The organism is Streptomyces sp. 184 (genome assembly GCF_045781775.1).
Classification (GTDB): domain Bacteria; phylum Actinomycetota; class Actinomycetes; order Streptomycetales; family Streptomycetaceae; genus Streptomyces.
Genome location: NZ_CP123230.1, coordinates 6,588,511 through 6,645,413, shown reverse-complemented (window position 1 = coordinate 6,645,413; position 56,903 = coordinate 6,588,511). Strand labels below are relative to the sequence as shown.

Annotated in this window: 48 protein-coding genes (2 of these 48 only partly in view); 27 read left to right on the top strand and 21 right to left on the bottom strand. The window is 73.9% G+C overall.

Annotation, left to right across the window (positions count from 1 at the left end; genetic code table 11):
- Nucleotides 1–457: the 5' portion of a TetR/AcrR family transcriptional regulator gene (locus QBL21_RS28205; protein WP_407565048.1), read on the bottom strand. Its footprint begins 212 nt before the window's first position; only the first 457 of its 669 coding nucleotides appear in the window; its start codon is at nucleotides 455–457; the stop codon falls past the left edge of the window.
- Nucleotides 458–589: 132 nt separating this feature from the next.
- Between QBL21_RS28205 and QBL21_RS28200 the strand changes: the two genes are divergently transcribed.
- Nucleotides 590–2,905 (top strand): MMPL family transporter, encoded by a 2,316-nt coding sequence (locus QBL21_RS28200; protein WP_407565047.1) that lies wholly within the window; start codon nucleotides 590–592, stop codon nucleotides 2,903–2,905.
- A gap of 75 nt (nucleotides 2,906–2,980) precedes the next feature.
- Here QBL21_RS28200 and QBL21_RS28195 read toward each other — a convergent pair whose 3' ends face one another.
- A complete protein-coding gene (locus tag QBL21_RS28195; RefSeq protein WP_407565046.1) occupies nucleotides 2,981–3,181 on the bottom strand; it encodes a helix-turn-helix transcriptional regulator in 201 nt (66 codons plus the stop codon).
- 232 nt (nucleotides 3,182–3,413) lie between these two features.
- Between QBL21_RS28195 and QBL21_RS28190 the strand changes: the two genes are divergently transcribed.
- From QBL21_RS28190 to QBL21_RS28170, 5 genes are all read left to right on the top strand, one after another.
- Nucleotides 3,414–4,907 (top strand): CoA-acylating methylmalonate-semialdehyde dehydrogenase, encoded by a 1,494-nt coding sequence (locus QBL21_RS28190; protein ID WP_407565045.1) that lies wholly within the window; start codon nucleotides 3,414–3,416, stop codon nucleotides 4,905–4,907.
- A 259-nt stretch (nucleotides 4,908–5,166) separates the two neighbouring features.
- Entirely contained in the window at nucleotides 5,167–6,822 is a 1,656-nt protein-coding gene (locus QBL21_RS28185) for a von Willebrand factor type A domain-containing protein (protein WP_407565044.1), read from the top strand.
- Between the two features lie 225 nt (nucleotides 6,823–7,047).
- Nucleotides 7,048–8,166 carry a PucR family transcriptional regulator gene (locus tag QBL21_RS28180; protein ID WP_407565043.1) on the top strand — a complete coding sequence of 373 codons (1,119 nt, stop codon included), beginning with the start codon at nucleotides 7,048–7,050 and terminating at the stop codon, nucleotides 8,164–8,166.
- Between the two features lie 149 nt (nucleotides 8,167–8,315).
- Complete coding sequence (locus QBL21_RS28175) at nucleotides 8,316–9,113, top strand: DedA family protein (protein WP_407565042.1); 798 nt, start codon at nucleotides 8,316–8,318, stop codon at nucleotides 9,111–9,113.
- A gap of 84 nt (nucleotides 9,114–9,197) precedes the next feature.
- A complete protein-coding gene (locus QBL21_RS28170; RefSeq protein ID WP_407565041.1) occupies nucleotides 9,198–11,255 on the top strand; it encodes an APC family permease in 2,058 nt (685 codons plus the stop codon).
- Between the two features lie 73 nt (nucleotides 11,256–11,328).
- On the opposite strand, the gene QBL21_RS28165 is transcribed toward QBL21_RS28170, so the two are convergent.
- The 4 genes from QBL21_RS28165 to QBL21_RS28150 form a co-directional block, all read right to left on the bottom strand.
- The gene (locus tag QBL21_RS28165) at nucleotides 11,329–12,027 is read right to left on the bottom strand and encodes a restriction endonuclease (RefSeq protein WP_407565040.1); all 699 of its coding nucleotides are present in this window, start codon (nucleotides 12,025–12,027) and stop codon (nucleotides 11,329–11,331) included.
- A gap of 186 nt (nucleotides 12,028–12,213) precedes the next feature.
- A complete protein-coding gene (locus tag QBL21_RS28160) occupies nucleotides 12,214–13,533 on the bottom strand; it encodes a hypothetical protein (RefSeq protein ID WP_407565039.1) in 1,320 nt (439 codons plus the stop codon).
- Between the two features lie 537 nt (nucleotides 13,534–14,070).
- The gene (locus QBL21_RS28155) at nucleotides 14,071–14,799 is read right to left on the bottom strand and encodes a cupin domain-containing protein (protein ID WP_407565038.1); all 729 of its coding nucleotides are present in this window, start codon (nucleotides 14,797–14,799) and stop codon (nucleotides 14,071–14,073) included.
- A gap of 133 nt (nucleotides 14,800–14,932) precedes the next feature.
- Nucleotides 14,933–15,790 (bottom strand): polysaccharide deacetylase family protein, encoded by an 858-nt coding sequence (locus QBL21_RS28150; protein ID WP_407565037.1) that lies wholly within the window; start codon nucleotides 15,788–15,790, stop codon nucleotides 14,933–14,935.
- A 363-nt stretch (nucleotides 15,791–16,153) separates the two neighbouring features.
- On the opposite strand from QBL21_RS28150, the gene panD reads away from it, so the two are divergent.
- On the top strand, nucleotides 16,154–16,573 hold the full coding sequence (gene panD, locus QBL21_RS28145; RefSeq protein WP_407565036.1) for an aspartate 1-decarboxylase: 420 nt from the start codon (nucleotides 16,154–16,156) through the stop codon (nucleotides 16,571–16,573).
- A gap of 84 nt (nucleotides 16,574–16,657) precedes the next feature.
- Here panD and QBL21_RS28140 read toward each other — a convergent pair whose 3' ends face one another.
- Nucleotides 16,658–17,203, bottom strand: a complete 546-nt coding sequence (locus QBL21_RS28140; RefSeq protein WP_407565035.1) for a YceI family protein — start codon at nucleotides 17,201–17,203, stop codon at nucleotides 16,658–16,660.
- Nucleotides 17,204–17,312: 109 nt separating this feature from the next.
- On the opposite strand from QBL21_RS28140, the gene QBL21_RS28135 reads away from it, so the two are divergent.
- Nucleotides 17,313–17,912, top strand: a complete 600-nt coding sequence (locus QBL21_RS28135; protein ID WP_407565034.1) for a MarR family winged helix-turn-helix transcriptional regulator — start codon at nucleotides 17,313–17,315, stop codon at nucleotides 17,910–17,912.
- Nucleotides 17,913–18,017: 105 nt separating this feature from the next.
- Here the strand turns inward: QBL21_RS28135 and QBL21_RS28130 are convergent, their stop codons facing one another.
- Nucleotides 18,018–19,019 carry a M28 family metallopeptidase gene (locus QBL21_RS28130; RefSeq protein WP_407565033.1) on the bottom strand — a complete coding sequence of 334 codons (1,002 nt, stop codon included), beginning with the start codon at nucleotides 19,017–19,019 and terminating at the stop codon, nucleotides 18,018–18,020.
- A gap of 244 nt (nucleotides 19,020–19,263) precedes the next feature.
- On the opposite strand from QBL21_RS28130, the gene ppgK reads away from it, so the two are divergent.
- The 6 genes from ppgK (at nucleotide 19,264) to QBL21_RS28100 (ending at nucleotide 27,145) form a co-directional block, all read left to right on the top strand.
- Entirely contained in the window at nucleotides 19,264–20,010 is a 747-nt protein-coding gene (gene ppgK, locus QBL21_RS28125) for a polyphosphate--glucose phosphotransferase (RefSeq protein ID WP_407565032.1), read from the top strand.
- An 85-nt stretch (nucleotides 20,011–20,095) separates the two neighbouring features.
- The gene (locus tag QBL21_RS28120; protein WP_407565031.1) at nucleotides 20,096–21,886 is read left to right on the top strand and encodes a BCCT family transporter; all 1,791 of its coding nucleotides are present in this window, start codon (nucleotides 20,096–20,098) and stop codon (nucleotides 21,884–21,886) included.
- Nucleotides 21,887–22,135: 249 nt separating this feature from the next.
- The gene (locus QBL21_RS28115) at nucleotides 22,136–24,331 is read left to right on the top strand and encodes an MMPL family transporter (RefSeq protein ID WP_407565030.1); all 2,196 of its coding nucleotides are present in this window, start codon (nucleotides 22,136–22,138) and stop codon (nucleotides 24,329–24,331) included.
- Entirely contained in the window at nucleotides 24,265–25,671 is a 1,407-nt protein-coding gene (locus QBL21_RS28110) for a sensor histidine kinase (protein WP_407565029.1), read from the top strand. The genes QBL21_RS28115 and QBL21_RS28110 overlap by 67 nt, the downstream gene beginning before the upstream one ends.
- A gap of 1 nt (nucleotide 25,672) precedes the next feature.
- Nucleotides 25,673–26,323, top strand: a complete 651-nt coding sequence (locus tag QBL21_RS28105) for a response regulator (protein WP_407565028.1) — start codon at nucleotides 25,673–25,675, stop codon at nucleotides 26,321–26,323.
- A gap of 102 nt (nucleotides 26,324–26,425) precedes the next feature.
- Nucleotides 26,426–27,145: a S1 family peptidase gene (locus QBL21_RS28100; protein ID WP_407565027.1), complete on the top strand. Its 720-nt coding sequence runs from the start codon at nucleotides 26,426–26,428 to the stop codon at nucleotides 27,143–27,145.
- Here the strand turns inward: QBL21_RS28100 and QBL21_RS28095 are convergent.
- Entirely contained in the window at nucleotides 27,132–28,049 is a 918-nt protein-coding gene (locus QBL21_RS28095; protein WP_407565026.1) for an alpha/beta fold hydrolase, read from the bottom strand. The genes QBL21_RS28100 and QBL21_RS28095 overlap by 14 nt on opposite strands.
- A 182-nt stretch (nucleotides 28,050–28,231) precedes the next feature.
- Between QBL21_RS28095 and QBL21_RS28090 the strand changes: the two genes are divergently transcribed.
- On the top strand, nucleotides 28,232–30,535 hold the full coding sequence (locus tag QBL21_RS28090) for a BTAD domain-containing putative transcriptional regulator (RefSeq protein WP_407565025.1): 2,304 nt from the start codon (nucleotides 28,232–28,234) through the stop codon (nucleotides 30,533–30,535).
- A 34-nt stretch (nucleotides 30,536–30,569) separates the two neighbouring features.
- Here QBL21_RS28090 and QBL21_RS28085 read toward each other — a convergent pair whose 3' ends face one another.
- From QBL21_RS28085 to QBL21_RS28060, 6 genes are all read right to left on the bottom strand, one after another.
- Nucleotides 30,570–31,055, bottom strand: coding sequence for a pyridoxamine 5'-phosphate oxidase family protein (locus tag QBL21_RS28085; RefSeq protein ID WP_407565024.1), 486 nt, complete (start codon nucleotides 31,053–31,055; stop codon nucleotides 30,570–30,572).
- A gap of 47 nt (nucleotides 31,056–31,102) precedes the next feature.
- The gene (locus QBL21_RS28080; protein WP_407565023.1) at nucleotides 31,103–32,521 is read right to left on the bottom strand and encodes an MmgE/PrpD family protein; all 1,419 of its coding nucleotides are present in this window, start codon (nucleotides 32,519–32,521) and stop codon (nucleotides 31,103–31,105) included.
- A gap of 95 nt (nucleotides 32,522–32,616) precedes the next feature.
- Entirely contained in the window at nucleotides 32,617–33,615 is a 999-nt protein-coding gene (locus tag QBL21_RS28075; RefSeq protein ID WP_407565022.1) for a pyridoxal phosphate-dependent aminotransferase, read from the bottom strand.
- 325 nt (nucleotides 33,616–33,940) lie between these two features.
- Complete coding sequence (locus QBL21_RS28070; RefSeq protein ID WP_407565021.1) at nucleotides 33,941–34,690, bottom strand: HAD family hydrolase; 750 nt, start codon at nucleotides 34,688–34,690, stop codon at nucleotides 33,941–33,943.
- 75 nt (nucleotides 34,691–34,765) lie between these two features.
- Nucleotides 34,766–35,323: a CGNR zinc finger domain-containing protein gene (locus QBL21_RS28065; protein WP_407565020.1), complete on the bottom strand. Its 558-nt coding sequence runs from the start codon at nucleotides 35,321–35,323 to the stop codon at nucleotides 34,766–34,768.
- Between the two features lie 62 nt (nucleotides 35,324–35,385).
- Nucleotides 35,386–35,982 (bottom strand): flavodoxin family protein, encoded by a 597-nt coding sequence (locus QBL21_RS28060; protein WP_407565019.1) that lies wholly within the window; start codon nucleotides 35,980–35,982, stop codon nucleotides 35,386–35,388.
- Nucleotides 35,983–36,311: 329 nt separating this feature from the next.
- Here QBL21_RS28060 and QBL21_RS28055 point away from each other — a divergent pair, with 329 nt between their 5' ends.
- Nucleotides 36,312–37,334: a glycosyl hydrolase gene (locus QBL21_RS28055; RefSeq protein ID WP_407565018.1), complete on the top strand. Its 1,023-nt coding sequence runs from the start codon at nucleotides 36,312–36,314 to the stop codon at nucleotides 37,332–37,334.
- Nucleotides 37,335–37,397: 63 nt separating this feature from the next.
- On the opposite strand, the gene QBL21_RS28050 is transcribed toward QBL21_RS28055, so the two are convergent.
- The 4 genes from QBL21_RS28050 to QBL21_RS28035 form a co-directional block, all read right to left on the bottom strand.
- Nucleotides 37,398–38,414: a DUF3500 domain-containing protein gene (locus QBL21_RS28050; RefSeq protein WP_407565017.1), complete on the bottom strand. Its 1,017-nt coding sequence runs from the start codon at nucleotides 38,412–38,414 to the stop codon at nucleotides 37,398–37,400.
- A gap of 86 nt (nucleotides 38,415–38,500) precedes the next feature.
- The gene (locus tag QBL21_RS28045; protein WP_407565016.1) at nucleotides 38,501–40,432 is read right to left on the bottom strand and encodes a ricin-type beta-trefoil lectin domain protein; all 1,932 of its coding nucleotides are present in this window, start codon (nucleotides 40,430–40,432) and stop codon (nucleotides 38,501–38,503) included.
- Nucleotides 40,433–40,625: 193 nt separating this feature from the next.
- Nucleotides 40,626–41,165 (bottom strand): AAA family ATPase, encoded by a 540-nt coding sequence (locus QBL21_RS28040; RefSeq protein WP_407565015.1) that lies wholly within the window; start codon nucleotides 41,163–41,165, stop codon nucleotides 40,626–40,628.
- 51 nt (nucleotides 41,166–41,216) lie between these two features.
- Entirely contained in the window at nucleotides 41,217–42,008 is a 792-nt protein-coding gene (locus QBL21_RS28035; protein WP_407565014.1) for a helix-turn-helix transcriptional regulator, read from the bottom strand.
- A gap of 194 nt (nucleotides 42,009–42,202) precedes the next feature.
- On the opposite strand from QBL21_RS28035, the gene QBL21_RS28030 reads away from it, so the two are divergent.
- From QBL21_RS28030 to QBL21_RS28020, 3 genes are all read left to right on the top strand, one after another.
- Nucleotides 42,203–42,676 carry a nitroreductase family deazaflavin-dependent oxidoreductase gene (locus tag QBL21_RS28030; protein ID WP_407565013.1) on the top strand — a complete coding sequence of 158 codons (474 nt, stop codon included), beginning with the start codon at nucleotides 42,203–42,205 and terminating at the stop codon, nucleotides 42,674–42,676.
- A 117-nt stretch (nucleotides 42,677–42,793) separates the two neighbouring features.
- Nucleotides 42,794–44,104 (top strand): aminotransferase class I/II-fold pyridoxal phosphate-dependent enzyme, encoded by a 1,311-nt coding sequence (locus QBL21_RS28025; RefSeq protein ID WP_407565012.1) that lies wholly within the window; start codon nucleotides 42,794–42,796, stop codon nucleotides 44,102–44,104.
- Nucleotides 44,105–44,268: 164 nt separating this feature from the next.
- The gene (locus tag QBL21_RS28020; RefSeq protein WP_407565011.1) at nucleotides 44,269–45,423 is read left to right on the top strand and encodes a glycosyltransferase; all 1,155 of its coding nucleotides are present in this window, start codon (nucleotides 44,269–44,271) and stop codon (nucleotides 45,421–45,423) included.
- Between the two features lie 7 nt (nucleotides 45,424–45,430).
- Here QBL21_RS28020 and QBL21_RS28015 read toward each other — a convergent pair whose 3' ends face one another.
- Nucleotides 45,431–46,393, bottom strand: a complete 963-nt coding sequence (locus tag QBL21_RS28015) for a Gfo/Idh/MocA family protein (protein WP_407565010.1) — start codon at nucleotides 46,391–46,393, stop codon at nucleotides 45,431–45,433.
- Nucleotides 46,394–46,587: 194 nt separating this feature from the next.
- On the opposite strand from QBL21_RS28015, the gene rfbB reads away from it, so the two are divergent.
- The 6 genes from rfbB to QBL21_RS27985 all read left to right on the top strand — a co-directional run bounded on the left by rfbB (nucleotide 46,588) and on the right by QBL21_RS27985 (nucleotide 54,977).
- Nucleotides 46,588–47,568, top strand: coding sequence for a dTDP-glucose 4,6-dehydratase (gene rfbB, locus QBL21_RS28010; protein ID WP_407565009.1), 981 nt, complete (start codon nucleotides 46,588–46,590; stop codon nucleotides 47,566–47,568).
- Nucleotides 47,565–48,953, top strand: a complete 1,389-nt coding sequence (locus tag QBL21_RS28005; protein WP_407565008.1) for an NDP-hexose 2,3-dehydratase family protein — start codon at nucleotides 47,565–47,567, stop codon at nucleotides 48,951–48,953. Before rfbB ends, QBL21_RS28005 begins: the two co-directional genes overlap by 4 nt.
- A gap of 64 nt (nucleotides 48,954–49,017) precedes the next feature.
- Nucleotides 49,018–49,908, top strand: a complete 891-nt coding sequence (gene rfbA / locus QBL21_RS28000) for a glucose-1-phosphate thymidylyltransferase RfbA (protein ID WP_407565007.1) — start codon at nucleotides 49,018–49,020, stop codon at nucleotides 49,906–49,908.
- Between the two features lie 56 nt (nucleotides 49,909–49,964).
- Nucleotides 49,965–50,375, top strand: a complete 411-nt coding sequence (locus QBL21_RS27995) for a VOC family protein (protein WP_407565006.1) — start codon at nucleotides 49,965–49,967, stop codon at nucleotides 50,373–50,375.
- Between the two features lie 171 nt (nucleotides 50,376–50,546).
- On the top strand, nucleotides 50,547–52,928 hold the full coding sequence (locus QBL21_RS27990; RefSeq protein ID WP_407565005.1) for an ATP-binding cassette domain-containing protein: 2,382 nt from the start codon (nucleotides 50,547–50,549) through the stop codon (nucleotides 52,926–52,928).
- A 261-nt stretch (nucleotides 52,929–53,189) separates the two neighbouring features.
- Nucleotides 53,190–54,977 (top strand): ABC transporter ATP-binding protein, encoded by a 1,788-nt coding sequence (locus QBL21_RS27985; protein WP_407566589.1) that lies wholly within the window; start codon nucleotides 53,190–53,192, stop codon nucleotides 54,975–54,977.
- A 236-nt stretch (nucleotides 54,978–55,213) separates the two neighbouring features.
- Here QBL21_RS27985 and QBL21_RS27980 read toward each other — a convergent pair whose 3' ends face one another.
- Nucleotides 55,214–56,206, bottom strand: a complete 993-nt coding sequence (locus QBL21_RS27980; RefSeq protein WP_407565004.1) for a methyltransferase — start codon at nucleotides 56,204–56,206, stop codon at nucleotides 55,214–55,216.
- A gap of 235 nt (nucleotides 56,207–56,441) precedes the next feature.
- Between QBL21_RS27980 and QBL21_RS27975 the strand changes: the two genes are divergently transcribed.
- Together QBL21_RS27975 and QBL21_RS27970 are read left to right on the top strand one after the other, a co-directional pair.
- Nucleotides 56,442–56,816 carry a helix-turn-helix transcriptional regulator gene (locus QBL21_RS27975; RefSeq protein WP_407566588.1) on the top strand — a complete coding sequence of 125 codons (375 nt, stop codon included), beginning with the start codon at nucleotides 56,442–56,444 and terminating at the stop codon, nucleotides 56,814–56,816.
- A gap of 10 nt (nucleotides 56,817–56,826) precedes the next feature.
- Nucleotides 56,827–56,903, top strand: partial view of a VOC family protein gene (locus QBL21_RS27970; protein WP_407565003.1) — the 5' end (the start) only. Its footprint extends 340 nt past the window's final position; the window shows 77 of its 417 coding nt (coding positions 1–77); it begins with the start codon at nucleotides 56,827–56,829; its stop codon lies beyond the right edge, outside the window.

Sequence of the window (56,903 nt, the reverse complement as noted above, 5' to 3'; positions counted from 1 at the left end):
CGACGGCGGCCACGATCGTCGTGTGCACCGCCTCGTGCTCCTCCGCGACCAGGCCGGGGGCGTCGGCGCTCTGGAGCAGCACCTCGAAGCCGGGGTTGGCGGCGCAGAAGTCGATCACCGGGTCGATGGCGGCGTCGAGCATCTCGTCCAGCGGGAGTGCGGCGTTGGCGGGGGTGAACGCCTCGCTGTTCGTCTCGTGGAGCACGTGGTTGTAGCGCCGGCCCAACTCGACGGCCAGCGCCTCCTTGTTCGGGAAGAACTGGTACAGCGTGCCGGGGGAGACGCCGGCCTCGCGGGCGATGGCGTTCGTGGACGCGGCGGCGTATCCGCTGCGGGCGAACACGGCGGCGGCGGCGTCGAGCAACTGCTGCGCGCGCCGCTCGCCACGCGCCTGCCTGCGGCGGGGCGGCCGGTCGGCGGGCGGGGGCCCGCCAGCGGCCGGTGCTGGATTCGACACGGCTATCCACAGCCTCCGGGTTGCAGTTGACAAACACGAGTGCCCGCTCGCATTCTGATGAAACGCGAGCGCGGACTCGTATTTCGGCTCGTGTCTCATTCTATTGCGCTGGGCAACGAAGGGGCGGATCCGATGGCCGAGGGCACAAGCGGGGGGACGGCCGGGGCGGGCCGCTGGACGCGGTTCGTCACGGCGCGGCCCAGGCTGTCGCTGCTGCTCGCGCTGGTCTTCACGGCGCTTGCCGTGGTGGCCGGGAGCGGGGTGGCGGACCGCATGAGCGGCGGGGGATGGCAGGACCCGGCATCCGAGTCGTCGTATGCCGCGGACGCGCTGGACGAGGAGTTTCCCGGCGCCCGGCCGAACCTGCTGCTGCTCGTGGACAGCGGCCGGCCGGACGGGGTGGACGATCCGGCGGTCGCCGCCGAGGCGGAGCGGCTGGCCGGACGGCTGGCGGCGGTGGACTCGGTCGAAGGGGTGACGTCGTACTGGGCGGCGGCCCAGGCCGCCGGCCGGGCGGAGGGCGCGGAAGGCGCTGAGGGTGCGGAAGGCGCGCGGGAGGCGCAGGGCGCGGCGGCCACGGCCGCCGGGCTGCGGTCCGAGGACGGCAGCGAGGCGATCATCGCCGCGCGGATCACCGGGGACGAGACGCGCACCAGCGAGATCTTCGACGGCCTGGCACCGGAGCTCCGCGGCGAGCACGGCCCGGTCGAGGTGCGCCTCGGCGGCCAGGCCGCGGTCTACGACGAGTTGCAGAGCACCATCCAGGAAGACCTGCTGCGGGCCGAGATCATCGCGCTGCCGGTGACGCTCCTGCTGCTCATCGTCGTCTTCGGCAGCGCGGTCGCCGCCCTGCTGCCGCTGGCGGTGGGCATCGTCGCCATCCTCGGGACGAACGCGGTGCTGCGCGGGATCACCGAGTTCGCGGACGTGTCGGTCTTCGCGCAGAACCTGACCACGGCCCTCGGCCTCGGCCTCGCCATCGACTACGCGCTGTTCATCGTTCGGCGTTACCGCGAGGAGCTGGCCGCGGGCGCGGATCCGCTGGGCGCGGTGGGCACCACCTTGCGGACCGCCGGCCGCACGGTGCTGTTCTCGGCGCTGACGGTCGCGGTGTCCCTCTCGGCGATGCTGCTGTTCCCGCAGTACTTCCTGCGCTCGTTCGCGTACGCCGGGATAGCGGTGGTGCTGCTGGCCGCGGTGGCGGCGCTGACGGTGCTGCCCGCCGCGCTGGTGCTGCTCGGCCCGCGGGTCAACTCCTGGCGGATCATGCCCAGGCGCGGCGGCGGGATGCCGGGCGGCGTCGAGAGCGGGCGCGGCTGGGCGCGGCTGGCGAAGCTGGTGATGCGCCGGGCGCCGGTCTTCGCGGTGCTGACGACCGCGGGGCTGGTGCTGCTCGGGCTGCCGTTCCTCCAGGTGGAGTTCGGCACCGCGGACGACCGGCAGCTTCCCAAGTCGGCCGAGTCGCACGTGGTGCAGGAGCACATCCGGGACGGCTTCCCCGGCACCCCCGGCGGAACGATCGAGATCTACGTCGAGGGCGACCCGGCCGCCGCGGAGCTGGCCGGATACCGGGAGCGGATCGCCGCGCTGGACGGCGTGGAGCGGGTCGACGGCCCCGCGATGGACGCCGGCGCCGGCTACCTCACCGTGACCGCCGGCGGTGAGGCGGTGGACGCCGCCAGCCAGGACCTTGTGCGCGACATCCGGGACATCGGGCCGCCGTTCGAGGCGTCGGTCGCGGGCACGGCCGCCGATCTGGTGGACGCCAAGGACTCCATCCGGTCCGTCCTGCCCTGGGCCGCGCTCATGATCGTGCTGGCCACGCTGATCCTGCTGTTCCTGCTCACCGGCAGCGTGCTCATACCGTTCGTGGCCGTCGTGCTCAACGCGCTCAGCCTGACCGCGATGTTCGGCGCCATCGTGTGGGTCTTCCAGGACGGCAACCTGTCCGGGGTGCTGAACTTCACCGCGACCGGCGACATCGAGACGACGCTGCCGGTGCTGATGTTCTGCGTCGCCTTCGGCCTGTCCATGGACTACGGCGTCTTCCTGCTCTCCCGCATCAAGGAGGAGTACGACCGCACGGGGGACCGGGACCGGGCCGTCGTCTTCGGGCTGCGGCGGACCGGCGGGCTGATCACCGCCGCCGCCGTGATCCTCGCGGTGGTGATGGTCGCGATAGGCACCTCGCGGGTCACCAATACCAAGATGCTGGGCATCGGCCTCGCGCTCGCGGTGCTGATGGACGCGATGGTGGTGCGCGGGCTGCTGGTGCCGGCGGTGCTGAAGCTGACCGGGGCCGCCACGTGGTGGGCGCCCGGGCCGCTGCGCCGGTTCCACGAGCGCGTCGAGCGCAGCGGGTTCGGCGAAGGCGGGCCCAGGGCGTCCGGTCAGGAGGAGCAGCGGCCGGCGGACAAGTCCGACGACCTCACGCCTGTCGGGGGGTGACGCAGGCGCGGTGCGGGCGCCGGACCGGCCGCGGGGGCGGCCGGCCGGGGTCCGCACCCGCCGCGGGGCGCGCGGTCACCGCCGGTCGCGGCGTCCGCGGCTGCTGGGCCGCCGGGCGACCCAGGCGTGCACCGTGTCCGGGTGCCAGTAGGGCTTGCCGTGCTCGACGAGGTCGGGCTTCGGCAGCATCCCGTGCTTCCGGTACGACCGCACGGTCTCGGTCTGCACGCCGATGTGCGCCGCGATCTCCTTGTAGGACCACAGGCTGTCCGTCATCTCTGTACCTCCCGGCGGGGCGCCGGGGCAGCGCCCCTGCTGATCAGTGACCCTGTGCCCGCCGAAACCCCCCGGCCGAACCGCGCCGGGGTGTTGTCGAGCAGATGTGGTGGGGAACCGACGTAACCGTGACATTGGTGACGGGACACGCACGCGGCGTGATCGACGCATGATTGACACGGCTCACCGGCGGCGGTTAGACCGAACCCGTAGCTGGACGAAGGGATTGCCCATGAAGACCATCGGCCACTGGATCGGCGGCAAGGCAGTCGAGGGCGCCTCGGGTCGGTCGGGACCTGTCTACGACCCCGCCACCGGGGCGCGGGCCGCCGAGGTCGCGCTCGCCTCCGCCGCGGAGGTGGACGCGGCCGTCGCCGCCGCCCGCGAGGCGTTCGCGGAGTGGAGCGTGTCGTCGCTCGCGCGCCGCACGGACGTGCTGTTCCGCTTCCGCGAACTGCTTGCCGCCCACCGCGAGGACGTCGCCCGGCTGATCACCGCCGAGCACGGCAAGGTGCACTCCGACGCCCTCGGCGAGGTGGCGCGCGGGCTGGAGATCGTCGAGGTCGCCTGCGGCATCCCGCAGTTGCTCAAGGGCGAGCTGTCCACGCAGGTCTCCACCCGTATCGACGTCGCCTCGATCCGGCAGCCGATCGGCGTGGTGGCCGGCATCACGCCGTTCAACTTCCCCGCCATGGTGCCGATGTGGATGTTCCCGCTGGCCCTGGCCTGCGGCAACACCTTCGTGCTGAAGCCGAGCGAGAAGGACCCGTCGGCGGCCGGCCTGCTGGCGGAGCTGCTGGCCGAGGCGGGGCTGCCGGAGGGGGTGTTCAACGTCGTCAACGGCGACAAGGAGGCCGTCGACCGGCTGCTGGAGCACCCCGACGTCGCCGCGCTCAGCTTCGTCGGCTCCACCCCCATCGCCCGGTACGTCTTCACCACCGGCACCTCGCACGGCAAGCGCGTCCAGGCGCTCGGCGGGGCGAAGAACCACATGCTGGTGCTGCCCGACGCCGATCTGGACGCGGCGGCGGACGCCGCGGTGTCGGCCGCGTACGGCTCGGCGGGGGAGCGCTGCATGGCGGTCTCCGCGGTGGTCGCGGTCGGCGAGACCGGCGACGAGCTGGTGGCGAAGATCGCCGAGCGGGCGCGGAAGGTCCGTATCGGCCCCGGCGACGACCCCGACTCCGAGATGGGCCCGCTCATCACCCGCGAGCACCGCGACAAGGTCGCCGGCTACGTGCGCGGCGCCGCCGAGCAGGGCGCCGAGGTGGTCGTGGACGGCACGGGCTACACCGTCCCCGGCCGCGAGGACGGCCACTGGATCGGCGTCAGCCTGCTGGACCGGGTGCCGGTGGAGTCCGACGCGTACCGTGACGAGATCTTCGGGCCGGTGCTGTGCGTGGTGCGGGCGGAGACGTACGAGGAGGGCGTGCGGCTGGTCAACGGCTCGCCGTGGGGCAACGGCACCGCCATCTTCACCCGCGACGGCGGCGCCGCCCGCCGCTTCCAGTTGGAGGCCACGGCCGGCATGGTCGGCGTGAACGTGCCGATCCCCGTGCCCGTGGGCTACCACTCCTTCGGCGGCTGGAAGGACTCCCTCTTCGGCGACCACCACATCTACGGCGAGGACGGCGTCCGCTTCTACACCCGGGCGAAGGTCGTCACGACCCGCTGGCCCGACCCCGCCGACGGCGGAGTCGACCTGGGCTTCCCGACGTCCCGCTGAGACCGGTACCGGCATTGGGGAGGCAGATCGTGCGGTCGAGGGGTACTTTTCGAGTAACGGTGCGACTTGTCTGCGGCACCGGGACCCGGACGGTTCCGGTGTTCCGCACCGCCTCCACCATCAACCGTCGTGTGCGCGAGGAGCTGATGCCGTGTCACTGATGCCCCGGGCCGAGACCCAGAAGTCGACGGAGTAACGGCACCGAATCGCCCCCTCCTTCGTCACAGTCCCGATGAGGACGGCACGAGGGAGGGGCGCGATGAGACGCGCGGTGCTCAGGGGACTGACAGGACTGGTGACGGTGCCGCTGCTGCTGACGGGATGCAGCGGTGGCGGAGACGACGACAGGAGTACGGAACAGGCTTCCCTTCAGGACGGAGGCGGGGCCGGAGCCGCACCCCCGCCGGCCGCACCGGCGCCCTCCGTGGCACCGGAGGGCGCGTACGACGCCGCCCCGGAGGCCGCGGGCAAGGAGCGGGCGGACTCCTTCGTACCCGAGCCCGACATGGTCTCCACCTTCGCGCTCGACGTGGACACCGCCTCGTACAGCTACGCCCGCCGCACCATCGGCGCCGGCTCGCTGCCGCAGCCGGAGACCGTGCGCCACGAGGAGTTCGTCAACAGCTTCCGCCAGGACTACCCCACGCCCGAGGACGACGGCTTCTCCGTCACCACCGACGGCGCCCGCGCGGCGGACGGCGGCTGGTCGCTGATGCGGGTGGGGCTGGCGACCCGTCCGGAGAGCAACGAGTACGGCACGCAGGCGCGCCGGCCCGCCGCGCTCACCTTCGTCGTGGACGTCTCGGGTTCGATGGCGGAGCCCGGCCGGCTCAGCCTCGTACGCGAGGCCCTGCACACCGCCGTCGACGAGCTGCGCGACGACGACTCGCTGGCGCTCGTCGCGTTCAGCGACGAGGCCCGCACCGTGCTGCCGATGACGGCCGTCGGCGGGGAGGAGGACCGTATCCACGACGCCGTCGAGGAGTTGCAGCCCTCCGACAGCACCAACGTCGAGGCCGGCATGACCCGCGGCTACGACGAGGCGGTCGACGGCCATCGCGAGGGCGCCACCAACCGCGTCGTCCTCCTCTCCGACGCCCTCGCCAACACGGGCGCCACGGACGCCGACGCGATCCTCGACCGCATCGCGGCGGCCCGGGAGGACCACGGCATCACCCTGTTCGGCGTCGGCGTCGGCAGCGAGTACGGCGACGCGCTGATGGAGCGGCTGACCAACCAGGGCGACGGCCACACCACCTATGTCTCCGAGTCCGACGAGGCCCGCAAGCTCTTCGTCGAGGATCTGCCGCGCAACGTCGACCTGCGCGCCCGCGACGCCAAGGCGCAGGTCGTCTTCGACCCGGACGCCGTCTCCGACTACCGGCTGATCGGCTACGACAACCGCCAGGTCGCCGACGAGGACTTCCGTAACGACGCCGTGGACGGCGGCGAGGTCGGCCCCGGCCACACCGTCACCGCGCTCTACGCCGTCCGGCTCGCCGAGGGCGCCTCGGGCACCGTCGCGACGGCCACCGTGCGCTGGCTCGACCCCGACACCCGCGCCCCGCACGAGGAGTCCAGCACCGTCGGGGCGACCGCCCTGGCCGGCGACCTGTGGGGCGCCGCCCCGCCCCGGCTCCAGCTCACCGCCCTCGCCGCCTACTTCGCCGACGCCCTGCGCGGCGGCTCCGGCGCCGGCACCGCGCCCGAGCCGTACGCGGACGGCGCGGACGCCGGCGCGGACACCAGGGAGGGCGGCGGCGCCACCGGCGGCGCCGGGTACACGCCGCTGCCCGGGGCGCCGACGGTCGGGGCACTCGCCGGTCACGCGGAGGACCTGGCCGCCGAGACCGAGGACCCGGCGGTGGGCGACCTGGCCGAGACCGTCCGGCAGGCGGTAGAGCTGACCCGCTGACCGGCCGCCGCCCCGGACAGCCCGGGGCCGAAGGGGGGCGGGACGGCGGGGAGCAGGTTCCCGCCGCCCCGCCGCCCCGCCGTCCCCTCCCCGCCTTCTCGGCGCCCCCCACCCCGTACGGGCCCCGTTTTCCCGCCCGACCCCCGTGCCGTAATCTGGGCGCCACATTTCCGGGACCCGGCAGCGACCGCGGTGTCCCCTCTCCAGGATCCGGCAACGGGAGCGGTGGTGGCGCGAACGCGCGTGGCGGGGCCGGTCCCCGACGTCCTCGTCGGCTACGCGGAGCTGCTGGCCGACGTGTCCGCCACCGGCAGACTGCTGCGCCGCCCCGAACTGGACGCGCTGCGCGAGCTGGGCGAGCAGGCCGCCGAGTCCGGCCGCAGCCTGCGCGAGCTGGTCGCCGGCCACCTCGCCGAGACCCGCCGCACCTGGGCCGCCCTGCCCGGCGTCGTCCGGGCCGCCGGCGCCGCGGAGCGCGCCCGCAGCGGCGACGCCGTGCTGGCCGCGGTCGAGGCGGCCGTCACCGCGCTCGGCGAGGGCCACGAGCGCGCCCAGCGGCTCGCGGTCCGGCAGGAGGAGGCCGAGCGCCGCGAGTTCGTCGACGACCTGCTCTACGGCCGCAGCGACCTCGGCCGCCTCGCCGAGCGCGCGGAGCGCTTCGGACTGCGCCTGGCCCGCGCGCACGCGGTGGCGGTCGCGGCCGGCGAGGAGCCCTTCGCCGACGTCCACCCGCTGGTGCGGCGCATCGAGCGGGAGCTGCTGGGCCGCTTCGTCGAGCGCGACGTGCTGCTGACCACCAAGGAGGGCCAGCTCGTCTGCGTCGCCGGCAGCAGCGAGCGCTCGCTGCTGGACGCCTTCGCCAAGGTGGCCCTGGAGCCGGGCAGCGGCTACACCAGCGCCACCCGCGTCGCCATGGGCCGCGAGCACGCGGGCCCCGGCGGGGTCGTACGCAGCTACGAGGAGGCGCTCGGCGCGCTCGACATGGCCGCCGCCCTCGGCCTCACGCAGCCGGTGCTCCAGGCCGCGGAGCTGCTGGTCTTCCCGGTGCTGCTGCGCGACCGGGCGGCGATGGCCGATCTGGTACGCACCGTCCTCGGCCCGCTGACGCAGGCCCGCGGCGGCGCCGAGCCGCTGCTCGCCACGCTTCAGACGTGCGCCGCCGCCGGCTACGTCAACGCCGAGGCGGCCCGGCGGCTGGGCGTGAGCGTACGCACGCTGTCGTACCGGCTGGACCGGATACGTACCCTGACCGGCTACGACGTGTCGGACTCCCTGCACCGCTACACCCTGGAGACCGCCGCCATGGGCGCCCGCCTGCTCGGCTGGCCGGAACAGCAGATCTAGCCCGGCCCTCGCCGCCCAGCCGCCCGGCCAACCCGGCCCGCCCCCGCCCGCCGGGCGTCCGGAACCGCACACCCCCGGGTTGCGTTCACACCCGAAGGTGGCCCACTCTTCTCCCTGCCGCCTGTCCCAGATGTCTGGAGTCCCGACCCATGAACACGCTTGCGCTCGGACCCGGATGGCTGGATCCCGACTTCCTGATCGACAAGTTCGGCGTGCTCGGCGTGCTCGTGATCGTCTTCGCCGAGTCCGGGCTCCTCATCGGGTTCTTCCTGCCGGGCGACTCGCTGCTGTTCACCACCGGCCTGCTCATCACCTCCGACGTGCTGGACTTCCCGCTGTGGCTGATGTGCGTGCTGATCGCCGTCGCGGCCATTGCCGGCGACCAGGTCGGCTACCTCTTCGGCCGCAAGGTCGGCCCCGCCCTCTTCAAACGCCCGGACTCCAGGCTGTTCAAGCAGGAGAACGTGCAGAAGGCCCACGAGTTCTTCGAGAAGCACGGCCCGAAGTCGCTGGTGCTGGCCCGCTTCGTGCCCATCGTGCGCACCTTCACGCCGATCATCGCCGGCGTCAGCCGGATGAACTACCGGACGTTCGTCGTCTTCAACGTCATCGGGGGCATCCTCTGGGGCGTCGGCGTCACTCTCCTGGGCGCCGCCCTGGGCCGCATCGACTTCGTGCACCAGAACATCGAGGCGATCCTCATCGGCATCGTGCTGCTGTCGGTGCTGCCGATCGCCATCGAGTACCTGCGGGCCCGCGGCCGCGCCAAGAACGCGCCCCCGGCGGCGCCTTCGGCCGCCACTCCCGCGGCCCCCTCGGCGGACGAGCCGGCGGACCCGCAGGCGGACCGGCCGGCCGGCCCCCCGGCCGACCCGTCGGCCCCCGCCGCCGACGGCGCCGACCGCGGCGACGGCGGTACGCAGCGCGGCCGGCACGCCCGGCGTTAGGGTCGCGTCAAAACCGCGGCGTCGTCCTGGACAAAGCGCACTTCGCTGCCCATAGCGGTAATTCGGATCACTTACGATCGCCCCGTGCCCAAGCTGACCGAACTGCCGAAGCGCATACTGATCGGCCGCGCGCTTCGCAGCGACCGGCTCGGCGAGACGCTGCTCCCCAAGCGCGTCGCGCTCCCGGTCTTCGCCTCCGACCCGCTGTCCTCGGTGGCGTACGCGCCGGGCGAGGTGCTGATCGTCCTGTCGATCGCGGGCGTCGGCGCGTACACGTACAGCCCGTGGATCACCGCGGCCATCGTCGTGCTGATGGTGGTCGTCGTGGCCTCGTACCGCAAGACGGTGCACGCCTACCCCAGCGGCGGCGGCGACTACGAGGTCGCCACCACCAACCTCGGCCGCCGCGCCGGCCAGGTGGTGGCCAGCGCGCTGCTCGTCGACTACGTGCTCACCGTGGCGGTGTCCGTCTCCGCGGGCGTGGAGAACCTGGGCTCGGCCTGGGGGTTCGTCGCCGAGCACAAGGTGCTGTGCGCGCTGGTCGTCATCGGGCTGCTGACCACCATGAACCTGCGCGGGGTGAAGGAGTCGGGGACCCTCTTCGCCATCCCGACGTACGTCTTCGTCGGCAGCGTGCTGATCATGATCATCTGGGGCGCCTTCCGCGGCCTCGTGCTCGGCGACACGATGCGCGCCCCCACCGCCGACCTGGAGATCCAGAGCGAGCACGCCGGCGGCCTCGCCGGCTTCGCGCTGATCTTCCTGCTGCTACGGGCCTTCTCCTCCGGCTGCGCCGCGCTCACCGGCGTCGAGGCGATCAGCAACGGCGTGCCCGCCTTCCGGAAGCCCAAGAGCCGCAACGCGGCGACGACGCTGGCGATGATGGGCCTGCTGGCGATCGTCATGTTCGTCGGCATCATCGTCCTCGCCCTCCAGACCGACGTGCGGATGGCCGAACGGCCGGCCGAGGAACTGCTGCGGCACGGCGAGGCGGTCGGCTCGGACTTCGTCCAGAACCCGGTGATCGCCCAGGTCGGCGCGGCGGTCTTCGGCGACGGCTCGGTGCCGTTCGTCATCCTGGCGGCGGCCACGGCGCTGGTGCTGTTCCTGGCCGCCAACACCGCGTACAACGGCTTCCCCGTGCTCGGCTCGATCCTCGCCCACGACCGCTTCCTGCCGCGCCAACTGCACACCCGCGGCGACCGGCTGGCGTTCAGCAACGGCATCCTCTTCGTCGCGCTGCTCGCCGGTGGCCTCGTCTACGTCTTCGAGGCCGACTCCACCCGGCTGATCCAGCTCTACATCGTCGGCGTCTTCGTCTCGTTCACCTTCAGCCAGTCCGGCATGGTCCGGCACTGGAACCGCGCCCTGACCACCGAGCACAACCCCGACGCGCGCCGCCGCATCCTGCGCTCCCGGGCGATGAACGGCTTCGGCGCGGTGTTCTGCGCGCTGGTGCTGGTGGTCGTGCTGGTCACCAAGTTCAGCCACGGCGCGTGGGTCGCACTGGTGGGCATGGTCTTCTTCTACGGGGTGATGGCCGCCATCCGCCGCCACTACGACCGGGTCGCGCAGGAGGTCGCGGTGCTGGAGGACGAGGAGGACGACGCGATGCCGCGCCCCGGGCACGTGCACTCCATCGTGCTCGTCTCCCAGTTGCACCGGCCGACGATGCGCGCGCTGGCGTACGCGAAGCTGGTGCGCTCCGACAAGCTGGAGGCGCTGACCATCGGCGTCGACTCCGAGGAGACCAGGAAGCTCCAGCAGCAGTGGGTGGACAGCGAGCTGGACGTGCCGCTGACCGTCATCGAGTCGCCGTACCGCGAGATCACCCGGCCGCTGATCGAGTACGTCAAGCGGCTGCGCCAGGAGAGGCCGGACACGGTGGTCAGCGTCTACATCCCGGAGTACGTAGTCGGGCACTGGTACGAGCACCTGCTGCACAACCAGAGCGCGCTGCGGCTCAAGGCGCGGCTGCTCTTCACGCCGGGCGTGATGGTGACGTCGGTGCCGTACCAGCTCGGCTCCAGCGAGCGCGCCAAGCGGCGGGCGCGGCGCGGCGCGGAGTGGCAGGCGCCGGGAGCGGTGCGCGGCCCGGCCCCGGCGGGCGTGCGGAAGCGGCGGGAGACGGCGGGGAAGTAGCGGCGAGGAGGTAGCGGCGGTGGGCCGGTCAGGGGGCGTAGGTCTGCCGGGTCGGAGCAGTAGGTCTGCCCGGTCAGGAGCCGTAGGTCTGCTTCCAGCGGCGCCGGTGCCGCCGGTCGCCCTGGCCGGCGCCGTTCACGCGGCCGAGGGCTTCGAGGGTGGCGCCGCCGTTCCAGGTGCCCAGGTAGTCGCGGTGGACGGCGATCAGGCCGTTCTGCTTCGCGTACGTCAGCGAGGGCCCGCTGAAGCCGGCGGTGGTGACGAAGACGGCGACGTCGGCGCGGGTGTGGGTCCTGGCGCCGAGCAGGTCGCGCAGGTCGCGTTCGGCGATCCGGCGGCCGGGCGCGTACCGCTTGCACTGCGTGATGAGGAGCCGGCCGTCCGGGAGGCGGGCGGTGACGTCGACGCCGTGGTCGCCGGACCTGCCGACGCGGCGGACGTCGGTGCAGCCGTCCCGGCGGAGCAGCAGCGCGACGTGCTCCTCGAACTCCTCGCCGGACATGGTGTCGATCTCGGTGAGCGTGCGGCGGCCGGCGCTGATCAGGTCGTCCGCGCGCCACGCGCGGTCCCGGCGGCGGATGCGGCGGTCGGTGCGCCAGAGCGCGACGGCGAGCGCGCCGGCCGCGAGGACGGCGAGGGCGCCGAGGACGTACGGCCAGACCGTGGACCAGTACAGGACCAGCAGGGCCAGCAGGAGCGCGCCGCCGGCCGAGGCGGTCTTGAGCCGGGCGGCGCGGCGGCGCTTGGCGGCCGGTCGTCGTCGTGCGGCCATCGCCCACCCCCGGTCGCTTGTCGGTGCTGTGACGTAGTGTGAGGAACGCCGAACCGGTCGTGAAGGGCGCGACTCGGCCACTCCGGACTTCCCCCGTCGGGTACGTGCCGCGCCGTCGTGCTCAGAAGCCGCGGACGGGTCCTCCCGCCGTGCTCGGAAGCCGCAGTACGGGCCCTCCCGCCGTGTTCAGAAGCCGCCGAACCCGCCGCCGTCCCCGAACCCTCCGCCACCGCCGCCCCCGCCGAAGTCGCCCCCGCCGAAGCCGCCGTCGAAGTCGCCGGAGTCGAAGTCCGCGCCGGTGTGGTCCCCGCCCTCGTAGCCCATGCCGTCCGTCGCCCAGCCGCCCGGGGCGTACATCAACTGCCCCAGCATCGTGCCCACCAGCAGCCCCGGGAGGAGGCCGCCGCCGAAGTAGCCGCCCGCCCAGGGCGCGTAAACCGGCCCGGCGTTCCAGTACGGCTGCGGGCCGCGGGCCGTGTCGACCGTGCGGGTCATCGGCTCCTCGCCCGCCGCCAGCAGGTTCGCGTCCGCCGTGCACGCCGGCACCGTGCGCGGCGGGGCGGCCGGCGGGGCCCACTCGACGTCGGTGGTCGACGGGCCGTGGCGGGGGTCGAAGAAGCACGGCGGGCGGCGTTCGGGCAGCGCCGCGCCGGTGCGGCGCGCCTCCAGCGTCGTCAGCGCGAACCGCCCCTCCTCCAGCGCCTCCGTCACCCCGCGCACGTCGCCGGGGACGCGGGCGGCATCCATCCGGGACTTGGCCTTCTCGTAGGCGTCGAGCGCCTTCTGGTAGTCCGCGTGCATCGCGTCGTCCGCGGCCGGGTCGGTGGGGTCGAAGGCGATACGGGTCATCTCCTCGCCGTACGCGGTGATGTCCTCGTCGACCACCGTGCGCAGCCGCGCCAGTTCCGCCCGCGCCTGCTCCGCGCGGCGGCGCTTGCCGCGCCGCCGGACGAACAGGACGCCGCCCGCGATCAGCAGGACGACGACGCCCAGCGTGACGGCCCCGGTCACGCCGATGCCGGCGCTGTCGCGCCAGCCCGCGGGCTCGCCGCCGCGGGCCTGCCCGGCGGCGTCGTCGGCGAAGGTGACGAGTTGGTCGGTGGCGTCGTCGGGGTGGGCGCCGACCGCGGCGCGGCGGAGGTTGTCGACCGCCCGGTCGGACAGGACCCGGGCGTCGGCGGCGGCGCCGAAGCCGTCGCCGAGGCGGACGGCGTAGACGCCGGCGATGCCGGTACGGGAGCGGAGGTTCGGCAGCACGTCGCGGGCGGCGACGCCGGAGTCCGCGGGGAGCACGGCGACGAAGACGGGGCGGCCGGCGTCCTTGATCCGGGCGGCGAGCGCGTTGGCCCGGTCGACCGGCAACTGGCGCCGGACGTCGGGGTGGACGTAGACGGGTCGCTCGCGCAGCGCCTCGGCGGCGTCGCCGACGGGGTCCTGGGCGTGCGCGGGGGACGCCGTGAGGAGCGCGGCGACGAGGGCGAGGAGCGGGGCCAGGAACCGGTGCATACCTGACATTCTTCCCGCCGGGTGGGCGGGCGCCACCCGGGGTCCGGCTGCTGCCGCGGGGGGCGGTCCCGTACGGACGGCGGACCGGCGGGCGCAGGCGGGTGCCCGGGCGGGGGCCCGGTGGGGGCCTGGTGGGCGTGGGTGAACCGCCGAGTGAACCGCCGGGTGGGCCGCCGGATGCGGCGCTGCGGACGGCGTTGTCTGAGGGGGCGCATACCCTTGGGCGGGTGTGCGGGGGATGTGGGGTCTTGGATGGTTCCCGGGTGCTTTGCGGTGGTTCCCGGCGTGCGGGCGCGCTTCCAGGTGCGTCCCGGGGCTCCTCGGCGTAGGCCCCGGGCCTGCGCCGCGTACGTCCCGGGCCTCCTCCGGGTGCGTCCCGGGGTCTCCTCCGGGTACGTCCCTGGCCTGCTCGGGGTGCGTCCCCGGGCCCCTCGGGGTGCGTCCCGGATCTGCTCGGCGTAGGCCCGGCGCCTGCTCGGCGTACGCCCCGGGCTCGGCGTAGGCCCAGCGCCTGCTCGGCGCCCCCGCCGCGGGGTGCTACCCCCCGACCGCCACCGCCCCGTCCAGGTCGCACGCCTGGAGTCGGCCGCACATCCCGAGCCGTGCCGCCGTCCCCGTCCGCTGCACCGACGCCGCCCCCAGGTGGGCGCCGTCCGAGCGCAGCGCCTCCAGGTGGGCGTCCGTGGCCGCCGCTGCCGCCGCCGGGCCGCGTTCCCAGCGCCGCCGCCAGTCGTCCAGGTGCGGCCGTACCAGCTCCACCGCCCGCGCGTGGAACGCCCGCAGCGGTTCCTTGTTGCCCGCCCGGGCGGACCGGGCCAGCTCGGCGAAGCCGGCCAGCGCCAGGTCGCGGCGCACTTGGGCGGACTTCTCCGGCTCCGCCGGGTCGAGCGCCGCGGCACGGGCGTAGGCGGCGTCGTCGAACAGGATGTCGGGCGGGAACGGGAACACGGCGTCGCCGGCCTCGGGCAGGCCCGCGTTCTGCATCAGGACGAGGATGTCGAGCCGGCCGTCGGCGTTGACGAGCCGGTGGATGGTGCCGGGGGTGAACCAGACGACGGCGTCCTCGGCCAGTTCGGTCTCGGCGTATCCGGAGGCGGTCAGGGTCTGCACGGCGCCGTGGCCGCCGAGGACGACGTACGCCTCGGTGCAGGCGAGGTGCAGGTGCGGGGTGCCGCCGCGCAGGCCGTCGGGGGCCTGCCAGTCGTAGACGCGGAGCCGGGAGACGCTGACGCCGCCGGGCAGGGGCGGGAGTGCGGGATCGGCCATGGCACCAGCATGCCGCAAGCGCTTTCTACGGGCCAGACCCCCCACCGCCCGATCTCGCGCCCGACCGCCCCCCGCCCGACCGCATCGCCCGACCGCACCGCCCCGCCGCCCGCGCCTCGCCGCCCCGCGCCCGCTACGCCGGCTGCACCAGCGTGTACCCCTCGTCCAGCAGCCGCGGCAGGTAGTACTCCAGCGCCCGCACCGTCGCCCACCGGTTCCCCCCGCCGTCGTGCGCCAGCACGATCGCGCCCGGGTGCGCCCCGCCGAGTACCGCGGTCTCGATGAACCGCTGGTCGCGGTTGTCCCAGTCGAGGGTGTCGATGTCCCATTGGAAGGGCTCCATCTCCAGTTGCGCGCAGATCTCCAGGCTCGGCCCGTGCCACATCCCGTACGGCGCCCGCGCCAGCCGCGGCGGCGCGCCCAGCTCCTTCGCCACCAGGTCGCAGGTCCGCTCCAGCTCCTCGCGCACCCGCGGGGTGCTGATCAGGTCGAGCTGCGGGTGGGTGTAGGAGTGGTTGCCGACGGTGTGGCCGTCGGCGGCGATCCGGCGCAGCACGTCGCGGTTCCAGGGGATGTTCTCGCCGATGACGAAGAAGGTCGCGTGCGCCCCGTGGCGCCGCAGGATCCGCAGGATCTCCGGCGTCTGGGTCGCGTGCGGGCCGTCGTCGAAGGTGAGCGCGATCTTCTTGCCGGTCTGCCGGAGCGTCGTGTGCGGCGCGGCGCGCACCGTGACCGGCCGCGTCGGTCCGGCGATACGGGCCATGCCCCCGGATGTCGTCATCGGCGCGGCGCCGGTGCGGCCGGCGGCCGGGCGCATCCGGTGCGACGCGCGGGCGAGCGGCTTGCCGTCCTCGACCACCGCCCGGCCGACAGCTCCCGAGCGGGGGGCGTGCGCGTCGGGGGCGATGGCGAGCTGGTAAGCGCCGAGCAGGCCCAGGCAGAGCGCGGTGCGCCGGGACAGCCCTCGTGTGGGGTATTTGTCATATTTCATGACCAACTGGTCTCACGGGGCGGAGCCCGCGCGACCCAGCGACACGGGGCGCCGGAGGGAAGCACCGGATCGGGCCCCGGCGAGTGGCGGGGCGGTCCGGAACGGGGTAGACGCGGGAGGGAGTTGCGGCCCCCGCGTGCCCGCGGCGGCGTCGCGCTGCCCGTACGCCCGGGTGCGTACCGCCGGTACGCCCCGGCCCGTACCGGCCATGCGTTCCGGCCCGTACCCGCCGTGCGTCCGGGCCCGTACGGGAGCCGCGCGGTGTCGTCGCTCACAGTTCGCCGCCCGCGGGCCCGGAGCGCCGCGGCGGCGCGGTTACCCTGGCGTCGCCCCCGTACCCCCTGACCGCAGGTGAGGCCGCACGTGTTCCGGACGATGCTGAAGTCCAAGATCCACCGCGCCACCGTGACGCAGGCCGACCTGCACTACGTCGGCTCCCTCACCGTTGACGAGGACCTGATGGAGGCCGCGGACCTGCTGGCCGGCGAGCAGGTCGACGTCGTCGACATCGACAACGGCGCCCGGCTCACCACCTACGTGATCCCCGGCCCGCGGGGCAGCGGCGTGATCGGCATCAACGGCGCCGCGGCCCGGCTGGTCAGCCCGGGCGACCTGGTGATCGTCATCAGCTACGCGGCGGTGGCCGACGCGGACGCGAAGGCGCTGCTGCCGCGGATCGTGTTCGTGGACGGCGACAACCGCCCCGTCCGGCACGGCTCCGACCCGGCCGAGGCGCTGCCCGGTACGGGAACGGTGCGGGGCGACTCCGTGGCCGGGGACTGAGCGGACGTCACCGGCGGGGGTCGCCCCGCACCGTGAGGGGCGGGCGGGCGGCGCGACGGCCGCCCGCCGGCTCGCGCGCTCGCCTCAGGAGAGGCCGGCCTCGATGTCCAGCGTGATCTTGATCTTGTCGCTCACCGCGGCGCCGGCCGCGCCGCCGGTCACGCCGAAGTCGGTGCGGCTGATCTCGGTGCTGGCGGAGAATCCGGCGACCGTGTGGCCCTCCTGCATGCCCGGGCCGAAGCCGCCGACCTCGGTCTCCAGGGTCACGGGGCGGGTGACGCCGCGCAGCGTCAGGTCGCCGTCGATGAGGTAGACGTCGCCCTCGGCGCGGATGCCGGTGGAGGTAAAGGTCATCTCCGGGTGGTTCTCGACGTCCAGGAAGTCCGCCGTGCGCACGTGGTCGTCGCGCATGTCGTTCCGGGTGTTGACCGAGGTGGTCTTGATGACCGCGTTGACCTGGGACTTCAGCGGGTCCTCGGCGGTCACGATGGTGCCTTCCACGTGGTCGAACGTGCCACGTACCCGCGTGACGCCCAGGTGCCGGACGACGAAGGAGACGTCGGAGTGCACCGGGTCGATGGTCCAGGTGCCGGTCTGGAAGGCGGGGATCCGGTCGGCGTGGGTAGTCATGGGTAAAAGCCTCTCCGTAGCGGTGCCCACCACTGGGCGACGTGGTTGAATCTTCATTCAAACCGTAACACGCTCTGGTTGAGGTCTCAACTATAGGTATGCTGGACACATGAACGACGTACGCTGGCTCACCGATGACGAACAGCGGATATGGCGCCTCTTCATGGACGCCGTCCGCGACTTCAACGCGCATCTGGACCGTCAGCTTCGGCGCGACTCCGGGATGCCCGTGGCGTACTACGAGATCCTCGTACACCTGTCCGAGGCGCCCGGGCGCAGCCTGCGCATGAGCCAGCTCGCCGATCTGGCCCGCTCCTCGCGCAGCCGCCTGTCGCACGCCGTGGCGGCGCTGGAGAAGGCGGGGTACGTCTCCCGCTGCGCCACCGACGCCGACCGCCGCGGGTCCGTGGCGCAGCTCACCGACACCGGGTTCGCCGTGCTGGAGGCGGCGGCGCCGGGGCATGTGACGGAGGTGCGCAAGCACCTCTTCGACGTGCTCACGCCCGAGCAGCAGCAGAAGCTCGGCGAGATCAGCGGTGCGGTGCAGGAAGGGCTGCGGCCGATCTGCGCACAGGCGCGGGCCGAGGACGCGGAAGCCGCGGAGAACGCGGAAGCCGCGGAGAACGCGGCGGCTGCCGCGAACGCGGGGGCCGGGCAGGACGCTGTCGCACGAGACGTCGCGGACGGCGCCGCGGTCACCGAAGCCTGACCTCCGCCGCTACGTGCCGGAGCCCCGGCGCACCGCGGCGCGGGTGCCCGCCCCGCCGCCGGGGGACGTGTCCCACCGGGGCGGAGCGGGCGGGGTGCGTGCGCGTTACTCGGAGAGCGTCCACACCGCGTGCGCGAGCGCGTCGCTGTTGCGGTTCAGCGCCGTGTCGTTCACGTTCGACGTCGTGTCGCAGGACCTGTGGTAGCACCGGTCGAAGGCGAGCCCGGCCGTGCCGCCCCACTTCGCCGCCTGCGCCGACGACTTCGTCCGGCTCGCGCCGGTGAAGAGCCCGCCGACCGGCACGCCGACGTTCTTGAACGCCGCGTGGTCCGACCGGCCGTCGCCCTCGGTCTCGATCTCGGTGGGGACGCCGAGGCCGGTGTAGTAGTCCTTGAAGACCTTCTCGATCTGCGGGTCGTCGTCGTAGACGAAGTACCCGGGGTTGGGCGAGCCGATCATGTCGAAGTTCAGGTAGCCGGTGAGCTTGGCGCGCTCCGTGGACGGCAGGTTGGAGACGTAGTACCGCGAGCCGATCAGGCCCAGTTCCTCCGCGCCCCACCAGGCGAAGCGCAGGTGCTCGCGCGGCTGGTAGCCGGCGCGGGCGACGGCGAGCGCGGTCTCCAGGACGGCGGCGGAGCCGGTGCCGTTGTCGTTGATGCCGGGGCCGGAGGAGACGGAGTCGAGGTGGGCGCCGGCCATGAGGACCTGGTTGGGGTCGCCGCCGGGCCAGTCGGCGATGAGGTTGTAGCCGGTGCCGCCGCTCGCACTGAACTGCTGGATCCTGGTGGTGAATCCGGCGGCGTCGAGCTGGCTCCTGACGTAGTCGAGCGAGGCCCGGTAGCCGGGGCGGCCGTGGGCGCGGTTGCCGCCGTTGGCGGTGGCGATGGACTGGAACCGGGACAGGTGTGCCTTGACGTTCGCGACGGGTATGTCCGGTGCCTGCTCGGGCGCGACGCGCGCCGCCGGCGCGGCGTTCGCGGTGCCGGCCGCGGGCTGCGCCGCGGGTTCCGCGGCGACCGCGACCGGCACGAGCAGCGCGGTCAGCAGCCCGCCGGCGACGAGTACGCCGGCGGGGCGTGACCTGAGACGTGCACGACGGAGGGGCATGGGTGCTCCCAGCGGTGGGGGATTGTCGTGCACATGAGGCTGGCGGAGCTGATGAGGCCGCGTCAAGAACCTATCCGGTCGCGGGAAACCGGTTATCGGACAGGTGGTGTACGCGCCCACCCGCCGTCATGCGCAGTCGCACGCCCCCGTACGCGGACACGGACGCGCCCGCCCGCCCGGTTCGTACGACCCCTGCGACCGGCCTGACCGGCACCGGGCCCCCGCCGCCGTATCGTCTGTGGCTATGGACATCATGGGAGTCGACATCGGCGGCTCGGGCATCAAGGGAGCCCCGGCCGACCTGGACACGGGCACCCTCGCCGAGGAGCGGCACAAGGTGCTCACCCCGCACCCCTCGGCCCCCGAGGCCGTCGCCGAGGGGGTCGCCGCGGTCGTCGGGCACTTCGCCGGGCACGGCGGGCCGGTGGGCGTCACGTTCCCCGGGGTCGTCACCGACGGCGTCGTACGCACCGCCGCGAACGTCGACAAGAGCTGGGTCGACGTCGACGCCGCCGCCCTCCTCGGCAAGCGCCTCGGCCGCCCGGTGCACGTCGTCAACGACGCCGACGCCGCCGGCATCGCCGAGCTGACCTTCGGCGCCGCCCGCGGCCGTACCGGCACCGTCATCGTGCTGACCTTCGGCACCGGTATCGGCAGCGCGGTCTTCACCGGCGGCCGGCTCGTCCCCAACACCGAGCTGGGCCACCTGGAGCTGCACGGCCACGAGGCGGAGAAGCGCGCCTCCGCCAAGGAGCGCGAGGACAAGGACCTGAGCTGGAAGCACTGGGCCCACCGGGTGCAGCGCTATCTCGCCCATCTGGAGATGCTCTTCACGCCCGAGCTGTTCGTCATCGGCGGCGGCGTGAGCCGCAAGGCGGACAAGTTCCTCGACGACATCACCGGCATCCGCGCCGACGTCGTCCCCGCCGAGCTACAGAACAACGCGGGCATCGTCGGCGCCGCCATGGCCGCCGCCGCAGCCGCGCGCTGACGCCCGTCGGTCCCCGGCGCTCCGGCCCGTCTCCCCTATGGTGAGTGGGTTCTGCACACGGAGCGTAGGGAGAAGGTGACCGCACGTGCTCGACGAACGGGTGGAGACGCCCGCGGAAGGCGGCGGAACACCGGGTCGTGCACCGCGTACCGACGCGGTGGTCTTCGGCGTCGCCGCCGCGCTGACGCTGGCGTTCGTGATCTGGGGCGCGGTGGCGACGGACTCCCTGGAGGACGCCTCCACCTCCCTGCTCAACGACACGATGCACTACGGCGGATGGGCCTTCGTGCTCGCCGCCTCCGGCTTCGTGCTCTTCGCGCTCTGGCTGGCCTTCAGCCGCTACGGCCGCATCACCCTCGGCAGGGAGGGCGAGCCGCCGGAGTTCCGCACCGTGTCGTGGGTGGCGATGATGTTCAGCGCCGGGATGGGCATCGGGCTGATGTTCTACGGCGTCAACGAGCCGCTGTCGCACTTCACCTCCCCGCCGCCGGACACCGTCCCCGGCAAGGCAGAGGCCGCCGAGCGGATGGAGACCGCGATGGCGACCACCCTGTTCCACTGGACGCTGCACCCCTGGTCCATCTACGCCGTCGTCGGCCTCGCCATGGCGTACAGCGTCTTCCGCCGCAACCGCCGGCAGACCATCAGCGCCGTCTTCACCCCGCTCATCGGCCCGCGGCACGCCAACGGCGGCGTCGGCAAGGTCATCGACATCCTCGCCATCTTCGCCACCCTCTTCGGCTCCGCCGCCTCCCTCGGGCTCGGCGCGCTCCAGATCGGCAGCGGCATCAAGGAGGTCGGCTGGACGTCCCAGGAGGTCGGCGAAGGGCTGCTGATCCTCGTCATCGCCGTGCTCACCGCCGCGTTCGTCGCCTCCGCCGTCTCCGGCATCGAGCGGGGCATCCAGTGGCTGTCGAACATCAACATGGTGCTCGCCGCCGTGCTCGCCCTCTTCGTCTTCATCGTCGGCCCGACGATCCTCATCCTCGACCTGCTGCCGACCTCCATCGGCTCGTTCTTCGCCGAACTGCCGGAGATGATGGCGCGTACGGAGGCCAGCGGCGGCGAGGACGTCGCCGGGTGGCTGTCGGGCTGGACGGTCTTCTACTGGGCGTGGTGGATCTCGTGGACGCCGTTCGTCGGCATGTTCATCGCGCGCATCAGCCGGGGGCGCACCATCCGGCAGTTCGTCGGCGGCGTGATCCTCGTGCCCAGCGTCGTCAGCCTGCTGTGGTTCTGCATCCTCGGCGGCACCGCGATGCGGCAGGAGGCCGACGGGGCGGGCATCACCGAGGAGTCGACGCAGGAGGGGCAGCTCTTCGCGGTGCTCAACGAGTACCCGATCGCCGGTGTCACCACGCTGCTCGTGATGGTCCTGGTCGGCATCTTCTTCGTCTCCGGCGCGGACGCCGCGTCGATCGTGATGGGCGCGCTGTCGCAGCGGGGGACGCTGGAGCCGACGCGCGCGGTGGTCGTGGTCTGGGGTGTGCTGACCGGTGCGGTCGCCGCCGTCATGCTGCTGGTCGGGGGCGGCGGGGACGCCGCGCTGACCGGCCTGAAGAACCTCACGATCCTCGTCGCGGTGCCGTTCACGCTGGTGATGATCGGACTGTGCGTGGCGCTGATGCGCGACCTGCGGCACGACCAGCTCATCCTCATCGGCGAGCGGGGCGAGAAGGCCGTCGAGACGGCGGTACGGGCCGGACACCGGCACTACGACGGCGAGTTCGAACTCCAGATCCGCGGGCGCGCGAAGCGGCTGCGCGCCGGCCGCGGCGGCGTCCGCGGCCGGGACCGCGACCGGCCCGCGGCCCCGGACCGGCCCGAGGACCAGGGCCCGCCCCCGGGCCCGGAGGACGCCCCGCCGCCGGACTGACCCGCGCCGCCCGCCCCGGCGGCGCCCGGGGCCCGGTGCGTACGACCCGCAGTCCTTGCCCGTACGACCCGCAGTCCTTGCCCGTACGACCCGGAGTCCCCGCCCGTACGACCCGCAGTCCCCGCCCGTACGCACCGGGATCCCCGCCCGTACGCACCCGAACGCCCGCGGGGTCCACCGACCGGTGGACCCCCGGTTCCACCGCTCGCCGCTGTCGGTGGCGGGGCCCGGATCGCGAGCATTCCGGGTATGAGAAATCTCCCCGTTCGCACGGCCCGCTGGAGCGCCCGGCACCCCTGGCGCGCGATCGCCGGCTGGTTCGTCTTCGTCGCGCTCTGCCTCGCCACCGGCATCTCCGTCGGCGGCAACCCCGCCACCACCGAGGACTTCTGGGTCGGCGAGGCCGGCCGCGCCGAGCAGATGGCGACCGAGGACGGCCTTCAGCGCAAGCCCACGGAACACGTCCTCATCCGCGCCGAGCCCGGCCGCTCCCTCGACGCCGCCGCCGCCCGCGCGGCGGCCCGGGACGTCACCGCCCGGATGGAGAAGCTGCCCGAGGTGGCGTCCGTCGCCGCGCCCGTACGCTCCGCGGACGGCGACGCGCTGCGCGTACCGGTCGTGCTGAAGGGCCCCGAGCTGGACGGGAAGAAGAACGTCGGCCCGCTGCTGGAGCAGACCGAGGAGGTCGCCGCGGCCCACCCCGGCGTCGTCGTCGAGGAGACCGGCTCGCCCGCGATCAGCCAGGGCGTCAACGACCAGCGCGGCGAGGACCTGGCGCTCTCCGAGCGCATCGCGCTGCCCGTCACGCTCGTCACGCTGCTCGTCGTCTTCGGGTCGGTCGTCATGGCCGGCGTGCCGCTGCTGCTGGCACTGACGTCGATAGCCGCGGCGCTCGGCCTGTCCATGACGGCCTCCCACCTGCTGCCCGACCCCGGCGTCGGCACCAACCTGATCCTGCTCATCGGCCTCGCGGTCGGCGTCGACTACACGCTCTTCTACCTCAAGCGCGAGCGCGAGGAGCGCGCCCGCGCCGACGGCAGGCTGTCCTCCGCGGCCCTGGTCGAGCTGGCGGCGGCGACCGCGGGGCGGGCCATCGTCGTCTCCGGTCTCGCCGTCATCGTCTCCACCGCCACCCTCTACCTCGCCACCGACGTCATCTTCTCCTCCCTGGCCACCGGCACGATCCTCGTCGTGGCCGTCGCCGTCGCCAGCTCCCTGACGGCGTTGCCCGCGCTGCTCGTGACCCTCGGCCGCCGCGGCGAACGGCGGGCCGCGCGCCGCGCCGAGCGCGGGACCGCCCGCCGCCCGCGGCGGCAACGCGCCGAACACGGGCGGGTCTTCGCCGTCCTGCTGCGGCCCGCGCAGCGCCGCCCCGTCGCCACCCTGGTCGTCTCCGTGCTGGCCATGCTGGCGCTCGCCGTGCCCGCGCTCGGCATGAAGCTCGTGGACCCCGGCAAGGACACCTTCTCCCGCGACATCCCGGCCATGCAGACGTACGACCGGCTGACCGCCGCCTTCCCCGAGCTGAAGGTGCAGCACGAGGTCGTCGCCCAGGCCGCCCCCGAGCGCGCCTCCGAGGTGCGGCGGGCGCTGGCCGAGCTGGGCCGGCGGGCCGCGGCCGACCCGCTGTTCGTCCAGGACGCCGAGCCCGAGGTACGTACCTCACCGGACGGCCGGACCAGCGTGCTCGTGCTCTCCGTACCGCACTTCGCCAACTCCGGGCCCGCGAAGGACTCCCTGGAGCACCTGCGCGACGACCACCTGCCCGCCACCGCCGGGCGGCTGGCCGGCGTCGAGACCGCCGTCAGCGGCGACGTCGCCCGCGGCGTCGACTACGTCGACCACGAGCGCGACAAGCTGCCGCTGGTCATCGGCGCCCTGCTGCTGGTCACCTTCGTGCTGACGCTGGTCGCGTTCCGCTCGGTGGTCATCGGGCTGCTCGGCGTCGCGCTGAACCTGCTCTCCGCCGCCGCCGCGCTCGGCGCGCTCGTCCTCGTCTTCCAGGGCACGTGGGCCGAGGGGCTGCTCGACTTCGACTCGATGGGCGCGATCGCCTCCCGGGTGCCGCTCTTCCTCTTCGTGATCCTCTTCGGCCTGTCGATGGACTACCAGGTGTTCGTGGTCAGCCGGATCAAGGAGGCCAGGGATGCGGGGATGCCGGCGCGGGAAGCGGTGGTCGCGGGCATCGCGGCCTCGGCGAAGGTCGTGACCAGCGCGGCGGTGGTGATGGTCACCGTGTTCGCCGGGTTCGTCGCGCTGCACCTGACCGAGATGAAGCAGATGGGCTTCTGCCTGGCGCTCGCCGTGCTGCTCGACGCGGTGGTGATCCGGCTGATGGTGCTGCCCGCGGCCCTGCTGCTCCTCGGCGAGCGCGCCTGGTGGCCGGTGCGGCGCCGGCCCGTCGCGTCCGCCCCGGTGGCGCGTACGTTCGAGAACGTACGCTGACCTGCATGCTCCCTCGACCACGGCGCGGCGACCCCCTCTGGATCTGGATGCTCCACGGCTGGGACGTCTTCTCCTGGGCGATCATCGCCCTGGTGATGCTGATCACCGTCCTGGGAGACGTCCCGGCCTCCGACCGGTACGGGTCGCTCGCGCTCGTGGCCGTGCTCGGCCTGGCCTACGGAGTCGTACGCAGCCGCCCCGGCAACCCGGTGCGGCTCGCGTACGGCTACCTGGCCGTGCTGGTCCTCGTGCTGGGGTCTCTGGCGTGGCTGCGCGACGGCTTCGGCGTGCTGTACTTCCTGTCTCTGACGCAGTTCGTGATCTTCGCGGACCGCGTGCGGCCCGCCGTCGTCGCCAGCGGGCTGGGCGCCGTCGCGATCACCGTCGGCGGCGCTCTGCGCGTGGGCTGGAGCACGGACAGCGTCACCGACAACGCGGTCTCCTCCGCCGGCGTCTACGCCGCCGGTGTCCTGATCACGCTGCTGACTCCCCGGGCGCTGGCGGTACGCGACGAACGCGCCCGGCTGCGCAGCCGGCTCGCCGACGCCGAACAGCGGCTCGTGGAGGCGCAGAAGCGGCAGGGCGCCGCCGAGGAGCGGGAGCGTATCGCGCGGGAGATCCACGACACCCTCGCGCAGGGCTTCGCGTCGATCGTCGTCCTCGCCGAGGCGGCGCGCGCCGGGCTGGCCGCCGAACCCGCGAAGAGCGCGCAGCAGTTGCGGTCCATCGAGCGCACCGCCCGCGAGAACCTCGCCGAAGCCCGCGTCCTCGTCGGCGCCGCCCCGCGCAGCGGCGTCGCCGCCGGCTCCGTCGCCACCACGCTGCGCCGCACCCTGGACCGCTTCGCCGAGGACACCGGGCTCGTGGTCGAGGCCGACCTGCCGGACGTCGACTGCGACCAGCCCACCCGGATCGCCCTGCTGCGCTGCACGCAGGAGTCGCTGGCCAACGTGCGCAAGCACGCGGCGGCGACGACGGTCGGGGTGGTGCTGGCGGCGGGCCCGGAGGGCATCGAGCTGGAGATCACCGACGACGGGAAGGGGTTCGTGCCGGACGCGGTCGGCGGTGGCGGCGGGCGGGACGGCGCCGTACCGGCCGGGGGCTTCGGGCTGGACGGGATGCGCCGGCGGCTCGCCGAGTTCGGCGGCGAGGTGACCGTGACCAGTTCGCCCGGCGACGGCACCCGCATCCTCGTCACCGTTCCGGCGGCCGGGACCGCCGACGACGGCAGCCTCCCGGACGGGGCGCACGCGGCCGGGACGCCCGCCGGGACCCCCGCGGGCGGCGCGCGTACGACCGGGACACGCGCCACCGGAACCGCCACGGACGGACAGGTCTGACATGACGACACCCACGCCCGCCGCGCCGCTGCGCGTCATCCTCGCCGACGACCACATCGTGATGCGCGCCGGCCTCGTCGCGCTGCTCGCCGCCGAGCCCAGCATCGAGGTGGTCGGCGAGGCCGGCGACGGCCACGAGGCCGTCTCGCTCGCCGCCCGCCTCGACCCCGACGTCGCCCTGCTCGACCTGCGGATGCCGCTGCTCGACGGCGTCGGCGCCACCGCCGCGATCGTCGCGGAGGCGGCGCGCACCCGGGTGCTGATCCTCACCACGTACGACACGGACACCGAGATCGAGCGCGCGGTCGAGGCCGGCGCCACCGGCTATCTGCTGAAGGACGCCACCCGTGCCCAACTGGTCGACGCCATCCACGCCGCCTCCCGCGGCGAGACGGTCCTCGCGCCCCGCGTCGCCCAGCGCCTGGTGGCCAAGATGCGCCGACCCGCCCCCGTGACGCTCACGCCGCGCGAGTCCGAGGTGCTGGCGGGCGTGGCCGAGGGGCTGTCGAACGCGGAGATCGGCAAGCGCCTGTTCATCGGCGAGGCCACCGTGAAGACGCACCTGCTGCGCATCTTCGCCAAGCTCGACGTCGGCGACCGGACCCGCGCGGTCGTCGTCGCCCTGGAGAGCGGCCTGCTGCCGGGCCGCTGAGACCGGCGCTTCCCGGCCGCTCCCGGCCCGCCCCCTTCCTGGTTCCGTCCGCCGCGAGCACAATGCGGTCGACACCGTCGCCGCCCGGAAGGCAGGGACCCCGTGAGCCGACGCCGTACCGCTCCTCCGTTACGCACCTTCGCCACCGGCACCGTGCTGGCGCTGCTCGGCGCGCTGCTGACACTGCTCGCCCCGCCCGCCGCCGCCGCGCCGCCCGGCGCGGCACCCCCCGCCGCCGCGGCGACCGTGGTCCGCGGCGGCGAAGCGCTGTACGGGGCCTCCTTCACCTGCACGCTGGGCTTCAACGCCACGGGGGGCGGCTACACGTACGGCATCGTCCCCGGCCACTGCGCCGACGTCGGCAGCTCCTGGTCCGTCCAGTCGGACGGCGGGCTGGTGCCCGTCGGGGTGACCGCGGGGTCGAGCTTCCCCAGCAACGACTACGCCGTGATCCGCTACACCAACAGCTCCGTGTCGTACCCCGGCGAGGTCAAGGGCAGCGGCGGCGCCCCGGTCGACATCACCGGCGCCATCGACCCGTCGCCCGGCATGGCGCTGTGCCACTACGGGCGGGTCAGCGGCTACCGCTGCGGCACCGTGCAGGCGGTCAACCAGACCGTGAACTTCCCCGGCGGGGTCGTCTACGGCCTGTTCCGCTCCAACATCTGCTCCGAACCCGGCGACACCGGCGGACCGGCGTTCTCCGGCGGCAAGGCGGTCGGCATCATCGTCGGCGGCAGCGGCAACTGCACCACCGGCGGCGTGACGTACTACCAGCCCATCAAGGAGATCCTGTCGGCCTACGGGCTCACGCTGTCGTAGCCGCGGGCGTACGGGCGAGGAGGCCGCGCAGCGCCGCGGTCACCTCGTCCGGCGCCTCCTCGGCCATGAAGTGCCCGCAGGTCACGGTGGCGTGCCGCAGGTCGGGGGCCCAGGCGCGCCACCGCGCGGCGGCGTCGAAGCCGAGCGCGGCGCCCCAGTCCTGCTGGAGGACGGCCACCGGCATCCGCAGCCGGCGGCCGGCCTCGCGGTCGGCGCGGTCGTGCTCGACGTCGACTCCCGCGGACGCCCGGTAGTCCGCCACGATCGACGGCACCGCGGCCCGGGACGCCGCCAGGTAAGCGGCGCGCACGTCGGCGGGGACGGCGTCCGCGCCGCCGGACCAGATGTCGAGGAAGTGGCCGAAGAACGCGTCCGGGGCCGCGGCGATCATCTCCTCGGGCAGGCCCGGCGGTTGGGCCATCAGGTACAGGTGGAAGCCGACCGCGGCCGACTCCCCGTGCATCACGTCCCACGTGTCGAGCGTCGGCAGGACGTCCAGGCACGCCAGGTGGGTGATCGCGCGGGGGTGGTCGAGCCCGGCGCGGAACGCCACCAGTGCGCCCCGGTCGTGCCCCGCGAGCGCGAAGCGCTCGTACCCCAGCGCGCGGGCGAGCGCCACGACGTCGCCGGCCATCGTGCGCTTCGCGTACGTGCCGCCGCCGGGCCCGCCCGCCGCCTCGGCCGGCTTGTCGCTGTCGCCGTAGCCGCGCAGGTCGGGGCAGATGACGGTGTGGTCGGCGGCGAGGCGGGCGGCGACGTGCCGCCACATGAGGTGGGTCTGCGGGAAGCCGTGCAGCAGCACCACCGGGCTGCCGTCGGGGTTGCCGCCGACGGCGGCGCTGAGCGCGACGCCGTCGGCGACGGGGACGCGGCGGTAGTCGAAGCCGGGGATGCGGGGGGACATCGGGGGTTTCCCTTCGTAGCCGATCGTTGTCCTCAGCGTGCGCGGCGCGGATGAGCAGCGGATGAGCGCCGCTGTACGGTGGCGCCCGGCGGGGCCGGCGGGGGGCGGCCGAGGACGGCCGTGGCTGGTCGGGGGCGGTCGGGCCGGTCGGGGCCGGTCCGGATCGGGAGAGGTGGTCGGTGGTGCGGGTCCGGTTCGGCGTGCTGGGGCCGGTGACGGCGTGGGCCGACGACGGGGACGGCGGCGCGGAGGGTGGTGCTGAGGGGCGCGCCATCGCGCTGAAGGGGCCGCGGCACCGGGCCGTGCTGGCCCGCCTGATCGTCGCGCGCGGTCGCGTCGTCCCGGTCGGCCTGCTGGCCGAGGACCTGTGGACCGAGCCGCCCGCGGACGCCGTGGGGGCGGTACGGACCTTCGTCGCCGCGCTGCGGCGCGCCCTCGAACCCGAGCGCCCCCCGCGCGCGCCCGCGCGGCTGCTGGTCACGCAGGGCCCCGGGTACGCGCTGCGCGCCGGGCCGGACGCCGTCGATGCCTGGCGCTTCGAGACGGCCGTGGGCGACGCGCGGGCGCTGCCGCCGCGGGCCGCCGCGGCACGGCTGGCGGCGGCCCTGGGCTGGTGGCGCGGCCCCGCGTACGCGGAGTTCGCCGAGCTGCCCTGGGCCCGCACCGAGCGCTCCCGCCTCGCGGAACTGCGCCTGCACGCCGTCGAGCTGCACGCGCAGGCCCGGCTGTCCCTGGGCCTCGCCGCCGAGGTCGCCGCGGACCTGGACGCCCACGTGGCCGAGCACCCCTGGCGCGAGGACGCCTGGCGTCTGCTGGCGCTGGCCCTCTACCGCGCGGGCCGCCAGGCCGACGCGCTGGCGGTGCTTAGGCGGGCCCGCACGATGCTGGGCGAGCAGTTGGGCGTGGACCCGGGCCCGGCGCTGCGCCGCCTGGAGACGGACATCCTGACGCAGGCGGCGCACCTGGAGACGGGGGACGGCGGGGGACGGGAGCCGGGCACGTACGGGGACGGCGGCGGGCCGGGGCGGAGCGGCGGACACGGTCGCGAGGGCGGCGGTGCCGGAGCGCGGCGTTCCTCGGATACGGACCGGGGCGGAGCGGGGCCGGAGGACCGGCGCGGCGGGCCGGGGCGGGGGGAGTCCGACGACGGCGGCGGTGCCGGTCGCGACGGCCATGCGCCCGGCGAGGGCGACGGCGGTGGGGGCGGTCGCGAGGGGCGTCTGTCCCGTGAGGGCGGGGACGGCGGCTCCGGGGGCGGCGGGGTGCGGCGGGTGTGGGCCGAGGCCGCCGACGCCTACGACCGGGCCGTCGGCGGATCCGCGCGGGCGCGGCTGGAGTCCACCGTCGGGCTGCTGCGCAGCCTCGCCGTCACCGGCGGCGGCGGGCTCCAGGCCGCCCGGCGGCACCGGGTGGCGGCCGTCGAGGCGGCCGAGGAGTCGGGCGACCCCGAGCTGACGGCCCGGGTCATCGGCGCGTACGACGTCCCCGCGGTCTGGACCCGCGTCGACGACCCGGAGCAGGCCGCCCGCGTCGTGGCCGCCGCCGAGCGGGCCCTCGCCGCGCTGCCGCCCGCGGAGCATCCCGCCGTACGGGCCCGGCTGCTGGCCACCGTCGCCGTCGAGTCGCGCGGCACCCGCTCCGCGCGCGGGCCGCAGGCCGCCCGGCAGGCGGAGCGGCTGGCCCGCGGGCTGGACGATCCGGCGCTGCTGGCGTTCGCGCTGAACGGCGTGTTCATGCAGACCTTCGAGCGCACCGGCCTGGCCGCCGAGCGGGACCGGACCGGCGCCGAGCTGGTCGGGCTGGCGGCGCGGCACGGGCTCGTGACGTACGAGGTGCTGGGCCACCTCATCCGCATCCAGGCCCGCGGCGCGCTCGCGGACTTCGCGGGCGCCGACGCGCACGCCGCCGCCGCGGACCGGCTCGCCGCGCGCCACGAACTGCCGCTGGTCGCGGTCTTCACCGGCTGGTACGCGGCCCTCCGCCTCGCCGAGACCGGCGCCCCGCCCCCGTACGCGGACGTCCCCGCCGGGGCCGAGGCCGCCTACCGTGCCGCCGCCGAGCGGCTCGACGGGGCCGGCATGCCCGGTCTGGAGCGCGGGCTGCTGCCGCTGGCGCTGCTCTGCCTGCGGCTACGGCACGGCCGCGGCGCGTCCGGCCTCGCCGCCGCCACCGCCGACTGGGGCCCGTACGAGCCGTGGGTGCGGCCCTTCCTGCTGCTGGCCGCCGACCGCCGAGCCGAGGCCGCGAAGGCGCTGCGCGCCGCGCCCGAGCCGCCGCGGGACCTGATGCAGGAGGTGGCCTGGTGCCTCGTCGCGCGGGCGGCCGTCGAACTCGGCGACCGCGCGGCCATGGCGCGCGCCCGCGACCGGCTCGCCCCCGCGGCGGCCGAGATCGCCGGTGCCGGGACCGGGCTGCTGACCCTGGGGCCCGTCGCCGACCACCTCGCCGCGCTCACCGCGGCGTTGGGCCCCCGGCCCTCCGCCTAGCCCTGCCCGGACACCCGGACACCCGGCTGCCCGCTCAGAGGGTGATCTCGCGGCGGGTGTCGATGCCCGTCTCGTTCTTGGGGTCGCGGCCGGGGACGTGGACCTCGTACCTCGTGGGCCGGGCCCGGTACAGCCGCAGCGGGGCGTCGCCGCTCACCTCGTCCGGCCGGAACTGCCGCACCCCGGACTCGGCGGTGTCGGCGAACGCCTCGTCGCAGGCCGCCGTGAGCTGTTCGGCCGGCACCTCCTCCGCTGTCGCGCCGACGTACACCGCGCGGCCGGCGCCGACCGGCACGCTGGAGTCGTAGACGACGAACTCGACGCCGGGCCGGGCGGCGATGTTGGCGGAGTGCCGCGCTAGGGGGGAGGAGACCCAGTAGAAGGTGCGGTAGCCGGCGTGGCTGAAGAACACCGGCGAGACGCGCGGGCCCCCGTCGGGTTCCGCGGTGCCCAGGGTCATGTACCGGTTCGCGTCGATCACGCCGCGCGCCATCCCGGCGAGGTCGTCGGGAAGTGCCATGGTTTCCCCCGTCCGTGAACGCGGCCGCTCTCGGCCGCCGGCCGAGGCTACCGGACGGGACTGACAGCGGCCCGGCGCCGCGCTTCCGCGGGGTCCGCCTCCAGCAGGGCAGTGAGCGCGGTGATGTCCGCGGCCGAGTCGAGGCCGTCCACCGCCGCCTTGATGCCGCGGGCCCGCTCCGCGCCCAGCACGTCCGCCGTCAGGGCGGCGAACTTGCGCTCCAGGTCCGCGGCCGACAGCGGGTTCTCGGCCGCGCCCAGCGGGTGTTCGACATCGCACACGTACGTCTCGCCGGAGCGCGCCGTCACTTCGGTGACCGACGCGACCGACTGCCGCAGCGCGCCCGCCCGTTCGTCCAGGGCCGCGTCCCCCGTGACCGTGATACGGGCGCCGAGCCGCGCGATCCCGGGGTCGGTCAGCCGGCGGTCGGCCATGATGTCGGCGAAGCCGACGTGGCCGCGGTGGGCGGCGACCGCCAGGACGTACTGGAGGCAGTGGGAGCGCAGCGGGTTGGCGTCCACCACGTGGTACGACGAGCGCGGGGCGCGGACGGCGACGCGGTCGATGTCGTCCGGGCGCAGGCCGTGGGCCTCCATGATGCCGAGGAGCCCGTCGAGGGCGGCCGGGATGAACACGCAGCAGGAGTTGCGCTTGAAGAACAGCTCCCCGACCGCGTACCGCTCGCCGATCCCGGCGAGCAGCGCCTCCTGGTCCCACTGCCCCGTGAAGGCTTGCCCGAAGGGGTACTTGCCGCCGAAGACGTCCGCCGGCCCGCGCAGCCCCAGCCGCGCGAGCGTGGCGGCCTGCACGCCGGCCTGCGCGGCGAGGCCGATGTTGAGGGGGCGGGACTGCTCCGTGGGGTCGTCCACCCACGACAGCAGCCCGCCGGCGCTCGTGCCCGCCAGCCCCAGCGCGTCCGCGGACCGCTCCTCGTCCAGGCCCAGCAGCAGCCCCGCGGCGACCGCGCTGCCGAACGTCCCGGCGACCGTCGTCGGGTGGAAGCCGCGCGCGTACTGGACGGCGGGGCCGAGGGCGTAGCTGACGCGGGCGGCGACGTCGACGCCGGCGACCGTGGCGGCCAGCACGTCGGCGCCGGAGGAGCGCTGCCGCTCGCCCACGGCGAGGGCGGCGGGGGCGACGACGGCGATGGCGTGGACGTTGGCGGAGGGGTGGTGGCTCTCGATGTCGCAGTAGTAGGCGAGGGTGCCGTTGGCGAGGGCGGCGGTGGCGGCGTCGGTGCGCAGCGCGGAGCCGAAGAGGCGGGCCGGGCCGGTGCCGGCTTCGGCGGCGGTCCGCTCCAGCAGCTCCATCACCGGGTAGCGGCGGGAGGTGGCGGCCATGAGGGCGCCGAGGCAGTCGTAGAGCGCGTTCTTCGCCTGCCGTACGACGGGGGCGGGGAGGCGGTCGTACGCGAAGACGTCGAGGCGGTCGACGAGCTGCTGGGTGCGGGTACGGGTGCGGGGCATGACGGGGTTCCCTTCCGGCGAAGGCGAAGGCGAAGGCGAAGCGGGAGGCGGGGGCCAGTGGCAGTCGCGGCGGCGGTGGTACGGGGACGGGGCGGTCAGCGCGCGAGCGTGCGCAGCGCCGCGGTCATCCGGCCCAGGGCCGCCGCCCACACCGCCTCGTCGCGGGCGTAGCAGACGCGGAAGGAGCCGATGCCGCGCGGCCCGAACTGGTAGCCGGGGCTGACCAGGACGCCCGCCTCGCGCACCAGGCGGTCGGCGAGTACGTGGTCGGGCACGCCGAGCGCGGAGGCGTCGACGAAGAGGTACGCGGTCCCCGGCGGCCGGGGCCCGCCGCGGGCCCGTAGCCCCAGGTCCGCCGCCTCCGCCAGCCAGGCGGCGGTTTGTTCGCGCAGGCCGCGCAGCTCGGCGAGGCGGCCTTGGACGAAGTCCTCGTCGTCGCGCAGCCACCGCGTCAGCAGGTGCTGCGCGTACGCGGGCGCCCGCAGGGACATCGCGGCGAGCACGTCCTCCGCACCGTCCACGACGTCCGGTGGCGCGACGACGACGCCGAGGCGGTAGCCCGACAGCGACTCGGTCTTGGAAGGGCCGGTGACGGTGGCGCAGCGTCCGCGCATACCGGGCTCGGCGGCGAGGCGGGGGAGCGGCGCGTCATAGACGAGCCGGGCGTACAGCTCGTCGACGACGGCGCAGGCGTCGTGCTCGCGGACGAGCGCGGCGATCGCGGCGAGGACGCCGGGCGGATAGACCGCGCCGGTGGGGTTGTTGGGGTGCGAGAAGAGCACCGCGGAGGCGCCGCCGCGCAGCGCCGCGGCCAGCTCGTCCAGGTCGGGTACGAGGCCGCCGTCCGGCCCGCCGCCGTCCGGGCCGCCGCCCGCGGGGTCCGGGACCAGCGGTACGTGGTGGACGTGGGCGCCGAGGAGGCGCAGGATGCGCTCGCTGAACAGGTAGTCGGGGTCGAGGAGCGCGACCGTGTCGCCGGGGGAGACCAGCGCGGCGAGGGTGGCGAAGAGCCCGGCCTGCGAGCCGGGGGCCAGGAGCAGTTCGCGGTCCGGGTCGACGGCGGTGCCGAGGCGGCGGCCCAGCTCCTCGGCCACCGGCCACCGGCCACCGGCCGCCGGACGGCCGCCGCGCCGCGGTACGGGGTGTAGGCGTGGGCGCCGTCGGCCGCCGCGGCGGCGAACGTCGCGGCGGCCCAGGGCGGGGGCGGGAAGCGGACGGTGTCGAAGTGCGTGGTGTCCAGCACGTCGCCGGTCACCCCGGCGGCCACGAAGCGGTCCGCCTCGCGGACGGACAGGCCCAGGCGCTCGGCACGCTCGGGCAGGTGGAGGCGGCGGACGGCGGCGGCGCGGCCGAAGGCGGGCCGGCGGGTGGTACGCGGGGCTCCGGGCCCGTCGTACGCACCTTCCCCCGCGCTCCCGCTCACCGCGCCGCCCCCGCGTCCGCGTCCGCCGGCCCCGCCCCCGGCCCCGCCGGCGCCGAAAGCCCCAGCAGCTCCGGCAGCCCGCGCAGGTCGGGCAGTTGGGCCGTGGGCGCGGGCGTGGTGGGGCGCAGCTCCTGGCCCTGCCGGTTGATCCACACCGTGGGGATGCCCATGGGTACCGACCGCGGCAGGTCGACGTACTGCGACTGCGCCACGTGCACCGCCTCGTGCGGCTCCACCCCCGCCCGGCCGAGCACCAGCTCGAAGAGCGCCCGGTGCGGCTTGTACGCCCCGACCGCCTCGCCGGTGAAGACGTGGCGGAACGGGTCGCCCAGCTTGCGCACGCTCACGTCGATGATGTCGCGCTGGCTGTTGGAGATCGTGGCCAGCGGCGCGTACGCGCCCAGCAGGCGCAGGGTCGCGACGCTGTCGTCGAACGGCTCGGCGGCGGCCATCACGTCGCCCAGCGCGGCCAGCTCGGCGCGGCCCGCGGTGATCCCGGCCTCCGCGTCCAGGGCCTCGGCCATGGTCGTGGCGAGCAGGTCCCGGTAGGGCAGGAAGCGGCCGTGGACGGCGGGCAGGGCGTAGCCGTGATACCAGCGGCGGTAGAAGGCGGCCACGTCCACGTCCGGCGCCCGCTCGGCGAACAGCGTGCGCAGGTGGGCGCGCAGGGCGCCGTCCCAGTCGATGAGGGTGCCGTAGGTGTCGAAGGTGATGAGGCGGGGGCGGGCCGGGAGCGGAGTGGGCATGGCTCGACCGTAGGACGACCGTCTGACATTGGTCAAGAGTCAATTACTCATGTACGAGTCCGGGGGTGCCGCCGCTCAGCCGGCGCTCCGCGTGCGCTTGCGCTCCCGGTAGGCGGTGACGTGCGCGCGGTTGCCGCAGCTCCTGGTGTCGCAGTAGCGGCGCAGCCCGGGGCGGGAGGCGTCGACGAAGACGTTGGCGCAGTCGGCGCCCTCGCAGATCCGCAGCCGCGCCGCGCCGCCGTCGGCGATCGCGGTCAGCAGCGCGACGACGCACGAGGTCGCGACCCGCTCGCCCAGCGGGGCCCGCGGGCGGGCGTAGTGCCAGTGCCAGGCGCCGTCGTGGTCGGTGAGATGGGGCTGCGCGCGCAGGTCGCGCAGCAGCGCGTTCAGGTCCGTGACGGACTTGTGCACCGGCGTGCCGCCGAAGACGAACCGCAGCCGCGGGCGCAGTTGCCGCAGCCGCTCCAGGTCCGCGGCGGACACGGCGGGGCCGGTGTCCCAGCCGTGCCGGGCGAGGAGCCCGGCCGCGTCCTCGGAGGTGCGCAGCCGGTCCGTACCGGTCATGACGTCCAGGCTGTTGACCAGGTCGACCGCCGTGAGCGCGGCCTGCCCGGTGTAATCACTTACGGCCATGGTGACTTCCGCTCGTACCCATTACTTAAGGTAAAGATACCAATGGCGGCGGAAGGCGAGGGTCACACGAGGCCCAGCGCCGCCCGCCCCGCGAGCACCACGGCGGTGTGCCGTGCGACCCGCCCGCCGAGGTGCTCGGCCGTGGCGATGTCGGACTTGTGCACGGCGTCGGTGCCGAGGTCGCCCATCGTGGCGGCGGCGGCGCCGTTGAAGTACCCGAGGCGGTTGAGGTCGCTCTCGCTCTCGTGGCTGAGGTGCCAGCCCGGGGCCAGGCCGAGGTTGACCCAGTGCATCTGGTGCTGGGCGGCGAGGGTCGCGAAGTACCCGAGGGTGATGTGCTTGTCGCCGGCCTTGCACGACGAGTGCGTGAACCCCGCGCCGATCTTGTCCTTCCAGGACTGGGTGCGCCAGCGCGTGCTGGTCGCCTCCGCGAAGGCGTGGAACGCGCCGGAGGCCGAGCCCATGAGCGTCGGGGCCCCGAACAGGATCGCGTCCGCGGCGTCCAGCGTGTCCCAGTCGCTGTCCTGCATGTCCTCGACGAGCACCATGGTCACCGCGGCGCCCTCGGCCTCGGCGCCGGTCCTGACGGCCTCCGCCAGCACGTGGGTGTGCCCGCGGCGCGAGTGGTAGGCGATCGAAATCCTGGGCGAGGTGTCCATCGAGTGGTCTCCTGAGGCGGACCGCTCCGGCGCCGCCGTGACGACGCCCGCTGCCGGTCCATGGCCGATGCTCCGAGGAGCCAGTCTCGGCCCGGAGGGTTGGCTGAGACTAACCGCTCACTTGCCGCCCAGTTGGTGCCGCCGTGCGGCCGGTGGCGCCCGGTGCCGACCGCGAGGGTTCCGTTTACTAGAACGGTTTAGTCAACCTCTCGGACAGCTCGCCACCGAACGGGCAAGGAGCGCTGAACCAACTAAACTTGACCGGTTTATGGACAGCGCCACGGCGGGGCGCTAACTTGCGCCGAAACCCCCACACGAAGGAGAGAGCGATGCACATCGTCCGGCCCCGACGCAGACTCGGGGCGATGCTCGCCGCGTCCGCCGCCGCCGTCGTCACGGCGGCGGCACTCCTCGCCGTACCGGGTGAGGAGGCCGAGGCGTTCCCGCCCGGCTCCCGGCAGCAGGTGCTCGACTACCTGCGGTCCGTCACCGGCAGCTCCGTCGTCTCCGGCCAGCACAACAAGGAACCCGCCGCGCAGCCCGGCCAGTACACCCGGCAGGTGTACGACGTCACCGGCCAGTGGCCCGGGCTGTGGGGCGGCGACCTGATGTTCCGCGCCGAGGACATCGCGAACCGCCAGCGCGTCGTCGACCAGGCGCGTACCGAGTGGAACAACGGTTCGCTCGTCACCCTCACCTGGCACGCCTGCCCGCCCACCGGGCCGGAGTCCTGCCAGTTCGAGGGCGGCGTCAAGTCCAACATCTCCGACGCGCAGTTCCGGGAACTGGTCACCGACGGCACCGCGCTGAACACGACGTGGAAGCGGCGGCTCGACTCCGTCGTCCCGTACCTGCGCCAGCTCAGGGACGCGGGCGTGCCCGTGCTGTTCCGCCCCTTCCACGAGATGAACGAGTCCTGGAACTGGTGGGGCAACCGCCCCGGCGCCGACGGCAGCTCCCGGCTGTTCCGCCTCACCCGTGACCACCTCGCCGGCACCCACGGCCTGGACAACCTGGTCTGGGTCTGGAACGTGCAGGACAACCCGGCCGGCAACTGGGGCGGTTACTACCCGGGCGACGCCTACGCCGACGTCGTGTCCCTGGACGTCTGGTACAAGAACCACCCCAGCTCCGGGGACTACCAGCAGATGCAGAACATCGCCGGCGGCAAGCCCATGGCCATCGGCGAGATGGGGAAGGTGCCCAGCCCCTCGCTGCTGGACGGCCAGCCGCGCTGGAGCTACTTCATGATCTGGTCGGAGCAGTTGCGCGGCAACAACTCCAACGCCGAGATCCAGGCCGCGTACTTCCACCCGCGCACCCTCAACCAGGGAGAGGTCCGGCTTCCCTGACCACCGGTGCGCGCCGGCGGGCCGGCCGGCGCGGTGCCCGCACCCGGGCCCCGCGCCGGCCGGTCACCCGCCGTGCGCCGCGCTCCCCGCGCCCTGGCCGTGCCCCGTCTCGTAGTGGGCGCGCAGCAGGTCCAGGCCCCAGTCGTGGCGGGTGTGGCGCCATACGGAGTGGGCGTGGTTGCCGTCGTCCTGGGTGTTGTCGTACTCGATGAGGAAGTCCGGGGCGCGCACGCAGTAGTAGTGGCGCTCGCCCGGGGCCAGGCCGCCGGCCCAGGCGAAGGCGAGGTGCTCCAGCCCCCCGGCCACCGTGTCCGTCCAGCACTCCCGCGCGTACGCCTCGGGTGCCCGGGCCAGGTAGAGGCGGACCAGGCGCTCCAGCAGGCGGCGCTGGGCGGGCGTCATGGCGTCGTACGGCAGGCCCGGCGGGAGCAGGTCCGGGTCGGCGAAGGGGTCGGCGCGGGTGAGGATGTCGTCCGGGGGCTCGGTGGCGTACACCGCCGTGGTGCGGGCGGCGGTGTCCAGGTCCGTGACGAGTTCGCGGGCGAGGTCCTCCTCGGGGCCCAGCAGCCGGCCGGCCCGCGGGCCGGAGGCGACCAGCGCCGGTTCCGAGCCGATGAAGTGCGGGGTGACCCGCAGGCCGGCGGCCGTGATCAGGACGTGTACGGCGAGGTGGTGGCCGTTCATCCGCCAGCCCCACGGGCCCGCGCCGTCCGGGTCGCCGAGCAGCCGCAGCCAGTAGCGGTCGGGCCCGGGGCGGCCGACCAGTTCGCGGCGGTGGCGCTCCACCTCGATCGCCCCGGCCGCCAGCCGCCCGCCGTGCGCGCTGTGCGCCGCGGCGAGCAGCGCGTCGACGGCCGCGCGCTGCTCGTCGTCCAGTTCCTCGGTGGACAGGCCGGGGCGGGGGCCCGGGACGTACTTCCACTCGCGCAGCTCGGGCGCGTCCAGCCGGGCGGGCGCGTCGCGCAACTCCCGTACCTGCTCCGGCTTCAGCACGGCCAGCAGCGCCCGCGCGGCCTCCCGCATCCGCGCCGCGGTCGCCGCCGCGGTCACCGCCTCCGTTGGTTCGTCGGACCCGCCCACCCGTTCCTCCCGCCCGTCGCCGGATCACCGGGGGCGTCGCCCCCGGTGATCCATGGTGCAGTACGCGCGCCGCGCGCGGGCGCGGGTCAGGCCGTGTTGAGCGTCCACTTCTGGTTCGAGGCGCCCGTGCACGACCAGATCTGCGTCTTCGTGCCGTCCGCCGACGTGTTGCCCGTGACGTCGAGGCACTTGCCGGAGCCCGCGCCCACCACGTCGTGGGTCACGGGATCGTACGTCCACTGCTGTGCCGCGGTTCCGTTGCAGGCGTAGAGCTGGACGACGGTGCCGTTCGCCGTGCCGGCGCCGGCGACGTCCAGGCACTTGCCGAGCGCCCGTACGGTGCCGTCGGAGCCCACGGTCCAGCGCTGCGAGGTGCTGCCGTTGCAGCCGTAGATCTGCACCGGCGTGCCGTCCGCGGTGGCGCCGCCGGCGACGTCGAGGCACTTGCCCGCGATGCCGGTCAGCGTGCCGGTGCCGGTGCCGGGCACCGAGCCGGAGGGGGTGCCGGCCCAGGTGAAGGTGGCGGTGGTGCGGGCGGGCAGGGAGTAGACGTAGGACTGGCTGCCCCAGTCGACGCGTACGGAGCGCGTGGACGTGCTGCCGTTGTGGGCGATCAGGGCCTTGGAGCCGTCGGGGTTGCGCCAGGCCACGTTCGGCACCGTGGTGCTCGCCGTCGAGGAGATGCGCCGGGCGCCGGGCTTGACGAACTTGGTGAGGTGGCCGGTGGTGTAGTACTCGATGGTGTTGTCGACCTGACCGGCCCGCGGGCCGCCCTCCTGCACGGTGACCAGGCCCGTGCAGGTGCCGCAGCCGCCGTTGTGCGGGCCCATGTTCTGGTTCAGCGCGAGGCTCCACTTGACCACGCTGCCGCTCCAGTTGCGGGTGTAGTTGACGATGTCGGCCATGTCCTCGTTGTGCTGGTTGCCGATCCAGGTGCCGCCGGAGTGCTCGGTGCTGAACTGCGGGACGCTCGGGTACTGCGTGTGCACCTGGCTGCCGACCGCCGGGTCGCCGGCGTAGCCGTGCCAGGCGATGCCGCCGAAGAGCGGGTCGTTGCGTACGGCCGGGTCGGCGAGGATGGCCTGGCCGATCTGGCCGTAGTCGCCGTAGTTCCAGTCGTGCACCATGACCTTGGTGGTGAGGCCGGCGGCGCGGAACGCCGGGTAGACGTGGTTCTTGGTGAACTCGATCAGGCCGGAGGAGTTCCAGCTCATGCCGGGGTAGTTCATGGCGGTGGGGTTGCCGGCCTGGCAGCAGTTGGGCTCGTTCTGTACGGACACGTAGTCGACCTTCACGCCGGCGGCCTGGTAGCTCTGCACGTACTTGACCAGGTACTGGGCGTACATGGGGTAGTACTCCCACTTCAGCCAGCCCATCTGGTCCATCCGGCCGTTGTCCTTCATCCACCCCGGCGCGCTCCACGGCACGCCCTTGACGCGCAGCGCGGGGTTGAGCTGCTTGGCCTGGGCGGTGAGCAGCCGGACGTTCGTGTCGTAGCCGTTGGCGCCGAAGTCGTCCAGGGTGCAGCAGGTGTCGTCGAGGGAGACGTGTCCGGGCCGGGACAGGTCGGAGGCGCCGATCGGGTTGCGTACGAAGGACAGCCCGATGCCGTCCGTCGGCGAGAACAGCCGGCGCATGACGGCGTCGCGGGTGGCGGCGCTGACCGGGCCGCCGCGCAGCAGGTACGCGGTGGTGTCGGTGATGGACGCGCCGCCGCCCTCGAACTGCTGGTACGTCGTGCCCTCGTCGACCCGGATCGTGGCGTCGGCGCCGCCGCCGGCCGGGCCGAAGGCGAGCGGGGACTGCTGCTGGAGGCCGCGGGTGACGTTGCGGCCGCCGGAGTCGGAGGTGGTGGTGAGCCACACGTCGACGCGCTCGCCGGCCGCGGCGGCCTTCGGGGCCAGCCCGGGGGCGGTGAGCAGGGCGGTGGCCAGCAGCAGGACGGCGGCGAGCAGCGCCGGCAGCCGGAGGCCGGTGGCGGGGGGTCTGAGCAGGTGGAGCCTGTGCGACGGGATCATGGTGTGCCCTCTCGTGGAGGAGTGCCCGTGCCTTCGTAAGCCGAAGGCGACTGCGGCTCAACAGGCTTATTTCAAGGCGTGATTAAACTGATATGCCATGCTCGCGTCAAGAGGTCGGAATGTGTCCGTCCAGAAGTCGACGGCGGTGCTCGGCTCCTGGTCCACCCGTTATGTCCGTGCTACGGAACCGGGGTCACCGCCGCTCCGCCCACCCGGCGACGCCCGCGACCTCCGCGGCGATCTCCATCACACCCCGTCCGTCCGTCGCCACCCGCACGGTGCCCGCCGCCGCCTGCTCCTCCAGACGCCGGGCCATGAACGCGCTGCGCCGCACCTGCTGCGCATGTTCCGAACCCAGCTCGCGCCCGGCCAGCCGGTCCCGGGCGGTGGCGTCGGAGGCGGTGAGCAGTACCCGTACGACACGCAGGTCCGCGCCCAGGGCGCGCGCGAAGAGGCCGCTCTCGCTCGCCAGGACGGCCGCGGTGTTGGTGTAGATCAGCCGCCGGCAGCCGAGCGCCGCGTAGGTGGCCCAGATCGCCGCCAGGTTGTGCTCGGTGAGCAGCGTGCGGTGCGGGTCGCCGGGCGGCGCGGGGTGGAGGTGGTCGAGCACGTCGCCCTCGATCAGCGCGTGCCCGATGTCCGCGGCGCGCAGGCGGGCCGAGACCTCGTAGCCGACGGTGGACTTGCCCACCCCCGACCGGCCGCCGATGAGCAGCACTTCGGTGATCGTCACCCGCGGAGCCTGCCACCGGCCGCCCCGGGGCGTCACCCCGTTTTCGGGGGGTCAGTCCGCCGCCGCGGCCAGCAGCGCCGGCCGCGGGCCGGCGGCGGGCGGCGGCAGCGGTTCCAGCGCGGGCAGGGCCAGCAGCACCGGCGGGTCCGCGGGGCGCTCACGGCGCAGGCGTACGCCTGCGGGGGCGGTGCGCTCCGCCGCAACCGCCACCGCGTCGCAGCTCCCGACCAGCGACGTGCGCTGGTGCCACGGGTCGGGCCACACGCCCTCGGCGACGCCCACCGCGTGCACGTGCCAGGTGCCCTCCGGCACGTCCGGCAGCCGGTACGCGCCCGGGCGCCCGACGGGTACACGGACGAGGACCGCGGCGCTCGGCGGGTACTGGACGATCGGCGTACGGAACGCGCCCACGTACACGTGCGCGTTCCCGTGGCCCGCCGGCAGGTCCAGCGTCCCCGCGATCGCGCCGCACCCCGCGCGCGGACCCGGCCGCGGGCCCGGCAGGTCGAAGCCGCCGCCGCGGGCGATGTGCCGGTAGCGCCCCGGGGAGACGCCGACGCTGGAGGTGAAGTAGTTCGTGAACGACCCCAGGCTGCTGTAACCGACCGCGGTGGACACGTCGGCGATACGCAGCGGGGTGTGCAGCAGCAGGTGCTTGGCCTGGTGCACGCGGACCGCGGCGAGGAAGCGCCCGGGGGTCACCCCGGTGGCGTCCTTGAAGAGCCGGCTGAAGTAGAAGCGGCTGAGCAGGGCGCTCTCCGCGATCTCGGTGAGGGAGAGCGGCTCGCTGTAGCGCTTCCAGAGGCAGTCGATGGCCCGCTCGATCGGATCGTCCGTACGCATCTGGCTGCCTCCCGGGTCCGCCGCCAGCGTGAGCCGGGGCAGTCGCGGTGGACTTGAGCAGTGCTGGGGCCGGAGCGGCGGCCGGGGCCCCCGGCCGCGGACCGGTCAGGAATCGAGAAGCACCCCCGGCCGGCCCGTCCTAGCGTGTCCGGCACCAGGGCAAGGGACGCAAGTCGAGCGAGCGGAGGCGTCCGATGACAGCGGACGGACAGGCGGAGAGCAGCACGGATCGCAAGCAGGGCACACCGGGGAAGCTCTCCCGGTGGTTCCAGCGGAAGATGAACGCCCGCATGGTCCGCAAGATCCGGGGCGGCAAGGACCACATGATGGGTATGGACATGCTCATCCTGCACACGGCGGGCAAGCAGAGCGGCCTGGCCCGCGAGACGCCCGTGGCGTGGTTCGCCGACGGCCGGGACGCCTGGCTGGTCGTCGCCTCCGGCGGCGGGGGCCAGTCCCCCGACTGGCACGCCAACCTCATGGCCAACCCCGACCGGGCCGCCGTCGAACTGCCCGGCCGCGACCCCCTGCCGGTGACGCCGCGGGTGCTCGCAGACCCCGGCCGCGAGGACGCCTGGCGGCGCATCACCACCGCCCAGCCCCGCTACGCGAAGTACCAGAGCAAGTCCGACCGCGTGTACCCGGTCGTCCGCCTCACCCCCCGCTGACCGGCCCACCAGCCTTCCTCAAGCACCGTACGAGCCGGCCCCGGAATGCTGCGGTGTCCTGGGATGCCGCGCGCATCCCGGCCACGGAACCCCCTCACGGTCGCGATGGAGAAGCCGGTGACGAAGCAGACAGTGGACGACCTCGCCCTCTTCGGCGGGCCCGCGGAGTTCGCGCAGCCGCTCTACGTGGGCCGGCCGAGCACCGGCGACCGGGCGCGTTTCCTGGAGCGGCTCAACGGGGTCCTGGACAGCCAGTGGTTCACCAACGGCGGCCCGCTGGTCCACGAGTTCGAGGAGCGCGTCGCCGAAGTCGCCGGCGTCCGCAACTGCGTGGCGATCTCCAACGCCACCACCGCGCAGCAGCTCGTCTACCAGGCGCTGGACCTGTCCGGCGAGGTCGTCATGCCCTCGATGACCTACGTCGCCACCGCCAACGCCGCCCGCGTCGTGGGCCTCACCCCGGTGTTCTGCGACGTCGACCCCGTGACCGGCTGCCTCGACCCGCGGGCGGTCGAGGCCGCGATCACCCCGCGGACGTGCGCGGTGATGGGCGTCCACCTGTGGGGCCGCCCGTGCCGCGCCGACGAGCTGGAGGAGGTGGCCGCAAGGCACGGCGTCCCGCTGGTCTTCGACGCGGCGCACGCCCTCGGCTGCACCTACGGCGGCCGGCCCGTCGGCGGCTTCGGCGCCGCCGAGGTCTTCAGCTTCCACGCCACGAAGGTCGTCAACAGCTTCGAGGGCGGCGCGGTCGTCACCGACGACGACGGCCTCGCGCAGCACCTGCGGGCGCTGCGCTCGCACGGCTACGGCGCCGACCACCGCGTCGAGATCGTCGGCACCAACAGCAAGATGAGCGAGGTGTGCGCGGCGATGGGGCTGACCTCGCTGGAGGCCCTGGGCGAGACCGTGCGGCACAACCGCGTCAACCACGCGCTGTACACGGCCGAGCTGAGCGGTCTCGGCGGCGTCCGCGTCGTCTCCTTCGACGAGGCCGAGACGCCCAACTACCAGTACGTCGTCATCACGGTCGACGAGGCCGTCACCGGCATCCACCGCGACCTGCTGATGCGGGTGCTCGCCGCGGAGAACGTCGTCACCCAGCGGTACTTCTCGCCGGCCTGCCACCAGGAGGCGCCGTACCGTACGGAGGGTCCCGCCGGCCTGCCCCACACCGAGCGGCTGGCGGACCAGTTGCTCGCGCTGCCGACCGGGCCGGTGTCCTCCACGGACGACGTACGCCGGGTCTGCGAGGTCGTACGCCGCGCGGTCGGCGCCGGGCCGCGGGTGACCGACCGGTTCCGCCGCAAGGTGGCCGCCGAAACCGAGCCCGAGACCGGGACCGGGACGGAAGCCCAGACCCAGACCCAGACCGGGACCGGGACCGGGACGGAGGCCGGGGCCGCCGCCCGCCCGGGCACGGCCGGCTGACGCCGCGAAGGGCCTCCGTTCGACCGCCGGACGCACGCACTCGAACGCCCCGGCAGCCTCCACAGCGACACCGGCGGCCGACGACCGCGGCGCCCCGGCGGCACACCGGGCCGGGACCGCCGCGCCCCCTCCTTTGCCGACCCACGGGAAGCAGGCGCATCGCCATGAGAATCCTGTACATCACCACGGGCAGCCAGGCGACCGTCTACGCCGTCGCGCCCCTCCTGGCCGCCGCGCGCACCGCCGGGCACGACGTCCTGCTGGCCGCCAACGAGTCGCTGATGCGCTTCGCCGCCGCCGTCGAGATCCCCGCGGTCTCCGTCACCCCCACCCCCACCCGCTACTTCGTGATGGCGGAGCCCGACAAGCCCTTCGACCCCCTGGCCCCCCGGGACCTCGAAGAGGAGATGCTGCGCACCGGCCGCGGGTACGCCAAGCTCGCCGCCGTCACGCTCGACCCGCTGCTGGACCTCGCCGACGACTGGGCGCCCGACCTCCTCGTCGGCGGCTCCATGAACTACGTGACCGGTCCGCTCGCCGCCCACCTGAAGATCCCGTACGCGCGGCACGTCGAGTACCTCCGCGTGCCCCTCGCCGCGGTCGACCCCGTGGCCGAACGGAGCCTCGCCCCCGAGCTGGAGCGCCGGGGCCTCGCGGCGACGCACGAGCCCGACCTGTTCCTCGACCCCACCCCGCCGTCGCTACGGGCCCCGCACCCCGGCCCCGTACAGCCGGTGCGCTACATCCCGCGCAACCCGCAGCGCACCCTCGAACCCTGGATGTACACCCGCCCCGCCGGCCGCCCCCGCGTCCTGGTCACCTCCGGCAACCACTTCCGCATGCTGCCCGCCGACTCCCTGCTGAGCCTCGTGCGGCAACTGGCCGCCACCGGCGCCGAGGTGCTGCTCGCCGCGCCCGACAGGGCCGCGGAAGAGCTGCGCGCGGCGGCCCCGGACGGGGTGCGCGTCGGCTGGATGCCGCTCGACGTGGTCGCTCCCACCTGCGATCTCGCCGTGGACCACGCGGGTGCCACCACCGCGATGACCCTCATGAGCGCCGGCGTCCCGCAGGTGCTCTTCCCGCCGAACAGCCACACGGTGGATATCGCCGAAGCCCTCACCGGGTGCGGCGCGGCCCTCACCGTGCTGCCGCGGCGGCCCGGGGAGGGCGCGGACCTCGGCGACGAACTGGCCGCGTGCGGCCGGGAGGTGCTTGCGAGCCCGCGGTACGCCGAGCGGGCCCGCGCGCTCGCGGCCGAGATGGCCGCGATGCCCGCGCCCGCCGACGTCGTACGCACGCTGGAGAAGCTGACCGGCTGACGGCGCGTCAGGCCGTGACCCGCACCGCCTGCGCGCGCACCCGGTCCACCAGCCGCGCCTGCCGGACGACCGCCTCCGCCTCCGGCCCGTAGTCCTCCTTCTGAAGCACCGCGCGGGCGAAGTACTCGGCGATGTTCCGGAACTGGTGGTCCGCGGGCAGCGTCAGCTCCTCCGTACGGTCCTGGGAGTCGACGCGCACCCGCGGCTGCCAGGACGGCGGCGGGGTGAACGCCCGGTCCAGGGAGATCCGGGCGGTCTCGCCCCACAGCGCGTAGCGGGACCGGTAGGCGTGCGCGAAGCCGAACGACAGCTCGGCGGTGACCCCCGCCGGGGTGGTCAGCAGCGCGTGCCCGGCGACGTCGACCCCCCGCCCGGGGTCCGTGCGCAGCACCGCGCCGGCGACCTCCAGCTCGTCGCCGAGGAAGTACGAGGCCGCCCGGACCGGGTACACGCCGACGTCCAGCAGCGCGCCGCCGCCCAGTTCCGGCCGGTAGCGCACGTCGTCGGCGGGCAGCGGCGGGATGCCGAAGCTCGCGGAGAACACCCGCGGGGCGCCGATGCGCCCTTCGGCGACCATGGCGCGGATCCGCGCGTGCTGGTGGTGGTGGAGGAACATGAAGTTCTCCAGCAGCCACAGCCCCGACTGCCGCGCCTGCGCCACGAGGTCGACGGCCGTGCCGTGGTCACCGGTCAGCGGCTTCTCCACCAGCACGTGCTTGCCCGCGGCGAGCGCGCGGCCCGCCCAGTGCGCGTGCAGGCCGGTCGGCAGCGGTACGTACACGGCGTCGATGTCCGGCCGCGCCAGCACGTCGTCGTAGTCCCCGGCCGCGGCGCAGCCGTACCGGGCCGCCACCGCGCGCGCCTTGGCCGGATCGCGGCTCGCCACCAGTGCCAGCTCGATCCCCTCGGCCTCGGCCATCGCCGGCAGCACCCGGCGCAGCGCAATGCTCGCGCACCCCAGAACTCCCATACGGACAACGGATCGCATGCGGTGCCCCTTCCCCGGTGGCCTTTGCCTCCATCCTCGCCACCGGCCCCACCGGGGACTTCTTCCACATTGCTGCATCGGGCAGGCAATTTGGAAGGTGCAGGGAAAGGGCCGGGCCCTCCATGGTGATTCGTGCGTCGTCCCACTCACCCTCGTATGAAACGGCTGTCTCACTCATGAGAATTCTCGTCACCGGTGGAGCCGGATTCATCGGCTCGCACTATGTGCGTACCGTCCTCGGGGGCGGTTACCGTGACTTCGAGGACGCCCACGTCACCGTGCTGGACCAGTTGACCTACGCCGGTGACCGCAGGAACCTCCCCGAGTCCCACCCGCGGCTGACCTTCGTCCGCGGCAGCGTCCTGGACCGCGGGACGCTGCGCGAGCTGCTGGCCGGCCAGGACGCGGCGGTGCACTTCGCCGCCGAGACCCACGTGGACCGTTCGATCGCCTCGGCGGCCGACTTCGTCAGGACCAACGTCGAAGGCACCCACGCGCTGCTCGACGCCTGCCTCGCCACCGGCGTCGAGCGGGTCGTGCACGTCTCGACGGACGAGGTCTACGGGACCATCGACTCGGGGTCGTGGACGGAAACCTCGCCGCTGCTGCCCACGTCCCCGTACGCCGCCTCCAAGGCGGCCTCGGACCTGGTGGCCCTGGCGTACTTCCGCACCCACCGGCTGGACGTGTCGATCACCCGCTGCTGCAACAACTACGGCTCCCACCAGCACCCCGAGAAGTTCATCCCGCGCGCCGTCACCAACCTGCTCCAGGGCCGCCCCGTCCCGGTCTACGGGGACGGCCGGCAGGTCCGCGAGTGGCTGCACGTGGCCGACCACTGCCGCGCCGTGCAGCGGGTGCTGACCGGCGGCCGGGCCGGCGAGGTGTACCACGTCGGCGCCGGCACGGCCGCGCCCAACCTCGCGGTGGCCCGGCGGCTGGCCGAACTGGTCGGCGCGGAGCCGGACATGATCAGCCACGTCGCCGACCGCAAGGCCCACGACCGGCGCTACGCGCTGGACCAGGGCAAGTTCGAGCGCGAGCTGGGCGCCGAGCCGCGCGTCCCCTTCGACGAAGGGCTGGCCGAGACCGTCGCCTGGTACCAGGACAACCCGCAGTGGTGGAAGCCGATCGTGGGCGACGGTGAGCGCCCGTGACCACCCGGACCCTGCTGCGGCCCCGCTCCGACCCCGGCTTCGCCGAGCGGCTGGCCCGCTCCGCCCGGACCACCGCGGGCGCCGGCCCGGCCACCCGGGACGTACCCGACTGGCTCGCCGCCCGCACCCGGGCCCGCGGGGCGCGGGTGCGGAAGATCCCGTTCGCCGAGCTGGACGGCTGGTCGTTCGCGGCCGGCACCGGCAACCTCACCCACCGCAGCGGGCGGTTCTTCACCGTCGAGGGCCTGCACGTCGTCCGGCCGGAGGAGGAGTGGCAGCAGCCGATCATCGTGCAGCCGGAGATCGGCATCCTCGGCATCCTGGCCAAGGAGTTCGACGGCGTCCTGCACTTCCTCATGCAGGCGAAGATGGAGCCCGGCAACCCCAACCTCGTCCAGCTCTCGCCCACCGTGCAGGCCACGCGGTCCAACTACACCAAGGCGCACGGCGGTACGGCCGTGAAGTACCTGGAGCACTTCCTGCACCCCGACCCCGACCGGGTGGCCACCGACGTCCTCCAGTCCGAGCACGGCTCGTGGTTCTACCGCAAGCGCAACCGCAACATGATCGTCGAGGCCGACGGGGACGTACCCGCCGACGAGGATTTCTGCTGGCTGACCCTCGGCCAGATCGGCGAGCTGCTGCGCCTGGACGACTTCGTGAACATGGACGCGCGCACCGTGCTGGCCGGCGCCCCCATGGCGTACGCCGGGCGCCGCGCGCTGACGTCGGACGCCGACCTGCTGTCCTGGTTCACCGGCGAGCGGGCCCGCCACGACGTCCGCACCCGCCGCATCCCGCTGGACCAGGTGTCCCGGTGGGTACGCGACGACCACACCGTCGAGCACGAGGACCGGCGGTTCTTCCGCGTCGTCGCGGTCGCCGTGGAGGGCGCCCGGCGCGAGGTCTCCAGTTGGACCCAGCCGATCTTCGAGCCCGTCGGCCTCGGCGTCACCGGCTTCGCGTACCGCGCCTTCGACGGCGTACCGCACGTCCTGGTGCACGCCCGCGTCGAGGGCGGCCTGCTCGACACCGCAGAGCTGGCGCCGACCGTGCAGAGCGCGCCCGTGAACTACGCCCACCTGCCCCCCGCACGCCGCCCGCGCTACCTCGACCTCCTGGCGGACGCGCCCTCCTCCCGCGTCCGCTACTCGGCGGTCCACTCCGAGGAGGGCGGCCGGTTCCTCAACGCCGAGAGCCGCTACGTGATCGTCGAGACCGACGAGTCGACGACCCCCACGCAGGCGCCGCCCGGCTACCGGTGGATGACCCCCGGGCAGCTCAACTGGCTGGCCGGACACAGCCGCTACCTCAACGTGCAGGCCAGGACCCTGCTCGCCGTCCTCAACACGCGCGCGGCCGACATCGACCACGCCGCCGCGTGAGCCGCACCGGCGCGCGCCGGTGCGCCGGCGCCGCCACGGACTCGACTCGGGAAGGAGCCCGGACGTGAAGGGACTCATCCTGGCCGGCGGCCACGGCACCCGGCTGCACCCCATCACCCTCGGCGTCTCGAAGCAGATGCTGCCCGTCTACGACAAGCCGATGATCTACTACCCGCTGTCGGTGCTGATGCTCGCCGGCATCAGGGAGATCCAGATCATCTCCTCGCCCGACCACCTCGACTCGTTCCGCACCCTGCTGGGCGACGGCTCGTCGCTGGGCATCGAGCTGAGCTACGCGGAGCAGGACAAACCCCGCGGCATAGCCGACGCCTTCCTCGTCTCCGCCGACTTCGTCGGGGACGACCCGGTCGCCCTGGTGCTCGGCGACAACATCTTCCACGGCGCGGGCTTCACCGGGCTGCTCGAACAGGCCGCGCGCAACGTCGAGGGCTGCACCCTGTTCGGCTATCCCGTACGCGACCCGCAGCGCTACGGCGTCGGCGAGACCGACGCGCACGGCAGGCTCGTCTCCATCGAGGAGAAGCCGGCCCGGCCGCGCACCAACCTGGCGATCACCGGCCTGTACTTCTACGACGGCAAGGTCGTCGACATCGCCCGCGGGCTGCACCGCTCCGCGCGCGGCGAGCTGGAGATCACCGACGTCAACCGCGCGTACCTGGCGCGCGGCGAGGCCACGCTCATCGAGCTGGGCCGCGGCTCGGTGTGGCTGGACACCGGCACCCACGACGCGCTGATGGAGGCGGGCCAGTACGTCCAGGTGCTGGAGCACCGGCAGGGCGTACGGATCGCGTGCCTGGAGGAGATCGCCTGGCGGCTCGGCTACATCGACCGCGACGCCTGCTACCGGCTCGGCAGCAGGCTGGCGAACACCGCGTACGGCAGGTACATCATGGAGGTCGCCGAGTCCGGCAGGGCCCTCCCGCCAACGGGCTGACGACCGGTCAGGATCGGAGAAGCGCGCGGCCGGGGCCGAAAACTAGCGTGACGGGCATGGACATCACCATCCACCAGACCTTCCTGCCCCACACCGACCCGGACGCCTCCCTCGCCTTCTACCGCGACGGCCTCGGCTTCGAGGTGCGCAACGACGTCGCGAACGAGGGCCTGCGCTTCATCACCGTCGGCCCGCCGGAGCAGCCGGAGACGTCCCTCGTGCTGGAGCCGCCGGCCGCGCACCCCGGCTTCACCGAGGACGACCGGCGCACCATCAGGCAGATGATGGACAAGGGCATCTTCGCCGGCCTCATCCTGGCCACCTCCGACCTCGACGCCGCCTTCGAGCGGCTGCGCAAGCACGGCGCCGAGGTGATCCAGGAGCCCACCGAGCAGCCCTGGGGCGTACGTGACTGCGCCGTACGCGACCCCGCGGGCAACCAGATCCGCATCAACCAGTTCGGCTGACCGGCCCGGCCGACCGGCCGGCCGGTTCTGCCGAGCTGTCACCGGCAGGCTCTAGGGTGGCCGGGCACGGGTCCCCGCCCGAGCGTGACGTTCCCGCGCGAGCGCGCCCCCGCCCGGAGACCGCCGGCCGCGGGGCCGCGCCGGCCGCCCGACACACGGAGAGAGACGAGCATGGCCACCAGGAAGGACACGCCGGCGCCCGCGCAGCACGCCGCGGACACCCACGACCTGATCCGCGTGCACGGCGCGCGGGAGAACAACCTGAAGAACGTGGACGTGGAGATCCCCAAGCGGCGGCTGACGGTCTTCACCGGCGTCTCCGGCTCGGGGAAGAGCTCGCTCGTCTTCGACACGATCGCCGCCGAGTCGCAGCGGATGATCAACGAGACGTACAGCACCTTCGTGCAGGGCTTCATGCCCACGCTCGCCCGTCCCGACGTGGACGTCCTCGAAGGGCTGACCACCGCGATCATCGTCGACCAGGAGCGCATGGGCGCCAACGCCCGCTCCACCGTCGGCACCGCCACCGACGCCAACGCGCTGCTGCGCATTCTCTTCAGCCGCCTGGGGAAGCCGCACGTCGGCCCGCCCAACGCCTTCTCCTTCAACGTCGCCTCCGCCCAGGTCAGCGGCTCGGTCACGACCGACCGCGGCGCCGGCGAGACGGTCAAGGTGGCCTTCACCAGCACCGGCGGCATGTGCCCGCGCTGCGAGGGCATGGGCAGCGTCTCGGACATCGACCTCTCTGAGCTGTACGACGAGACCAAGTCGCTCGCCGACGGCGCGATCACCGTCCCCGGCTACAAGGCCGGCGGCTGGATGGTGCGTACGTTCACGGACTCCGGCTTCTTCGACCCGGACAAGCCGATCCGCAAGTACACCAAGAAGGAGCTGCACGACCTCCTGCACCACGAGCCGACCCGGCTCAAGATGAACGGCATGAACATGACCTACGAGGGTCTGGTGCCGCGGGTGCAGAAGTCCTTCCTGTCCAAGGACCGGGAGTCGATGCAGCCGCACATCCGCGCCTTCGTGGACCGGGTGGCGACCTTCACCGACTGCCCCGACTGCGAGGGCACCCGGCTCAGCGAGGCCGCCCGCGCGTCGAAGGTCGCGGGCATCAGCATCGCCGACGCCTGCGCCATGCAGATCAACGACCTCGCCGAGTGGGCCCGCAAGCTCCAGGAGCCCTCCGTGGCGCCGCTGCTCAAGACGCTGCGGGAGGCCCTCGACTCGTTCGTGGAGATCGGCCTCGGCTACCTGTCGCTCGACCGCTCCTCGGGCACCCTGTCCGGCGGCGAGGCGCAGCGCACCAAGATGATCCGCCACCTCGGCTCCTCGCTCACCGACACCACCTACGTCTTCGACGAGCCCACCACCGGCCTGCACCCGCACGACATCCGGCGGATGAACGACCTGCTGCTCCGGCTGCGCGACAAGGGCAACACGGTCATGGTCGTGGAGCACAAGTCGGAGGTCATCTCGATCGCCGACCACGTCGTGGACCTCGGCCCCGGCGCCGGCACCGGCGGCGGCACCGTCTGCTTCGAGGGCACCGTGGCCGGGCTGCGCGCCAGCAAGACCGTCACCGGCCGCCACCTCGACGACCGCGCCGCGCTCAAGGACACCGTGCGCAAGGCCGCCGGCGCGCTGGAGATCCGCGGCGCGGACACGCACAACCTCCAGGACGTCGACGTCGACATCCCTCTCGGCGTGCTCTGCGTGATCACCGGCGTCGCCGGCTCCGGCAAGAGTTCGCTGGTGCACGCCTCGCTCCCGGCCGGCGCGGGCGTGGTCTCCGTCGACCAGGGCGCCATCCGCGGCTCCCGGCGCAGCAACCCGGCGACGTACACCGGACTGCTCGACCCCATCCGCAAGGCGTTCGCGAGCGCCAACGGCGTGAAGCCGGCGCTCTTCAGCGCCAACTCCGAGGGCGCCTGCCCCGCCTGCAACGGCGCCGGCGTCATCTACACCGACCTCGGGATCATGGCCGGCGTCTCCACCACCTGCGAGGAGTGCGACGGCAAGAGGTTCCAGGCGTCGGTCCTCGAATACCGCTTCGGCGGGCGCGACATCAGCGAGGTGCTGGCCATGCCGGTCGCGGAGGCCGAGGAGTTCTTCGGCGCGGGCGAGGCCCGTACGCCCGCCGCGCACCGGATCCTCCAGCGGCTCGCCGACGTCGGCCTCGGCTACGTCAGCATCGGCCAGCCGCTCACCACCCTGTCCGGCGGTGAGCGGCAGCGGCTCAAGCTGGCCACGCACATGGGCGACAAGGGCGGGACCTACGTCCTGGACGAGCCGACCACCGGCCTGCACCTGGCCGACGTGGAGCAGCTTCTCGGGCTGCTCGACCGGCTGGTCGACTCCGGCAAGTCGGTCATCGTCATCGAGCACCACCAGGCCGTCATGGCGCACGCCGACTGGATCATCGACCTCGGCCCCGGCGCCGGCCACGACGGCGGCCGGGTCGTCTTCGAGGGCACGCCGGCCGACCTGGTCGCCGACCGGTCGACGCTCACCGGGGAGCACCTCGCGGAGTACGTCGGCGCGTAGCAGCCGCTTCCGCGTGGATTGACGTTGCCGTGACGGAATTTGACGGAGACCTGAAAGAGAAACCTTGATCCCGGGCCGTGGGAATCGATATTCCTGGGACGGATTCCCGAAACGGCGGTCACCGGGCACGAGCCTGCCTGCTCGGGCGCCACCCCGCTGGACGAGGAGGCAGGTTTGCGTACCGCTGAATCGAAGAAGGCCCGTAGGAAGAAGGCCGGCCGGGAAACGGGAGAAGCGGCGGCGGCATTACCGCGGGTGCCGATGCGGCGCGTCTTCCGGCTCTTCGGCCCGTACCGGCGCAGCCTGGGTTTCGTCGGCGTCCTCGTCGTCGCCTCCTCGCTGGTCTCCCTCGTCAACCCGTTCCTGATCCGCGAGATCATGGACGTGGCCCTGCCCGAGGGCCGCACCGGCCTGCTGGCCGTGCTCGCGCTGGGCATGGTCGTCGTCGCGGTCGTCGTCAGCTCCTTCGGCGTCCTCCAGACGTACGTCTCCGCCAAGGTCGGCCAGCGCGTCATGCACGACCTGCGCACCGACGTCTACGCCAACCTCCAGCGCATGTCGCTCGGCTTCTTCACCCGCACCCGCACCGGCGAGGTGCAGTCGCGCATCGCCAACGACATCGGCGGCATGCAGGCCACCGTCACCAACACCGCGACGATGCTGGTGTCCAACCTGACCATCGTGATCGCCACGATCACCGCGATGTTCGTGCTCGACTGGCGGCTGACCCTCGCGTCGATGGTGATGATCCCGTTCGTGGTGTGGGTCAGCCGCCGCGTCGGCACCGAGCGCCGCCGCGTCACCCGCGAGCGGCAGCTCCAGCTCGCCACCATCTCCTCGACCGTGCAGGAGTCGCTGTCCGTCAGCGGCATCCTCCTCGGCCACACCATGGGCCGCTCGCGGTCGCTGACCGACGCGTTCGCGAAGGAGTCCGGCAAGCTCGCCGACCTGGAACTCCGCTCCAGCATGGCGGGCCGCTGGCGGCAGGCGATGACGCCGATCGTCATGTCCTCGATGCCCGCGGTGATCTACCTGGTGGCCGGCCTGGCGGGCAGCGGCGGCCACATGGCGATATCCATCGGCACCCTGGTCGCGTTCACCACCCTCCAGCAGGCGCTGGTGCGGCCGGCGGTCCAGCTCATGGAGGTGGGAGTGGACATCCAGAAGTCGCTGGAGCTGTTCGGCCGCATCTTCGAGTACCTGGACCTGCCCGTGGACGTCGCCGAGCCCGCGCGGCCCGTCGCGCTGCCGGAGCCGCGCGGGGAGGTGCGCCTTGAGGACGTCGGCTTCGCGTACGCGGGGGCCGAACGGCCCACGCTCGACGGCGTGCAGGTGACCGTGCCGGCCGGGCACAGCCTCGCGGTCGTCGGCGAGACCGGGTCGGGCAAGACGACGATGAGCTACCTCGTCCCGCGGCTGTACGACGTGACGTCCGGCCGCGTCACCATCGACGGCGTCGACGTGCGGGACATGTCCTTCGCCACCCTCGCCGCCACCGTCGGCGTCGTCTCCCAGGAGACGTACCTGTTCAACGCCTCGGTCGCGGAGAACCTGCGGTTCGCCAAGCCCGACGCGACGGACGAGGAACTGGTCGCGGCGGCGCGGATCGCGCAGATCCACGGCCATCTCGCGGCCCTCCCGGACGGCTACGACACGGTGGTGGGGGAGCGCGGCTACCGGTTCTCCGGCGGCGAGAAGCAGCGGCTGGCGATCGCCCGCGTCATCCTGCGCAACCCGCCGATCCTCGTGCTCGACGAGGCCACCAGCGCGCTCGACACCCAGACCGAGAAGGCCGTGCAGGAGGCCATCGACGTGGCGAGCAGGGGGCGCACGACCATCACCATCGCGCACCGGCTCACGACGATCCGCGACGCGGACGAGATCCTGGTGCTCGACGCCGGCAGGGTCGTCGAACGCGGCAGCCACGACGGGCTGCTGGCCCTCGACGGGCACTACGCGGCGCTGGTGAACCGCGCCGCGGCGGCGGATGCGGCGGGGGCGGACGACGGGGCGGCGGACGAGGAGGCGCAGGGCGCGAAGGTGGTGTAGCCGGCGCGCGGCGGGTGGGCGCGCGCGGACGGCAGCGCCCACCCGGGCCGGGGAGGCGGCCGAGGTGGGCGGGTACCGGGGGCGGGGCCGGGGCCGGTCGCTGGGTGGGCCGGCCCGTAGCGGGCCGGTGGGGGCGTACGGCGCGGTGGGGGCGGGTCGTACGGAGCGTCCGCGGGCCGTACGAAGCGGCGGCCCGCGGTCTGTACAACGCGGCGCCCCGCGTCCGTACGCGGCCGTCAGCTCGGGCGGGCCTCCACGATGAACCTGCCCGACGGCCCCTGGCCCGCGGCCGTCACCGTCAGCCCCGCCTTCGCCGCCAGCGCGCGGAACTGCCGGACGTTGCGCGTCCGGCCGCCGTTCAGCACCATCAGCACCAGCCCGCCCTTGCTCGCCGCCTCGCCGGGGAACACGCCCCCGACCACGACGACCCGCCCGTTCGGAGCCGCCGCAGCGCCCTCCGCGCAGCGCGCGAGCAGCTTCGCCGCCTCCGCGTCCGGCCAGTCGAGGAGCACGTGCGTGATCAGGTAGACGTCCGCGCCGGCCGGCAGCGGGTCGAAGAAGCTCTGCCCGCTGACCTCGGCCCGGTCGGCGACCCCCGCCGAGGCGAAGACCTCGCCGGAGCGGGCCACCGCGCGCGGGAGGTCCACGAGGGTGCCGCGCACGCCCGGGTGGGCCCGCAGGATCTCGGCGAGCATCGCGCCGGTGCCGCCGCCGACGTCGATCACGTGCCGGACGCCGTCCCAGTCGTCGTCCACGAGCACCGCGGGGTCCGGCACGCCGCGGCCCTCGTAGCCCATCATCGCGTCGTAGCTGGCGGCGAGTTCCGCGTCGGCTTCGAGGTCCTTCCAGAACGGGCGTCCGAACACCGACTCGTAGGAGGGCCGCCCGGTGCGTACGGCCTCCAGCAGCCCGCCGAACGCGCCGGCGATCCGGCCGCCGTAGCCGTCGAGGTCGAAGATACGCACCCCGCTGCCCGGCTCCAGGAAGGCGCGGGCCGCGTCGTTCAGCGCGAACTCGCCCTCGGCGGGCTCCTCGAAGACCCCCTTGCCCACCAGGTGGCGCAGCACCCGGGCCAGCGACTCGCCGTCGCAGTCAGCCCGGCGGGCCAGCTCGTCGATCCCCGTGACGCCCGCCGCCAGGTGCTCGGCGACGCCGAGCGTCGCCACGACGCGTACGCACCAGGGGGTCGCCAGATCGCTCAGCGCCCACAGATCCGCCTTCTCCGACACTTGCCCACCTCCACGTCAAGGGCCCCGCTCGGGCCCGTGGTCGAAGCTGCCCGCCCCAGGATGGCGGCCGGGGCCGGCCGGCGGCACCTTCCAGATTGCCCGTGCCCATGCCCGTGCCCGTGCCGTGCCCGAACGCGGCGCCGCCGCCGCGCCGGGCGGCCCGGCGGCGGCGCTGTGGCATGGTGGTGGGGTGAGGCTGGAGGACCTGGTCCGGTTGCGCCGGGCCCGCGACGCGATGGACCGCGACTACGCGCAGCCGCTGGACGTGGCGGAGCTGGCGCGGGTCGCGCTGATGTCGCCGGGGCACTTCTCCCGCAGCTTCCGCGCCGCCTACGGCGAGACGCCGTACAGCTACCTGATGACGCGCCGGATCGAGCGCGCCAAGGCGCTGCTGCGGCGCGGCGACCTGACGGTGACCGAGGTGTGCTTCGCGGTCGGCTGTTCCTCGCTGGGGTCGTTCAGCTCGCGCTTCACCGAGCTGGTCGGCGAGAGCCCGAGCGCCTACCGGGCCCGTACGCACGAGGACGGCGCCGCCATTCCGGCGTGCATCGCGAAGATCCACACGCGACCGGTGCGGAAGCCGGGCGCGAACGACACCCTCCTCAGGTAGCGTGAGTCGCATGGGAATCGTGCTCTCGCAGTGCTTCATCGCCGTCGATGACCATGACAAAGCTCTCGCCTTCTACCGGGACGTGCT

What these genes read in the sequence shown, in the direction of transcription:
- QBL21_RS28200 (WP_407565047.1), top strand. Translation starts at nt 590, where the DNA reads ATGGCCGAGGGCACAAGCGGGGGGACGGCCGGGGCGGGCCGCTGGACG.
- QBL21_RS28195 (WP_407565046.1), bottom strand. Translation starts at nt 3,181, where the DNA reads ATGACGGACAGCCTGTGGTCCTACAAGGAGATCGCGGCGCACATCGGC.
- QBL21_RS28190 (WP_407565045.1), top strand. Translation starts at nt 3,414, where the DNA reads ATGAAGACCATCGGCCACTGGATCGGCGGCAAGGCAGTCGAGGGCGCC.
- QBL21_RS28185 (WP_407565044.1), top strand. Translation starts at nt 5,167, where the DNA reads ATGAGACGCGCGGTGCTCAGGGGACTGACAGGACTGGTGACGGTGCCG.
- QBL21_RS28175 (WP_407565042.1), top strand. Translation starts at nt 8,316, where the DNA reads ATGAACACGCTTGCGCTCGGACCCGGATGGCTGGATCCCGACTTCCTG.
- QBL21_RS28165 (WP_407565040.1), bottom strand. Translation starts at nt 12,027, where the DNA reads ATGGCCGCACGACGACGACCGGCCGCCAAGCGCCGCCGCGCCGCCCGG.
- QBL21_RS28160 (WP_407565039.1), bottom strand. Translation starts at nt 13,533, where the DNA reads ATGCACCGGTTCCTGGCCCCGCTCCTCGCCCTCGTCGCCGCGCTCCTC.
- QBL21_RS28155 (WP_407565038.1), bottom strand. Translation starts at nt 14,799, where the DNA reads ATGGCCGATCCCGCACTCCCGCCCCTGCCCGGCGGCGTCAGCGTCTCC.
- QBL21_RS28150 (WP_407565037.1), bottom strand. Translation starts at nt 15,790, where the DNA reads ATGAAATATGACAAATACCCCACACGAGGGCTGTCCCGGCGCACCGCG.
- QBL21_RS28140 (WP_407565035.1), bottom strand. Translation starts at nt 17,203, where the DNA reads ATGACTACCCACGCCGACCGGATCCCCGCCTTCCAGACCGGCACCTGG.
- QBL21_RS28135 (WP_407565034.1), top strand. Translation starts at nt 17,313, where the DNA reads ATGAACGACGTACGCTGGCTCACCGATGACGAACAGCGGATATGGCGC.
- QBL21_RS28130 (WP_407565033.1), bottom strand. Translation starts at nt 19,019, where the DNA reads ATGCCCCTCCGTCGTGCACGTCTCAGGTCACGCCCCGCCGGCGTACTC.
- ppgK (WP_407565032.1), top strand. Translation starts at nt 19,264, where the DNA reads ATGGACATCATGGGAGTCGACATCGGCGGCTCGGGCATCAAGGGAGCC.
- QBL21_RS28115 (WP_407565030.1), top strand. Translation starts at nt 22,136, where the DNA reads ATGAGAAATCTCCCCGTTCGCACGGCCCGCTGGAGCGCCCGGCACCCC.
- QBL21_RS28105 (WP_407565028.1), top strand. Translation starts at nt 25,673, where the DNA reads ATGACGACACCCACGCCCGCCGCGCCGCTGCGCGTCATCCTCGCCGAC.
- QBL21_RS28095 (WP_407565026.1), bottom strand. Translation starts at nt 28,049, where the DNA reads ATGTCCCCCCGCATCCCCGGCTTCGACTACCGCCGCGTCCCCGTCGCC.
- QBL21_RS28085 (WP_407565024.1), bottom strand. Translation starts at nt 31,055, where the DNA reads ATGGCACTTCCCGACGACCTCGCCGGGATGGCGCGCGGCGTGATCGAC.
- QBL21_RS28080 (WP_407565023.1), bottom strand. Translation starts at nt 32,521, where the DNA reads ATGCCCCGCACCCGTACCCGCACCCAGCAGCTCGTCGACCGCCTCGAC.
- QBL21_RS28070 (WP_407565021.1), bottom strand. Translation starts at nt 34,690, where the DNA reads ATGCCCACTCCGCTCCCGGCCCGCCCCCGCCTCATCACCTTCGACACC.
- QBL21_RS28065 (WP_407565020.1), bottom strand. Translation starts at nt 35,323, where the DNA reads ATGGCCGTAAGTGATTACACCGGGCAGGCCGCGCTCACGGCGGTCGAC.
- QBL21_RS28060 (WP_407565019.1), bottom strand. Translation starts at nt 35,982, where the DNA reads ATGGACACCTCGCCCAGGATTTCGATCGCCTACCACTCGCGCCGCGGG.
- QBL21_RS28055 (WP_407565018.1), top strand. Translation starts at nt 36,312, where the DNA reads ATGCACATCGTCCGGCCCCGACGCAGACTCGGGGCGATGCTCGCCGCG.
- QBL21_RS28045 (WP_407565016.1), bottom strand. Translation starts at nt 40,432, where the DNA reads ATGATCCCGTCGCACAGGCTCCACCTGCTCAGACCCCCCGCCACCGGC.
- QBL21_RS28035 (WP_407565014.1), bottom strand. Translation starts at nt 42,008, where the DNA reads ATGCGTACGGACGATCCGATCGAGCGGGCCATCGACTGCCTCTGGAAG.
- QBL21_RS28030 (WP_407565013.1), top strand. Translation starts at nt 42,203, where the DNA reads ATGACAGCGGACGGACAGGCGGAGAGCAGCACGGATCGCAAGCAGGGC.
- QBL21_RS28020 (WP_407565011.1), top strand. Translation starts at nt 44,269, where the DNA reads ATGAGAATCCTGTACATCACCACGGGCAGCCAGGCGACCGTCTACGCC.
- QBL21_RS28015 (WP_407565010.1), bottom strand. Translation starts at nt 46,393, where the DNA reads ATGGGAGTTCTGGGGTGCGCGAGCATTGCGCTGCGCCGGGTGCTGCCG.
- rfbB (WP_407565009.1), top strand. Translation starts at nt 46,588, where the DNA reads ATGAGAATTCTCGTCACCGGTGGAGCCGGATTCATCGGCTCGCACTAT.
- QBL21_RS27995 (WP_407565006.1), top strand. Translation starts at nt 49,965, where the DNA reads ATGGACATCACCATCCACCAGACCTTCCTGCCCCACACCGACCCGGAC.
- QBL21_RS27990 (WP_407565005.1), top strand. Translation starts at nt 50,547, where the DNA reads ATGGCCACCAGGAAGGACACGCCGGCGCCCGCGCAGCACGCCGCGGAC.
- QBL21_RS27985 (WP_407566589.1), top strand. Translation starts at nt 53,190, where the DNA reads ATGCGGCGCGTCTTCCGGCTCTTCGGCCCGTACCGGCGCAGCCTGGGT.
- QBL21_RS27975 (WP_407566588.1), top strand. Translation starts at nt 56,442, where the DNA reads ATGGACCGCGACTACGCGCAGCCGCTGGACGTGGCGGAGCTGGCGCGG.